We start from the raw sequence: 57,671 nt of genomic DNA, 5'->3' as shown, positions 1-57,671 counted from the left end.
ACTCAAATTTTTTATTCCTTCAGAATCTGTTATATCTAAAGGATAAGGTATATAATTTTTAAGTTCACTTTTATTTTCATTCAATGTTTTTTCATCTCTTGATATGGCTATTACAATCGCATTATTTTCAATAAATTTTTTCGCTATTTCAAATCCTATACCCCTTGATGCACCAGTAATTAAAATAATTTTATCTTTTAAATTCATAAATTCACTCCTAAACATATTCAAGTTTTACATCCATGAGTATATTTTTAATCATTTTACTTAAAACTTTTGATGGTCCTATTTCTATAAATTCATCTATTCCATTTTCTTTCATATTTTCTATACTTTCTACCCATTTTACAGGTCTTGTTATTTGTTTTATAATATTTTCTTTTATTATATATGGATCTATTTCAAATTTTGCATTTACATTCTGAACAATTGGAATTTTTGGCGTTTTAAAATTTATTTTCTCTAATTTGATTCTCATATTCTCTTCAGCTTTGTTCAAAAGATGTGAATGAAATGGACCACTAACATTTAATTTTATTATTCTTTTTGCACCATTTTCTTTGAGTTCGTCCATAGATTTTAATAATTGTTCTGTCTCTCCACTTATAACTGTTTGCATTGGAGAATTATAATTTGCTATTATAACATCATCATAATTGTTTAAAATTTTTTCTATTTCTTCTATTTTCATTCCTAAAACAGCAGCCATACTTCCTTTATTAGGTTCACATGCATTACTCATAAATAAACCTCGACTATGAACAGCTTCAACTGCCTCTTCAAAACTTATAACTCCTGAAACTACAAGTGCTGTCCATTCGCCAAGAGAATGTCCAGCTAAAGCTTTTATATTCAAATACTTACTTTCATTGTGAATGTACTTTATATAACTACATATGAGTATTGCAGGTTGAGCATTTTCAGTTAATGTAAGTTGATTTATATCTTCACCAAATATTATAGATTTTATATCAAAATTTAAAATTTCATTTGCTATATCAAAATATTTTTCATATCTTTCATCAAGAGCTATACATTCTTTACCCATAGATAAGTTTTGAGATCCTTGTCCTGGAAAAATTAAAGCCTTCATTTAGATAACACCCCCGAAAAATTTTTAATAGTATAATCCATATCAGAACATAAATCTTCTATTATTTCTTTAACACTTTTTATATTTTCTATTAATCCAACACTTTGTCCAGCCATAAAAGAACCATTATCATTATCTCCATCAATATGAGCTTTTTTTAAACTTCCTATTAAAAGTCTTTCTGCTTCTTCTATTGATTCAGATTCTATCTTATTTATATTTTTCACAAATTTATTCTTTATAGATCTCGCTGGATGTCCCATTTTTATTCCAGTTATAACACTATCTCTTATACCAGCCTTTAAAATTTTATTTTTATAATTTTCATGTGCTTCACATTCATAAGAAGCTATAAATCTTGTTCCCATTTGAATTCCACTCGCACCCAACATAAAAACTGCCGCCATACCTCTTCCATCTGCTATTCCACCGGCTGCAATTACAGGAATCTTTAAAATAGAGGTTAATTTTGGTATTATTACCATAGTGGTAACATCACCTATATGCCCACCGCATTCCATTCCTTCACCTACTATAAAATCTATTCCTTTTTTTTCAAGCCTTAAAGCAAGATTTTCAGATGAAACAACTGCACCAGTTATTATATTATTTGATTTTAAAATAGGTATATATTTTCCTGGATTTCCAGCCGCCATTATAACAACAGGCACTTTTTCTTCTATTACAATATTTATTATATCCTCAATAAAAGGATTTATCATTATAATATTTACTGCATAAGGTTTATTTGTAAGTTCTTTTATTTTTTTTATTTGTTCTTTTAAAATATCTGGTGTCATACTTCCAGAACCAATAGTTCCAAGTCCTCCAGCATTTGAAACCTCGGCAGCAAGTTTAGCTGTTCCAACCCAAGCCATTCCACCTTCGATAATGGGATATTTTATATTTAAAAGTTTAACTATAGAATTTTCAGAAAAATCCATAATAATTCACCTTACCTTTTTATTCCAGCCATGATTTCAGCTTTAGCTGCAAGTTTTTCTCTTACAAAAACTTTTGCTTCTAATTTATAAACTTCTTTTTTGCTTTGAATAATTCTAACTTCATATACAATTCTATCACCAGGCCTCACTTCTTTTTTAAATCTGCAATTATCTATACCTATAAACAAAGGTATAACATTTTGTCCTTTATAATCTTTTAAAAGAAGAATTCCAGCTGTTTGTGCCATTCCTTCAACAAGTAAAACACCTGGCATTAAAGGATACATCGGAAAATGTCCTTGAAAATACGGTTCATTTATACTGACCATTTTTTCAGCTTTTATTGATTTTTCATCCATAGAAATCACATTATCTACTAATAAAAACGGATATCTATGAGGCAAAATTTCCATTATTTCATCTATGTTCATAAGCATTAAGATTCCTCCCAAACAGTTATAAGACCTCCAGAATCTGGACCTAAATGTGTTCCAATGACAATATCTATATAATCTTTTCTTATTTCAAGATCTATGTTTTTATTTTTAATATTTAAATATATATCCTCTGCAATTTCTTTATTATTAGTATGTAAAACCATTATATGTTTAATATTTTTATTTTTTTCAAAACTCATATCAACTATTTCCTTATTTAATTTTTTCATCCCTCTAATATTTTTAATGGGTGTCAATATTCCATCGTTCAATGATAATATTGGTTTAAGTTTTAAAAGTCCTCCCATGAGGCTTTTCGCTTTTCCTATTCTTCCACCTTTATAAAGATAATTTAAATCTCCAACACTGAAATAAACTTTAACTCTTTTATAATAATTCTTACAAAAATTTATTATACTTTCTAAATTTTTTTCATCATTCTTTATTTTTTTTTCTAAATCTTCAATTAAAAAACCAAGAGCCCAAGAAGCTAATTTAGAATCTATAACTTTTATTTTATCCGAATTTACTATATTTGCCGCCATCAAAGCTGAATTAAATGTACCACTTAAAACTGCCGAAAGATGAACAGAAATTATATAATCAAACTCTTGTATCATATAAGTATAAACTTCTTCAAAATCTTTAACAGATGGCTGTGAAGTTTTAGGAACATAATTTGAATTTTTTATAAATTCATAATAATCTTCTAAATCAAGTCTATTTGCTTTTATAAATTCATCTTCTTTATTTATATATAATGGCACATAACCAATATTTAATTCTTTAAGTTTTTCTTTTGATATATTACATGTATTATCCGTTACTATTCCAATCTTCATAAGTTCACCTACCTCTTGGTATAAACAATCGATGCATTATGTCCACCAAATCCAAAAGAATTTTTTAACATAATCTTAGTTTCTTTTTCAACAGTTTTTTTCACTATATTTAAATCTTTAAAATCATCGTCAATTTCAAATAAATTTGGCATACCATGAATAAAACCTTTTTCCATTTGAATTATACTGGCTATTAATTCAATAGCTCCTGCCGCTCCAAGACTATGACCTATAAGAGTTTTAGTGGATTGAATATAAGGTTTTGATATGTTTTCTTTAAAAACACTTTCAAGAGCTATTTTTTCTGATTTATCTCCAACAGGTGTACTTGTAGCATGACAATTTATTAAATCTATGTCTTCTGATTTTATATTTGCCATATTTAAAGCAAGTTGAACAGCTTTTGCAGCACCTTTTCCTTCAGGATCTGATTTACTTATATGATATGCATCTCCTGTCATACCAAATCCCTCAAGATATCCATAAATTTTAGCCCCTCTTTTCAATGCATGTTCTTCTTCTTCAAGTATTAGAACTCCAGATCCTTCCCCCATAACAAAACCATCTCTATTTAAATCAAAAGGTCTTGAAGCAGTTTTTGGGTCTTCATTTCTTTGAGATAATGCTGTCATATTTGCAAAAGCCGCAATTGGCATTGGATCTATGCAAGCTTCTGTTCCACCAGCAACAGCAATATCAACATATCCATGTTTTATAAGCATAGCTGAAGTTATTAAAGCATGAACTGAAGATGCACAGGCACTCATAGTAGAAAAATTAGGACCTTTTAAATTATTTTCTATTGAAACTACTCCAGAAGGCATATCAGCTATCATCATTGGAATCAAAAATGGACTAACAAATTTTGGCCCTTTTTTATTCATATTATTAAATTCATTATAAAGAGTTTTAAATCCACCTATCCCAGAAGCTATTATAACTGCAGCATTTTCTCTCCATTCATCATTCTCATCATTTAATCCTGAATTTTTAATAGCTTCTTCAGCAGCTATCATAGCTAACTGCAAAACTCTATCATACCTTCTTGCTTTTTTCCTATCCATATAATCTTTTGGATCAAAATTTTTTATTTCAGCTGCAATAGTGACTTTATGATCTTCAGTATCAAATTGGGTTATATTATCAATACCTATTTTCATCTCTCTAAGACTTGTTTCAAATTCGTTTATATTTTTTGCAATAGAATTTATAGTTCCTAAACCTGTTATAGCTACTCTTCTCATTTTAAGCCTCCTGTAAATTAAAATAAAATATTAAATTAATGTTATGACCAATGGTCATAATCATTTAAAACAAAATGACCGTTGGTCATTTTGTTTTAAAATAAAAATTAGCCAATGGCTAACTTTCATTATTTTGTAGAGTTTTTTTTGTTAACTCTATATAATAATCAAGTATAGTTTCAGGAGTTGTATTACTCCATTTTTTATAAAGTATTTCTCTAAGTTTTACTTGCTGAACCATTCCTGTAGTTTGAGTCCACAAGACCATAGCTAATTTTTGTGGATCTACATCTTTTCTTATAGTTTTATCTTTTATTCCTTCTATAATTGACTTACTTAAATAATCAAATATCATTTCACTTTTTTCATAAGAAAGTCTCACAAGAGGATCTTCTGGATTCAAATGTGCTTTTTGAGACTCATAATTTACTATTAAATTATAATAACCAGGATATTCTTTATAAAATTCTACATAAGATTTTCCCATCATTACAACTTTTTCTATACCGGTATGACATGTTTTTATATTTTTTCTTATTAAATCTTCTATTAGTTTTAAACCTCTTACAACAACAGAAAAATAAAGATCTTTTTTACTTGAAAAATAAAGATACAATGTTCCTTTAGCTATTCCTGCATTTTTAGCTATTTCTGTCATTGTTGTATCTTCATAATTTTTTTCAAAAAATAATTTTTCAGATGCATCTATTATCATTAGACGTTTTTCTTCTTTATTTATTTTTTCTGGAATTTTTTCTTTCATTAGATCACCTTTCTGACCAATGGTCATTTTTCTTTTTTTATTATAACACTTTTTTTTTATTTTATCAACAATAGTTAAAAATTACTTCTAAATAATATTTAAGAGAAAACTTAAAAAATTTTAAGTTTTCTCCTATGCCTTAAAAGCTCTACAATTCAAGTTTAGAAACATTTTTTGCTTTTTTGTTAATTTTTATTATATTTTTCTTTTCAAAGCTTAAAATAAATCCACCTATTATTGCTGTTAATGGTGCTGTAAGTACTAAACCAAAACTTCCCACTATTATATTAAGGATCTCTGAAGATATATAATTTATATTTATTAGTGCAAATTCATTAGTATTCTTTGCCATAAAAGCCATTAATAAAGTTGCATATCCTCCTGAATAGGCTAAAAGTAATGTAGTAGCCATCGTTCCTATAACTGCTTTCCCAACATTCAAACCGGATTTTATAAGTTCTTTAGAATTTATATTTTTTGCTTTATTTTTCACCTCATTCATAGAAGCAGAAATATCCATCGAAATATCCATAACTGCCCCAGAAGAAGCTAAAAAAATTCCACTTATAAATAATTTATTTAAATCAAGCATATAATACCCAGAATAAAGTAAAGTTTCTGAAAATGGTTTTACAGAACCGTTTATATAAAATGGTCTTGAAAACAATTCAGATATTATTATTGTTATTAATACACCAGAAATAGCTCCCAAAAAAGCAATAAGACCTTTTTTGTTGAATCCTGCAACCAAAAAAATTATTATAAATGTTAACATCGAAACTATTAACAAAGATATTATTATTGGATTATAACCTTTTAAAAAAAGAGGTATCATTATTTTCCATAGAAATAGAATAGTTGTTGTAAATGAAAGTAATGATTTTACTCCGGTCCAGCCCGATATTAATATGAGTATTATAGAAAATGATAATATTAACAATATTTGTGAATCTGCTCTATAAAAATCTACTATAGAATAGTTTAAACTATTAGAATTAGTGTTTTTTTCTATTAAAACTTTATCTCCAATCTTAAAATTTTTATCTAATTCCATCTTACCGATTAAAATATTGCTTAAAATAATTATTTTATTTTTGTCTTCCCCATTAAGTATTTTTAATTCAACGTATTGTTCGCCTTGTTTTATAATTCCAAACTGTTGAATTTCAGAATTATCTACAGAAATAACTTCAGATTTATAATATTCATAATTATTTTTTGTTTCATTAACTGGAATATAAAAGAGTAATACATTTATCATTAATAGAAAAATTACGAAAAAATTTTCATTATTTATATTTAATTTCATTTTCAAATCATTCACTCCCCTTAATTAAAAAGTGCAGGGATAAATCCCTGCATAATAATAACTGTATATTTTACACTATTACCCTATTATTTGAAATAATTTTTTCGCTATATCTGTATTATCATAATATCCATTGAACATTTCTGAATTATATCCTTGTGCAAATGTTGCAACAGGAACCCCTGTATGAGAATATGTAGTCCAAGATATTCCAGATTTTTCATTTAATATATGAGTTAAAGTTATAGTTAATGGTTCATATCCACCATATAATAAGTATGTATATTCAGTATTTGGCACTTTATCTTTCCATGACATATCATATGCTTGTTTTATTTTTTTTACTTCATAATCGTTCAATATCATACCTTTATCTTTAGCTTTTTCTTTATCTTCTGGAAAAAATAATCCAAAATTCTCATTTATTAAATGTTTAATATCTTCAAATGATGCATTCTGCTTTTTATATTTCGATAAAACTTGATCAAAATTTTCAAAAGATACTTTTTGATTATTAATTCTATCAAAATATGTAGAGTAAGCTGTTCCAGCAAAACCTATAGTCATTCCACCTGTTTCATGATCTCCAGTAACTATTATTAAAGTTTCATTTGGATGCTCTTCATAAAATTCATAAGCTTTTTTCACAGATTCATCAAAAGCTAATGTATCATATATATTTGTAACTGCATCATTTGCATGTCCAGCCCAGTCAATTTTTCCACCTTCAACCATTAGAAAAAAACCTTTTTCATTATCAAGAATATTTATAGCCTTTTTTGTTATATCTGAAAGAGAGAATTCATCTTGTCTATCTATATCATATTTCATCGCAGAACCGCTTGATAAATCTTCATTTATTATTATTACTTTTTGATTTTTATCTTCAAAATTATCAAATTCTTTTTCTGTATTTAATATTTTATATCCGTTTTCTTCAGCATATTCATAAAAATCTTTTTCGTTTTTACTTTTTCCTTTAGGATACTTTATTCCACCACCACCAAAAAAATCGAAATCACTTTCAACAAGTTCCATAGCTATTTCATAATAATTACTTCTTGAAGATTGATGTGCATAAAACGCTGCTGGTGTAGCATGATCAAGTGAAACAGAAGATATTATACCCACTTTCATTCCATTTTTCTTGGCTCTTTCAGCGATAGTTTCATATTTGATCGTTTTATCAGCATTCATATTAATTACACCCGATAATGTTTTATATCCAGTTGCTAAAGCAGTACCTGCTGCTGCTGAATCTGTTATAAAAGAATCTTGAGAATATGTTGTTGTCATACCCTGCGCTTCAAATTTGCTCATTTGCAATTTCGTGTCTTTGTTATTAATTTTGGTAAGATAGAGTTCCGCAGAATTTATTTGTGGCAAAGCCATCCCATCTCCAATAAAAAAGAAAACATACTTTATCTGAGAAAATGATAATACACTTAATACCAATACAGTAATCAACAAAAATGTTTTTTTCATTGATTCACCCCCTTTAATATTTAAACTTATTTTCTCATCTTTATTTTTAGATATTACAAAATATTGTTAAGAAAAATAAAATATGATAAACTTTAATAAGTATATGGAGGTGTTTTCATGAAAGGGCTAAAAATTTGTATACTCGGTTTAAGTATAATACTAATTTCTGGATTTATATTAATCGATGATATGAGTAATCTTGGCGGGTTTGGTGAAGTTTTTCTATTTTTTTTAGGAATTATAATAATAATTTTAGGTATAAATAAAAAAGAATAAAAAAATCAGGAAAATATCCTGATTTTTTTATTTTAATATTGATTTTATTATCATTTCAGAGGCCTCTTCTTCTGTAAGTCCTTTTGACATCAAAGTTTCAAGTTGATCAGAATTTATCCTTCCAACAGATGCTTCATGAGTTAATTCAGCAAGCTCATTTTTTACTCTTAAAAGCGGAATTGTAGAAAGATCTACTTTCGGACCATCCACTATTTCATCACATTCTATATGACCTTTAGAATAATCTCCATTACCATAAGCTTCTGTAATAACTTTAGCTTTACTTTCATCTGTAGCTATAACAAAAGTTTTAGCTATTCCAGAAGAATTTTTACCATTTAATCTCAATATCTCATTTATTTCAACATAATCATCTTTCTTTTCTCTAACTTTGGTTTCAATATAAGCTTTTGCATCGTCTTTTAAATCTACATCCATCTTTATTTTCATATTTCCAACTCTTGTTTTTGTAAGTGTAAATCTATTATCATATTTAGAATTATTTCCAACAATGGTCTCATAATCAGTATCTAAATTTACCAACCCTTCTTCATTATGAAAATGAACATCTTCATAAGTAACTTTAGAATTATTTCCTATAATCATCTTAGATTTCATTTTATGCAAAATATCTTTAGCTGCTGGAAAAGAACAATGCGATATAAAATTTATTATAACATTGTTACCTATATCAAATTCATAATCAAGATTTTGTTCTCCAAAATCTTTTAAATAACCTACACAAAGATGAACTGGTTTTTTCACAACAACCCCATCATCTACTTTGAAATACAATTTAACATGATTTTCATCACAATCAGCTTCAATATGGACTCCTTCTACAGTGTTTCTTCCAAGAATTTTATGTCCACTAACAATTATGGAAACTATATCTTTTGTAAGAAGTCCACTTACATCTCCACCTGCTTTATCATAAGCTTTTTGTATATATTCAAACTCTTTAGAATAATTCTTTTCAATTTGCAACTTTTTTCACCTCTATTTTTTCAGCAGGTTCATTGATATTAGTACAAAAATCACATAATTTTTTATATATATTCCCAATATATTCTGGAGTACCTTCATTTCTTATCATTCCATTGCATAACAAAATAGCTTTATCTGATAATAATGATATTTCTTCCCTATGTGTGATAGTTATTACAGTACTATTATTATTTTTAAGTTCTTTAAGTATTGAATCTATCATAGAATTTGACATCATATCTATACCTGAATCAGGCTCATCTAATATAACAATTTCTGGTTTTAAAATAACTATTGAAGCAAGTTCAATCCTTTTTCTCTCTCCTCCAGAAAGAGTTTTATCAACATTTCTATTTAAATATTTTTCATTTAGACCTACAAGATTTAAATATTTTATCATATCATTCATTGTAAGTTGATTTTTATTTCCAAGTTTCAAATAATCTATAACGGACATTCCCTTGAATCTTGCTGGCTCTTGCCAAGCCATTGTTATACCTTTTCTTGCTCTTTCATCTATTTTTAAATCAGTTATATCTTCATTATTAAGAATTATTTCACCTTTATGATTTTTATAATATCCATTGAGACCCATTATTATCTTTGCAAGCGTCGATTTACCAACACCGTTATTGCCGAGAACCGAATAAGTTTTTCCTCTTTCAAAAGTATAATTCAAATCATTTAATATATTTTTTTCGGATGTACAAAAAGATATATTCTTTAATTCAAGCATGTGAAATCCTCCATGAATTTATTAAATACGCTTTTTAAGCGTATTTTAAAAGTTCTATTATTATTTTACTACTTATATCTTAATTAGTCAATTTATATCGTATTTAATTTTTATTTCTTATTGTTAAATAGTCAATTTTTTCTTTAAAAATGATAAAATATCTTATAAACAGGGGGGATTAAAATGGAATTTATTTTAGTTTTTGTTTTAACATGTACAATAATTTTATTAATTTTTTCATTGTTATTTTTAATAAGAAAATTGAATAGAATATCTTTACCAATTTCAAAACCAACAGTATTTTTTAAAAAAGTTATGAATTATAGTAATTCTAATGAAGAATTTTATTTGATAAACTTTTCCGATATGGATATATATGAAATAACAATATTTTATATCGACGAAAATAGCATTAAATTTCACTTTTTAAATGAAATGCCTTCACTTCTAAAAGCCGAAAATTTTCAAAATATTTTAAAAAATAAAACTTTATTAACTATAGAAAAAACAGCTTTAAATTGGATAGAAGAAAAAACAAAAAATTATTTCAAAATAAATATTACAGATAATAAAGAAAATTTTTTATTTACTTTGAAAAAATATTATAAAGATATAAATTTCAAAAAAATTACTTTCAAAAAAAATTTTTTATACTGCATAATTAAAGATCCAAATGATAAAAGTTATATTTTATTCGCAAAATCAGATGATATATCTGGCAATACTATAAAATTTTTATAATATTATTTTTTAAATACAAAATTTTTAAAATATACTTCATCACCATCAACATGAACAGTTACATAGCTTGATGCTTTTTTCATACTTCCAATATCATATTGTTTGAATAAATTAAATTTAGACTTAAAGAAAAAATCTTTAAAATACTCTAATTTATAATAATTTGGATTTATTTTTTTACTTTTAAGAGTTTGAGCCCATTCATCATAAAAAAGACTGTGAATAATACAATAATGTTCATCTTTTAAAACCCTATTATATTCAGAAAAATTTGGTTCTTGTAAAAAAGATAAATAATTTATAGACCCTGTGATATCGAATATAATATCAAAAAAATTATCTCTAAATGGTAATGCATCAAAATCACCACACATAAATATTGGATTTAAAACAAGTTCACTTTTCTCTATTTTCTTTTTTACAAAACTTATAGCTGGATAACTTTTATTATATAAATAATAATTCACTTTCTTTTTTTTATTATCATCAAAATACTTAAGAAAGTTTATATCTCCATATTCAAATTCGAGTATTTCATTATAATCATCTTTTACATAGTTTATATTATATTCATATAATTTTTTAAAAAATGCTGAAAAATATGGAGTTATTTCTGAATTATATTTTTTCAATTTAGTATTTTCATCATATTTTTTAATTCTATCAACACCAAAATTATCAAAACCCGGAGCTTTTATTATCCCTTCGGATATTTCAACTTTATAACCACATTCACATTCTAAAAAACCATCAAAAATACTACTATCTATTATTTGAGACGTATTTATTTTTAATGTTTTTTTACAAGTTGGACAATAAAAATTATTAATAACATTCACTGGAACTCCATATTTAAATTTCTTCTTTTTTAAAGAACTCATCTGTTTTTTCTTTTCTTTTATAACTTTTAAGGCATTTTCTATCTTCTCTTTTTCTTCATTCAATTCTTTTTCTTTCTGAACAAGAAAATCATCTAAATAAATTTGATCATCACTTAATATCTCATTTATTCTATTAAAAGATATTAATTTTTTCATTTCAGATATTGTAAACTTTAATTTCTTGAGTTCTAATATTTCTTTAATCTGTATTTCAGATTTTTCATCAAAATAATATTGATTATGAATTTTTTTTGGTATCAAAAGTCCTTCAGATATATAATATCTTACAGTATCTGGCGTTAAATCATATTTTTTAGAAAACTCTCCTATTTTCATCATGTTAATCTTCCCCCTTGTCTATCATTAATTATATCAAAAAAGGAAGAGGATAACCTCTTCCTTTTAATATTTGAAATCTTCTAATAGACTTTTTATTACTTTACTTCTCTTTGGATGTCTGAGTTTTCTAAGTGATTTATTTTCTATTTGTCTTATCCTTTCTCTCGTTACATTAAAAAACGCACCAACTTCTTCTAATGTTTTTTGTTTACCATCAAGAAATCCATATCTCATTTTTAATACCATAGCTTCTCTCGGTTTGAGTTGATTTATAAGTTCTTCAATGGTATCTCTAATAATCATTTTTTCACCTATTTGTTCTGGAGTTGGAGCATTGTCTTTTATAAAATCTATCATTTCAGAATCTCCTTCTCCTTCCGAATCATTTGAAATAGGAGAATTCAAAGAAAATATACTTTTAGAATTATTCAATATTTCTTTAATTTTATCGGGTGTTTTTTTCATGATCTTAGCAATTTCTTCGACTTCGGGACTTCTTCCATTATTTTGAACAAAATCATTTATAACTTTGTTCATAGAATTTATTGTTTCAACTAAATGAACAGGAATTCTTATAGTTCTTCCATAATCAGCAATAGCTCTTGTAACTGCTTGTCTTATCCACCAATAAGCATAAGTAGAAAATTTGTATCCCTTAGTCCAGTCAAACTTTTCTACCGCCTTTATTAATCCCATATTTCCCTCTTGGATTAAATCTAAAAAACTCAATCCTCTACCAGAGTATCTTTTCGCTATACTTATTACAAGTCTCAAATTCGCTTTTATCAACTCTTCTCTTGCACGTTTATCATTCTTTTGAGCTCTTCTTGCAAGATTTCTTTCTCTCTGAGGACTTAACAATTTAACTCTGCTTATTTCTTTAAGGTATATTTTTATAGGGTCTGAAACACTAATATTATCATACATTTCTGAACCTATTTCAGCATAAACATTCTTAAATTCATCATCATCATATTCTTCTTCTACTCTTTCCACAACTTTTATATCATTTTTTTCAAGTTCATTATAAATATTTTCAATAAAAGAACTGTCTATTTCATTATTTGCTTCAACAGGTATAACTCTATCTATATCTTCATAATAAAGAATGTTACTGTTTTTAGATGCTTTAGAAAACAATTTTTTCATGACTTTATCAATATTAGGTGTTTTTTTCTTTTTATACCTTATAACTGCTTCTTGATTGTCTTTTTCTATACTTTCAATATCAAGATTTTTAATCTGTTCTATTAAATTTTTTTCTTTTAATGACTGTTTATCCAAACATATCACCTCACATAACCATTATACCACCATAATACTAAATCGTAATGTAAATCTGATTAAATTTAAATAAATTATTAAATTACTTGTAAATATTTTATGTTAGATATTTTTGGTTAGTGAGTTGATTTTAATACTAAAAAGCCCAATTTCCGTCAGAAAATATTTTTTCTTCATTTCCTTCTTTATCAACACCAATAATTTCAAGATCCGAAGAACCTACCATAAAATCCACATGAGTTAAACTGGTATTTCCACCTTTATTCCTAAATTCTTCTTCAGTCATATTTGACCCATTTTTCAAAGTATACCTATAAGCCTCTCCAAAAGCCAAATGACATGATGCATTTTCATCAAATAAAGTATTATAAAATAATAAATTCAAATTAGAAATTGGTGAATTATCTGGTACTAAAGCTACTTCTCCAATATATTTAGCATTTTCATCTGTTTCTAAAATACTTCTTAATATTTTTTCACCTTTTTCAGCTTTAAAATCAATAACCTTTCCATCTTTAAATTTTAATTCAAAATTTTCTATTATATTTCCAGAATATGAAAGTGGCATAGTTGATTTTATAATACCATCTATTCTATTTCTATCAGGCATTGTAAATATTTCTTCAGTTGGAAGATTTGGAACAAATTCAACTAAACTTTTAGTATTTTTTAGGCCCCCTCCAATCCAAATATGATCTTTAGGTAATCCTATTTCAAGATTTGCTGTTTTAGAATTGTATATTAATTTATCAAATTGTTTTTTATTTAAATAAGAAAGTTTATCATTCAAATTTTGCATATGGATTTTCCAAGCTGAAATAGGGTCTAAATTATCTACTCTTACTGTTTTAAATATATATTCCCATAATTTTTCAAGTCTTTTATTTTTTTCTATATTAGGAAAAACTTTGTCAGCCCATCTTTGAGATGCTGAGGCTACAACACACCAATTTATCGATCCGCTCATCAATATATTTCTATACTTTTTTAAAGCCTTGGAAGCTGTTATATTCCATTTAGAAAGTCTATCAGGATTTACATTTTTGAATAAATCTGGATCTTCAGAGATAATTGATAAAAATGCAGCTCCATCTTCCGCAAGCTTTTCCATTCCTTCTGCCTTCCAAGATGGATATTCTTTAAAAGCTTCATCTGGAGCTTTTAAAAATTTTATTAAAGTAGATTTTGAATCAGAGATATCCATATAAACATCTCTTGCACCAATATCATATGCTTTTTCTTGAATTACTCTTGCAAGTTCTATAGAATCAGTATCGGTTTTAATAACTAATTTCTGTCCTTTTTCAAGATTAATTCCAACTTTTAAAATTAAATCTGCATACTTCTCCATATTTTCTAATAAATTCAATTTAATCCCTCCATTTACATTAATTCATATGTACTTATTGTAACTGGTACTTTCAGACTATCCAAAACTTTTTCTAATAAAACACCTTCTCTTTTTGGATAATCATAACCATAACTCGCTCTTATAGCCGTAGTTATAAACTTTACTCCTCTGTCTATCGCTATTGGCAAAGAGTCTCCATTTAAAAGACTTCCCACTATAACAGATGTAAAAACATCTCCAGTACCTGGGTAAAAAGCTGGTATGTATTGACAGCTTACTTTCCAAAATTTATTATCTTTTTTATTATAAGCTAAAGTAGAAGTGTCTTTTTCATTTTTTTCAGGTACACTTGTAAGTATTATTATTTGAGGCCCCATTTCAGATAATCTTATCATCCAGTCTTTTAATATTTTTTCATCTGTAATCTTTTCATAATTCTCTCCCAATAAAAAACAAGCCTCGGTAAAATTTGGAGTTATAATATCGGCTTTTTTTATAAAATTTTTCATTTTCATAACCATTTCTTCAGTCATAGTGGCATAAAGTTCACCATTATCTGCCATAACAGGATCTATAACCACAAAATTATCATTTTTTTTAAAGTAATCTATAAAATCAGTAATAATATCGATCTGTTTAGGAGAACCTAAAAAACCTGTATATATACAGTCAAAATCTATATTAAGACTTTTCCAATGATTAATATATTCAGTCATAGAATCTGTAAGATCTACAAAACTATAATTTTCAAAACCTCCGGTATGTGTAGATAAAACTGCTGTAGGTATTGCACAGACTTGGGCTCCCATAGTTGAAATAATAGGAGTTATTGCCGAGAGTGAAGATCTTCCAAAACCCGATAAATCATGTACTGCAGCGACTCTTTTAACAATATTTCTCATCATATTACTCCTTTCTTTATTTATTTCTATATTAATTATATATTTTTATAAAATATTATTCAATTACTAAAAAAAATTAAATTTTGGTATAATTTTTAATGTATTTAAAAATTAAATTTTAGGGGGATTTTATGATAAATATAAATTGGGATCCTGATATTCCAGAAGATAATGATTTTTTAATAGTTTGTATTAGTAATAATGAGATTTTTATAAATACAAACAACTGTTTTTATATGACGCCTTTAGAGCTTCAAAATAAAAATATAGAATTAATAGATAGAAGTTATATAGGGAAATTAAATTCAAAAAAAATATTCGCAATTAATATAAAAGAACAAGAAAAAATTTTTTTTGAAAAAATAAATCTCAGAAATTTATTACCTTTTATAGAACAAGAAGATTTTATAATTTTATCAAGAGCTCTTGAAATAATAAACTGGAAAACTAAACATAAATTCTGTGGTAAATGTGGTGAAAGAATTACAGAAAATATTTCTGAAGGATTTTTGAGATGCAATAAATGTGGTTTTATAATATATCCAGAAATATCTCCCGCAATCATAGTTGGAATAACCAAAGATGATAAAATACTATTAGCTCACAATGATAAATTTAAAGAAAATATGTATTCTATTATAGCTGGTTTCGTAGAATGGGGAGAATCCCTTGAAGATACTGTAAAGAGGGAAGTAATGGAAGAAATTGGGATAACAATCAAAAATATTAAATATTTCAACTCTCAAACATGGCCTTTTCCTAATTCTTTGATGGTTGGTTTTACTGCTGAATATGATTCTGGTGAAATAATACCAGATGGAGTTGAAATAACTGATGCAAAATGGTTTGATAAAAATAATTTACCCGATATACCTAAAAAAGGCTCTATCGCAAGAAATATTATAGATACTATATGCAAATGAGAAGATTTATATCTTCTCATTTTCTTTATAAAATATTTTTAAAATAAAAAAAATTAATATTACTTAAAATTTCTTAATATAATTCAAACCATACTTCAATAATATTAAAATAGATTCATAAATTAATATTGTAGGGGTGTGGTCAATGAAAAAGATAAGCCATAAAATAATTTTAATGTTTTCTTCTACCTTAATAATAATCTTCATAATTTTATACTTGATAATATCTTCAAATTCATCAAATACAATAAAAAATTTAACTTCTGATTTTAGTTTTGAAATAATGAATGCATCTACAAATCAAATAAATACATTAATATATGGATTAAAAGATGAAATTCAAAGTTATTTAACAAATAATTGGCTCATCGAAGATGCCACTATAATGGGTACTTGGGATATGATAGAAAGAGAATTTGAAAATAGATTAATGCAAAAAGAAGATATATATGAAAATATATTTATATTTGATAAAAAAGGGGATGGATGGTCTTTAAAAGAAGGAGAAACCTCTTATTCAAATTCTCCTCATTTAAAAATAATAGAAGAAAATCAAGACTTTCATATAAGCAATATATATTTAAATGATTCTAAAAAAAAATTATTTGATATGATATTTATTTTAAAAGATATAAATCAAGAAAAAATCGGTATTTATGGTGTTACAATAAAATTTGAAAGAATTGAAAATATAGTTTCAAAAATTAATCTATCAGGAAAAGGGTCAGCATGGCTTGATAATATAAAAGATATTTCATATAAAAATATAATACTGAATGATAATTCAAAAATACAAAAAATAGATTCAAATGAAGATATAATAATGATAAAAAAGATTAAAGATTCCCCTTGGATTTTAGGTCTTACAATAAATAAAAATATTCTTTACAAAGATTTGGACAGATTAAACAATTCTTTAATTATGATTTTTTTTATATCTATAATAGTTTTTTTAATTATATCTATAATAATGGGAAAGTTAATTTCAACGCCCATAATAAAACTACAAAATAATATCAAAGAATTAAAAAATGGAAATTTGAATACTGAATTTAAAATAAATACTAAAGATGAAATTTCAAAAATATTTAATTCACTCGAATCAACTACTAAAGAATTAAAAAATTCCTTTTTAGATATAAATTCTAATTCAAAAGATATAAATAATATATCTCAAAATCTTTATAATATGTCAGAAAACTTAAAAATAAATTCAGAAAATTTAAAAAGAGGATCTAAAAATGTTAATGAAAGAGTGTTTTCATTTTCAAAAGATGTAGATATATTAAACAAAAATAAAAATTTTCTATCACAAAACTCTAAGAAATTGTCTAAATCATCTTCAAATCTTAAACAAGAACATTTATATTTTTTGGAATTATCAAATAAAGGTCAAAACAATCTACAAAATATAAGCCAAAATATAAATGGAATACATGATGAAGTACAAAAATCAACTCAAAATATAAACAAATTGATTGAAAATTCTCTAAAAATAGAAGAAATATTATATACCATTGAAAATATAACAGAACAAACTAATTTATTATCATTAAACGCTTCTATTGAAGCAGCTCGTGCTGGAGAATCCGGGAAGGGATTTGCCGTTGTTGCTGGAGAAATAAGGAAGCTTGCCGATCAAAGTAAACAAGCAACTCAACAAATATCAAATATATTGATGAAAACTCGTAAATTTAGTGAAATTTCAAAAAAAGGCACTCAAAAAACTAATATTTCATTGAATAATTCAAAAAAAATATTAGAAGATTCTTTAGAAATATTTAATTCTATATTTTTAAAAACTAAAAATTTAAATGAAGATATCATTGATTTAAATCAAATGGCAAATGAACAATACAATCAAACTAAAACTATAGATGATATTATAGTTTCATTGAATAAAGAACTTGAGATTATAAATAATTCAATATCAGATATAGAAAAAATATCTGATACAAATAACAAAAATTCATTGGACTTAAATTTAAAAGCTTCTGAATTAAAAAATATATCAAATAAATTAAATAAAAAAATAAATGTATTTAAATTTTAAATATCAATCCCAAAAATTATTCTAACTAAATACCCCACAAAAAAAGAAAAAGCTGAAACTCCCATACTTATAAAAAACATTTCTAAAAAACGTTTTTTAAAAGACATATCTTTTGCAACAGATATATAAAAATTAAATATTAAAATTATTAGAACCGCTATAAATAGGGTTATAGAAAGAGCTAAAAAATAATTTTTTAACAATAAATAAGGTAAAATCAAGAAAAAAACTGTTAAAATATAAGCTATTCCAGTATAAAAAGATGATTTTAAAGCATCTTCATCTCCATCTGATCTTTTAGATAAAAATTCTGAAGCAGCCATAGAAAAAGATGCCGCTATACCAGTTATAAGACCTGATATCGCTATTATATTGGTGTTTCTCAACGCAAAAGTTAAACCCGCAAGAGTTCCAGTTAGTTCTACTAAGGCATCATTCAATCCAAGGACTATTGAACCAACATAATTCAATTTATCTTCATGAATCAAATTTATTAATTCATTTTCATGTTTATCTTCATCTTTTATTATTGATATAGCTTCTGGAATTTTATCGACAATATCTTCATACGTAAGTTGAGCTTGTTCTTCACCTTTTTCCATAAGCTTTATACCAAAAATAAGTCCAAAAAGCCTTGAAATAAAATAATAAAAATAAACCATAAAATAATTTGGTTTTACATCTTTTTCGGTATATTTTTTCCAAAATTCATAATGTTTTTTTTCATCTTCAGCTATAGATTTAAGAACATATTTATTTTTTTCGTCTTTGATTTTATTTGCAATTTTGTTATATATTAAATATTCAGTTAATTCATATTTTTGGTATACAAGAATTTTCTTTTTTAAATCCTCAGAAATTTTTTCCATGGTATCATCTCCTTTTAATAATACACTATAATTTTACAACAATATTATGATTTAATCAAATTAAAAATCCAAGACCATACTTCAATATAATCGAGTATAGTCTTGGATCTTAAAAAATTATTATGTAATTAAATTATTATCTACAATATGTACTTTCTAATTTGAGTTATATGTGCATCTCCTTTAATAGGTTTATATATTTCGACCATAGCTGCTTCATTAGGAGAATTTGGATATGCAGCCTTTGCATTACAAAAATAACAATAGTTCATACCACTTACGACTTGAGTTGCAACTGCTATTGGTGTATATTTAACTCCAACAAAATGTTCCATAGATTGACTGAAAACACTCATTTCTTCATCAGAAATATCAGTTTTAAACTCACTCCAACCTCCAACTATCATCTTGTCTTCCATATAAAACCCTCCTTATATTATGCTCTTTAAAGAGCTTTTATACAAAGGTTTTTATAAATAAAAATTAATTCAACAAAATTATACCATAAAATGAGTTTATTTTTACAAATTATCAAAAAAATATTAAAATAATTCTCATTTTAAATTTTTATATTAAATTTAATGTATAATGAAAATATACAATTCAAGGAGGTATAAAATGATAGAAGTAAAAAATCTAAAAAAATATTATGGGAAAAATAGAGGTATAGAAAATATTGATTTTCAAATAAAAAAAGGTGAAGTTTATGGTCTTATAGGCCCTAATGGAGCTGGGAAAACAACTACTTTGAGAATATTAATAGGATTATTAAAACAAGATGAAGGGAATATTTTTTTTGATAAATATGAATTGCCAAGTGATAATAAAGAAATAAAACAAAAATTGGGGTATTTACCTGGTGAAGTCAATTTTTATGGTGAAATGAAAATATATGATTTTTTACAATTCAATAAAAACTTTTATATTAATTACGATGAAAAATATGAAAAATATTTATTAGAAACATTAAATATAGACACAAAAAAGAAATTTAAAGAATTATCTTTGGGAAATAAAAAAAAGATTGGAATTCTTCAAAGTGTTGTTCATAATCCAGATTTTTTAATATTAGATGAGCCCACAAATGGTTTAGATCCAATTTTGCAACAAAAACTTTATGAAATAATAGAATTACAAAGACAAAAAGGATCTACTATTCTTTTTTCATCTCATATATTATCAGAGGTTGAAAAAATTTGTGATCGTGTTGGTATAGTAAAAGAAGGGAATCTTATAAAAGAATTTGAAATAGATGAGCTAAAAGATTATTCCATAAAAGAAATTTATTTATCTAATTTGACTTTTATAAATGATTTAAATAAATATAATCATAAAAGAATTAAAGATAATGATTATTTATTTAAAATAAAAAATAAAAATCTGAAAATTTTTTTTGGAATACTTTCAAAATGTAGTTTTGATGATATAAAAATTGACAGACCAAAACTTGAAGATATTTTCATAGAATATTATAAATAAGAGGTGAAAAAATGTTTTTAATAAAAAAAGAATTAAAATATAATTTCAAGAATTTCTTTATTTGGGCAATGATATTTATTCTTTTTGGTTTTATGTATATACCAATAACAAATAAATTACTCGAAAATATGGGACCTTTAATGGATTTTGTGGATAAATTCCCAAAATTTTTACTACAAACATTTAATTTTAATAAAGAAATGTTTTCTAAAGCTGAAGGTATTTTTGGTTCTGAAGGAATGACTTTTACTTATTTTCTCGGAGCTTTTTTTGCAACCTTTTTATCTTCGAATTTATATGTAAAAGAATTCGATTCTAAAACAATAGAATTTTTAATTACAAAACCCGTTTCAAGAAAATTTATTTTTATACAAAAACTACTTTCTGGGATTTTCTATATAATAATCCTAAATTTAATTTTTACAGTAAATACATTATTATTATTCAATATTTTTATAAAAACAGAATATTCTGTAAAAATACTTCTTGGTTTTGGACTTTATTCACTTACAGTTCAATTGTTTTTTTATTCTTTATCAACACTCATAGGTATAATATCTCAAAAATCTTCAGTAAATACAGCTGTATCAACGATAATATTAATATTTATGTATTTTGGAAATACTCTTGGAGAGAGCTTTGAATCTATAAATTTTATAAGTTATATGAGTATATTCAAATATATTCCTTTAATAGAAACCGTTGAAAATAATAAAATATTTTTTTCAAATAGTATAATAATAATTTTTCTATCTTTTATAATAACTTTTATTTCATACAATGTTTTTAAAAGATCAGATTTCAAAATATAATAGCTTATCTAAAGATAAGCTATTATATTTTATTATATTTTATATTGATTAACAAAGTTCATCAAAGATTCAGCCATAAGTTTTAATTTTTCAGAATTATCTGTTAGATTACTTACATTGTTGGCTTGAGAAACAATCGCATTTGTTGTATTTTCTATCTCAGAACATATGTTTTCAACAGAAACAGATATCTCATTCATGGTTGAGCTTATTTCTTCTGTAGAAGCTGATTGTTCTTCACTTGAAACGGTTAAATTTTCTACCATATCAGTTATAGATTTAACTCTTTCATCTATATTGTTGAACTTATCTTCTATAACTCTGGCATTTTTATCTATATCCGAAATGAGATCTTTTGTTTTAGTAGAGGAATTCTTTACTTCTTTGGTACCTATTTGAACTTTATCTAAAATAACCGCTATCTCTTCAGTAGCTTTTTTACTCTCTTCAGCAAGTTTTCTTATTTCATCTGCAACTACAGCAAATCCTTTTCCTGCTTCTCCTGCACGTGCAGCTTCGATTGCAGCATTTAAAGCTAAAAGATTTGTTTGTTCTGTTATTGAATTTATACTTATGAGAATAGAATTAACATCATTAACATATTCTCCCAATTGATTAGAAGTCTTTTCGTTTATTAAAGATTGTTCAACAGTTTTTTCAATTGTATTCACAGTTAGACTTATACTATTCTTTCCCTCTAAAGCATTATCAGATGTTTCTTGAGAAATTTCTAAAAGTCTTTGAGCAGACTTTGAAATACTTTCAGAATTATGTGCTATTTCCTCAACTCCAGAATTTATTTGATTAACAGAGTTCGATGTTTGCATACTGCTTTCATTTATATTACTCAATGTAGTACTTATTTGTATTATAGATGCATTTGATTCTTGTGAAATACCAAGTAAAGAGGTTGAAGCATTATTAATTTCATTAGAATTTTCTTTTATTTCTTCTATAGAATTTCTTAAATTATCTGTCATCGCCTTTAAAGCACCAGCCATTTTACCAATTTCATCTTTAGTTTTCTGTTTGAATTTTATTGAAAGGTCCCCATCACCAAATAAAACAATTTGTTCTGATAAATATAGAAGAGGTAAAGTTATATTTTTTCTAGCATAAAAATAAAATATAACACTACTTATTATTACTAAAATCAAAATTATTATCAATGCCATGTTTCTATCAAATTTCATTATTTTATCAGAATCATCATTTCTTGCTCCAACAAAAAATATTCCTATAGCTCTATTATTTTTATCTCTAAGTAATTTATAAGTTCCTCTATAACTAATTTCATTAATTTTAATATTTACATCATAATTTCCATTTTTCAAAACCTCTTGATATATATCATCTTCGAGAAATTGATTTTCTACATTCTCTATACTGGTTAAAATTCTTTTATTTTCTGCAAAAAAAGAATAATAAAATTTATCGCTCTTTAAACTGTTTATAAATTCCTGATTTTTATTTATCTTTACATCACCTTTATAAATAACATCATTTTTAATAACCCAATCCCCTGGATATTTACTTTCTATAACATTCTCACTCATTTCCAATATTCCCTCAATGAGATCATCTTTTACTGTATTTGAAGAATATTGCAAAGAATACAGCAATAATCCAGTAAATATTATTCCCATAAATACCATGATTGTAATAAATAATAATAAAAGTTTTTGACCAATTTGCATAAAATTCCCTCCAAGTATCCCACTAAAAATAAAATTTATATCACAAAAATATTATATCATAATAATTAAGACTAAGTAAGCCTAAATTAAATTAATGTTTATTTTAATTATCATTATTATAAAATTAACTTTTTCATTCAAAAATAAACTTTAGTATATAAATTGAACATTTTTATTCAGAAATAAAATGTTATAATAGAGTAAAAAGATATTTTAAAGGGGGAGGTTTTTATGAAAAATAGTATAGGTCAAATATGTGATTCTGCAAGTAATCTTCCTGATAATCTAGTGAAAGAGTTTGGGATATTGAAAATACCGTTTTATATAACTTTTGATGATGTTAATTTTTATAGACATAACATTGATATATCTGATGAAGAATTCTTTAAAAGAATGGAAAAAAATCCTAAGAAAATACCAAAAACAGCTGCTCCAAATATAAATGATTGGTATGAAAGATATGAAAAATCTTATAAAAATGGCAATAAAGATATCATAGTAACAACAATATCTCCACAACTTTCTGGAAGTTTTCAAAATGCCAATATAGCAAAAAAACAATTTTTAGAAAAATATAAAGATTCAAATATAGAAGTAATAAATTCTAAAAGCTGTACTTGTGGTCAGGCTGCACTGGAAATATCAATAGCAAAAATGATAAAAAATAATTTCAAGTATGAAACAGTAGTAAAAAAAGCAAAAGAAACACTCAACACCATGAACACCTTATTTTCTGTTAAAACCCTTAAATATATGAAAGAAGGTGGACGAATAGGCGGCGCTACTGCATTTTTAGGAAAAATAATAAATATAAAACCAATAGCAGAATTTGTCGAAGGAGAAGTAAAAGCGGTAAAGGCAGTTAGAGGTAGAAAAAACAGTTTAAATACGATGACAAAAATTGCTCTATTAAGAATTAAAGAGCCTAAGAACCTTATAATATGTACAAGAGAAGCTTTATGTAAAAATGATGAAAATTACATAATAGAACTTTTGAAAGAATCTTTTGATGATATAAAAATATACTCTGGCACTCTTGGAGCTGTTATAGGAGCCCACTCTGGTCCTGGATCAATAGGAATAGGTTTTGTAGAATGTGCAATATAAAATGAGCAGTTCATATGAACTGCTCATTTTTTTATTTTTATATCGTATTTCACACCATTATATGAATTATATATACTTATCGTTCCACCATAAAGTTTAACTATTCTATATACAAGGGACAGACCGAGTCCAAACTTACCTTTATTTCCCTTATAAAAAGCATCAAAAAGAAAAGTCTCATTTTCTTCTTTTATTTTTTCTCCATCATTTTCTACAATAATAAATATATTATCTTTATCTTCATCTATAAGTGTTTTAATGAAAGTTTTTGTATATCTTATTTGATTTTCATATATATTTTCAAATAAAACTATTATTTGCTCTTCATTAGTTAAAAAATTTATATCTTTAGCTTCAAAAATCCATTTTATATTTTCATTCATATTTTCAAATCTTTTAGAAACTTCAAAAGCTATTTTTGAAATATTATAAATACTTTTTTCTTTTTGGTTTTTACTTATAAAATCAAGTTTAGAATAATAGATAAGATCTCTAACTCTTTTTTCCATAATATCCATTTCTTCATCTATAACATTAAGAGTGTTTTGAAGATTTCCTTTTGGAAATATACCATCTCTTATAGACTGTGTATAACTTCTTATTACCATTAAAGGTGTTTTTAATTCATGCGAAATATACTGTAAAGACTTTTGTTGAGAATCATCATTTTCTATCAATCTTTTTCTCAAAAGTTCTATAGAATTTGCTAAATCTCCTATTTCATCATTTCTTTTAACTTTTACTTCTTCTTCCCACTGTCTTTTAGAGATTTTTGAAACTGTCTTTTCAAGTTTTAAAATAGGTACAGTTAAATATCTTGATAAAATATAAGAAATAAAAAAAACTATAATAGAAGATATCAAAGCCCCTATCAAAAGTCTTCTAAAAAGGGAAAATTCAAGTTCTTTTTTATATGTATCAGGAGTAAAAGATATGAGATAACCTTCTTTTATTCTTGAAATTTTATAATAAATTTTATTGTTTTCATTGTTCAAATACCCAAAGTTCGAATAATTATCTTTTTGAATCTTATCCCAAATTTTATAAAAAAATTTATTATATTCTAAATTTCTATTACCCATCATTTTATAAGAACTTATATTACCATAATTATCTATTATAACATGTTGAACATTTCTTATGTTTTGAAAGCCTCTGATTTGATTTCCCATCATCATATCATGCATATTTATATCATTGTTTATAACATAATTTTGAGCATCCTCAAGAGCTTTATAAACTTCTTCAGTAAAAAAATTCCTTATAGAATTTATATTCATAAAAGCCATAAGAATATATATTAATATTATTATTAATGTAAAACTTATCCAAATTTTTAAACCTAGTCTATTTTTTATCATGATTTAGATACTCTATATCCATATCCATATATTGATTCTATATTCAAATTAATAACTTTTTTTCTGAGCCGTCTTATTAAATCATCAACTACTCTATCTGAGCCAAAATAATCTTTTCCCCATATCTCATCTAATAATTTTTCACGTGAAAAAGCATTTCCAGCATTTTTAGATAAATAATAAACCATATCAAATTCTTTAGAAGTTAATTCTATTTCTACTCCGGAATCTATTATAATTCTTTTTAATGGATCTATTTTTATATTTCCAAGATCTATAATTTTATCTACTAAGCTATGTCCATAAACTCTATTTAAAAGATTTTTTGCTCTTATAATAAGTTCTCTCGGCATAAAAGGTTTTGAAAGATAATCATCAGATCCCATATCAAGGCCAACAACTCTATCTATTTGAGTGTCTCTCGCTGATATAAAAATAACGGGAGTAGTATTATCAAAATTTTTTATTTTTTTTATAAACTCAAATCCATCAGTATCCGGTAACATTATATCGAGTATCCACAAATCTGGTTTATCTTCTATATATTTTTCAGCATCAAATCCTTTTAAAAAACTTTTAACTTCCCAACCTTCTTTTTCAAGATAACTTTTTAGTATAGTATTTAAATTTTCTTCATCTTCAAGAAGATAAATTTTATAGTTCATACTATCACCTCAAAAAGCTCAGAATTTTAAATTCTGAGCATTGATTAATTTACTTCTATTATATATTATTTATTCTCATTTAAAAAATCTTGCATATCTTTTATTCTTTCTTTTTGTTCATTAATCATTTCATTCAAAATATTTTTTATTTGTTCATCATCATCATTATCTAAAGCAATATTTAAATCTTCCATATGTTGATATCCTCTATAATTATCATTATAATCTCTAAATCTTAAACCTCTCATCTCTTCCATCAATGAAATCTTTTGTTCTTTTAAATCTTTGTATTCATCTAATCTTTCTGGTAAATATTTCTCTACGAGTAAATCACTATAAGAGTTATTCTTCATATGCGAATAATTATTAAAATTTCTATCATCACTTCTATATCCCATATTATTTTTCATATCATATCTTCTATCATCACTTCTATATCCCATATTATTTCTCATATCATACCTTCTATCATCATTCATCATATTTCTGCCATATGAATTATCATAATAATCATGACATGATCTACTTCCATAACTAAATGTTTTATCAAAATCACCATAATTCCTTGAATCGCCTTTATATCCCATATAACCTGCAAATGCAAATAAACTTATTAATCCAATAACAGCACCAACTAATAAAATCTTCTTCATAAAATCCGCCTCCTTTTATTTTCATTTATATTATAAAAAAAAAGATTGGCAGAAAAATGTTCTAATTATGTGAAATTATGTGAAATAAAAAATAAAATAAAAAAACGAAAGCAATTATGCTTTCGTTTATTTTGGAGCGGAAAACGGGATTTGAACCCGCGACCCCTTGCTTGGCAAGCAAGTGCTCTACCGCTGAGCTATTTCCGCATGCTTTGGTGCGAAAGGTGGGACTTGAACCCACACGGATCACTCCACTGGATTCTAAGTCCAGCGCGTCTGCCAATTCCGCCACTCTCGCCCTTTAGATATAAAAAAATGGTGACCCGCCTGGGACTCGAACCCAGGGCCCTTTGATTAAAAGTCAAATGCTCTACCATCTGAGCTAGCGGGTCACTGCATAGTGGTTAACTTCATTACTTGAAGCTTGTTTCTTTTGTTTCGCTCGTTTCATTCGCTAACCGATATTTATTATAACCTAAGAATTAAAATCTGTCAAGTTACAAGTTGTAACGAGTACCTTAATTATTTTTTCTTTTTCGTTTCATTTCTCATATCCAGGCAATCTATAATTAGAGTCAGTCTTTAAAATCAGCGGATAAACAGTGTTTCCAGCACTTTGATATCCAACAGCTATTATAGAATGATCTTCTGCAATATCAAAAGAATATATTCTATCTTCATTTTCTGTGCCAAATATTTTTTGTTCTATAAGATTTCCATTTAAATTCATTATTTTTATAAATCCATCATAGTCTGGCCATTTTTCAACTGAAAATCCAGCCGTATAAATTCTTTCTCCTATTTTCTTCATCTCTAATATTCTTGATAAATTTTGAACGGCTTTCGTCTCAAAAAATTCTGGTTTTACCTGACCATCTCTTTCTATATCAGAAACAGTTTTTAACAAAAATGGTTTCCATGTACTTTGATTTTCTGGAACTATGTATCCAGACACATATAATTTGTTATTCTCGTCTATAATAGCAGATGTGGTAAATTCATCATAAATAGAGTTCCCATACTCACCATCGAACTTTAAAACACCTTCTCGGCTATATTTTAATATCAATATATCATTTTGTTTTTTAGGATTAGAATTTGTAACTCCAACAGCAACAATATAATTAGGATTTACATATATATCTTTTATTTCTTCGGCATCTTCTCTACCATATTCCGAATCCCAAATTTTATTACCTATAGAATTCAACTCTGCAATATAAGCTTGTCTATTATCATCTTTTTTAGAATATCCTCCAACGATAAATCCATCAAGTGTGGAATTCACTACATAAAATCTACCATCTTTTTGAAATATATTAGACCAAGTCTTTCCTCCATTTGAATCTATACTCAAAATATAAGGTTTTTGACCTTTTTCACCTACAAATATATAACTTCCATTTTTATAAGCAAAATCATAAAATCTAACATATCCACTTTCTATTAAAAACTTTTTTTGAATATTTCCTTCAATATCAAATTCATATAACAAATTATTATTATCTCCATACCCCAATACAGCATATTTCTCATTGTTTATATTTTTTACTTTATTAAAAACAATTCCTTTGTCCTGAATTGTTTTAAAATAATAACTATTAGAAACATTTTTTATTATATCTGGGTTTTGTATATAGTCGACAAAATTTTGTCTTTCATAAGCCGTTTTAGAGGTTATATTTTCATGAGATCTATAATTCTTAGAATTAAAAACATTAAAAACACTTATAAATAGCATAATTGCTATAAAAACTAAAATAATAATAATAATACCTTTAATAAATTTCATCTTATCACCTATTTTTTATATCTTATATTGTATGTATTTGGATCTGTCCAATTAAATTCAAATTTAATCTTTGTACCAGTCTTTTCTTCAAGTTTTGCTTTTATTTCTGGAGTGACATATCCAGACAAATTATGATGAATACTGACTAAAACTTGTTTTATATCATGTTCTGATAGTTCTTTTAAAGAATCTTCAACTTCTTGAATCATCCTATTATAAACTACAGATGGGGCTGAAACTCTTCCTGTACCATGACAAACTGGACAAGGAGTATATATTAAAGAATCTATTGAAGGACTTGTTCTTTTCCTTGTCAACTCAAGTAGTCCAAGTTCTGTAAATCCAACTATAGTAACTCTAGCCTTATCTTTTCTTAATTCATAGGATATTAATTCTATTATAGCTTGTTTATGTTTTTCATTGTACATATCTATAAAATCAACTATTATGATACCTGCTATATTTCTTAACCTCAATTGTCTCATTATTTCTCGAGCTGCTTCCATATTTGTAGAAAAAGAAGTTTCTTCGATATTTTCACCTTTTATATTTCCCGCTGAATCTATGTCTATAACAGTCATAGCTTCAGTTTTATCTATTGTTATGGTTCCACCACTTTTTAAATCTATTTTTCTGGCAAATATATCATTTATTTGTAAATATATATCATAATAATTAAATGAATCTTTTGTTTTTAATTCCAATACTGGAGAAAAATCTATTTTATCTATTTTTCTCCTTATTTTAAGATATAATTCTTTAGAATCCATAACTATTCTTGAAACAGCTGAATCTAATCTTTCTCTGAGAACATAATCAACAAAATCTTCTTCAGAATAAAGAAGTCCCGGTTTATTTGAATCTTTATAATCTAATAAAATCTTATGCATTATTCTTCTTAACTTAAGTACCTCTTCGTTTATGGTTTCCCTATCAATTCCTTGACAATTAGTTCTAAAAATCAAACCTTCAGTTTCATACATTATATCTTCAGCTATCTCTCTTATTCTATCCCTCTCACTTTGTTCTGTTATTTTTCTCGATATACCAATACTTCCCTCACCATAAGGCATATAAACAGTGTAATTACCTGGTATATTTATTTGCATGGAAAGTTGGGGACCTTTTCTTGAATTACCATCCTTTCTAACTTGTACTATAACATTGTCACCACGTTTGTATTCATTGGGTAATCCTACAAGATCTTTAAATCTTAAAAAACCATTTTTTTTCATGCCTATATTTACAAAAAAAGCTTCAAGGCCTGTAACTTCATTTTCTATTCTTCCTATAAATATTTTCCCAGAATTTTTATCCGCTTCTATATCTTCAAAGAAGATCTCAGAAAGTATATTATTTTCTAACAAAGCGACCCTTATCTCTTCTCCTGTATCATTAAAAACCATTACTTTATCTCTTTTATAATCATCCATAATATCACCTATTGCCTTATTTAAAATAATCATCTTATATAATTATTCTATCATACTCAAGATACTTTTAAAAATAGAATTAAAAAAGAAGACATTAAATGTCTTCTTTATATGATTCATATATTTCATTAAATTTTTCATGATTTTCTTTAAAAATTTTCATTATTTTAGGATCAAAATCATCTGGCGATGTTTTCCAATCTCCATTTACAATTATATCATAAGCTTTTTCATGCGAAAAAGAAGGTTTATAACTTCTTGGAGATCTTAAAGAATCATAAACATCTGCCAAAGATATAATTCTTGCTTCTAAAGGTATTTCTTCTCCAGATTTATTAAAAGGATAACCTTTGCCATTATACTTTTCATGATGGTACAAAGCTATATTTTTTGCAAATTCAAACTCTTCATCATCACCAAGAATTTCAGCTGCATAAAGAGTATGTTTCTTCATTTCTTCAAACTCTTCTTTTGTCAATCTTCCTTCTTTATTCAAAATTTTTTTATCTATCAGGAGTTTCCCTATATCATGTAAAGGGGCAAAATAATGAATTTTATCGGTAAAAGAAGTATTCATATTCAATTGTTGACTTATAAAAACAGAGTATTCTGCAACTCTTTCAATATGTTTACCAGTTATATCATCATATTTTTCAGCTATTTTAGACAATTTTTTAGAAAAATTAATATACGTATCTTCAAGTTTATTATATGTCTTTTCAAGTTCTCTATAAAGACTTTCAAGTTCATCATTTGAAGATGTTATCTCTTCATAAGATGCACTTAAATTTTCAAGTAATTCTATAAATTCTTTTAAGGTTATTTCCTCTACTTCTTTTAATTCTTTCAATCCTTCGAATTTAAATTCTTTATTCTTAATATTATCAAGAATACCATCGAATTTCACTTCAGGTATTATTGAAATACTTTGATTATCAAAATTTCTTAATTCTTTTAAAAGAAGTTCTATACTACTTATTATTTGAGAAAACTCTGTCTCAAAATCCCCAAGAAGTTTCAAAGATCTATATTTAGTTCTTATATTCCAAAATAATAATCCAAAAGATAATATTGTATAAAAAATAATTATATATGACTCTAAAGAAATATCTATAGATGTTACAAAAAACAAATTATTTATTTTTTTTATTTCATTAAAATAAAATTTAAATTTCTGAAAATTTAAGTTATTTCTCCCAATTTTAACTTCATGATCCATATTATTTCCAATAATAATATCATTATTTTCATTCAAAATGTAAAAAAAATGACTATTTTCAAAAATAAGATTATCCTTGTTCAATTCTGCTACAACTGTTTTATCAGTATAATTGAAATACAAAAATAATTTATCTTCATGTAAAAATAAAGAATCTTCTTTATTCAGAGTTTCAAAAATACTTCTATTAAAAACAAAATTTTTATTTTCTTCTCCATCATTTAAAATATAAATATCATTAAAAATATCTGGAAGTTGTCCAATATCATTTTTAAATAAATAATCAAAATTACTTTTATAAACATCAATAACATAATCAAATGAATTAATATTATTTTTAGAAATATTTCTAACCTTGCTACCAGTAAAAAATATCAATATAAACCATAACAATATTATAGTAACAACAAGAAAGATATTCTGTAATGTCATATTTCTTGCTGTTTTATTAAAAATATTTTTAAATCTCATAATTTTAACTCCCGCTTAATTGTTAATCTTATATGTAATAATTATAACATAAATTCAACAATAAAATATCAAGCGTCCAAAAAATTTTTACCATTAAATTTATTCATAACATTTTGAACATCTTCATTTAAAAGCTCTTCCAGGGCTTCACAAGCGGGATCTATTATTTTATAAATATTTTCTAATTCATTTTTAGAAAATTCAGAAAGTACATAATCTGCTAAATCCATATATGGTGGTTTTTTATTGACACCAATTCTTATTCTTGCAAAATCATCTGAATTTAAAGCCCCTATTATAGATTTAACGCCATTATGACCTCCAGCAGATCCTTTTGGCCTTATTCTCATTTTTCCTAAATCGAGTTCTACATCGTCATATACAACAATAATATTTTGTGCTTCTATTTCTCCATATTTTTTTTTGAGTTCAAAAAGTGATTGACCAGATAAATTCATATATGTAATTGGTTTAACAATTACATATTCATTAGTTTCAAATCCTTCAAAAGTCTTTGCTGATATTTTTTTATAATCTATATACCTTTTATTAAGTTCCACGAATCTGTCAACTGTTAAAAAGCCCACGTTATGTCTTGTAAAAACATAACGTGGACCCGGATTACCTAATCCAATGATTATTTTTTTCATTATTCCTCTGTTTTTTCTTCGATTACTTCTGGTTCAGCTGATTCTTCACCAGTTTCTTCGTCTTCAACAGAAACAACTTTTTTATTGATTGTTACAAGAACTTCATCTTCATCAAGAAGAACTTTTGCATTTTCAGGTATTAATTCAGCAATATCAGCAACTGTTATATGTTGATTTATTTCTAAATTTGAAACATCTATTCTTATTTCTTCAATAACATCCTTTGGAAGAATTTCAACAGGTATTTCGAATAATACAACTTCCATAACTCCATTATCTCTTGTTACACCAATTGGATCTCCTTCAACTTCAAATGGAATATTTAATGTCATCTTACGTCCTTCAGCTGGAATATAAAAATCAGCATGAATAGGCTTATCTGAAACTTTATGTCTTTGAATTGTTTTTAAAAATACTGTTATTTTTTCATTTCCAAAATCCAAATCAATTAATGAAGCTTCTGTTATTTTTTCTAACATTCTTGACATTTCTTTTTCAGCAATAGCTATATGTTTATTTTCCTTCAAAGCAGGACCATAAACTTCAGCAGGTACAAATCCTTCTGCTCTCAATACATTTGCTTTTTTCTTTAAATCTCTTTCGACTACTTCAAGATTATATTTTCTCGCCATCGTCTTTACCTCCTAAGTTTTATCTAAATAAAATACTAACTGACAAATTTTTTCTTATCCTTACAACAGCTTCACCAAAAAGTGGTGCAACTGATAATACTTTAAACTTTTCTGGCAGTTCATTATGATATACTGTATCTGTAACAACAATTTTATCAAGACGTGAATTTTGCATTTTTTCTTTTGCATCATCTGAAAAAACGCCATGAGTTGCACATGCGGTTATACTTTTTGCACCACTTTCATATAATGCATTAGCTGCACCAACTATAGATCCACCTGTATCTATTAAATCATCAAAAATAATACATTTTTTACCTTCTACATTACCTATAACATTAACTATTTCAGCAACATTATCTTTAGGTCTTCTTTTATCGAGTATTGCAAGAGGTGCAGAAATTTTTTCAGCAAATTTTCTTGCTCTTTTAACTCCGCCAACATCAGGTGATACAACCACATACTCTTCTGGATTTATTTTTGCTTCATCCAAAAAATAATTTGCAAAAACTGGGAAACTCCATAAATTATCAAGAGGTATATCAAAAAAACCCTGAATTTGTTCGGCATGAAGATCTATCGTAGCAACTCTATCAGCACCAGCTGTTGTTAATAAATTTGCAACTAATTTTGCCGTTATCGGATCTCTACCTCTTGCTTTTCTGTCCTGCCTTGCATATCCATAATAAGGAATTATAACAGAAATAGAAGCCGCTGATGCTCTCTTTAGTGCATCAATCATTATAAGAAGTTCCATAAGATTATCATTTACAGGATTAGATAAAGACTGAATTATATAAACTTCATAACCCCTAACAGTTTCATTTATCTTTACATTTATTTCTCCATCTGCAAACTTCTTAACTTCACAATCTCCTAATCTGGTACCCATGTATTCAACTATTTTATTAGCAAGAGCCAGGTTAGAATTACCAGTAAAAACTTTCATCTCAGAACGCCCAACTAAAGACATATTTCTTACTCTCCCTTCTCTCTTTCTTTTTCAAGCTTTCCCACTTTATTTATTTGTCTGGCCCTTCCAAATGCCAAAGTAGAATCAGGAATATCTTCTGTAATAACTGATCCTGCAGCTATTATAGAATTCTCTCCAACATTTACAGGTGCCACTAAAGATGTATTACTTCCAACAAATGAATTTTTACCTATATTTGTTTTGAATTTATTTTTTCCATCATAATTACAGGTTATTGTTCCCGCACCTATATTTACATTTTCTCCTATACACGCATCACCAAGATATGATAAATGTTGGGCTTTCGAGTTTTTACTCACTTTAGTCTTTTTAGTTTCTACAAAATTTCCTATTTTTACATTATCTTCTATAATAGATTTCTCTCTTATCCTACTATAAGGACCAACAGATACATTATTAAAAATTTCAGCCTTCTCACATTCAGATCTCAAAACTTTAACATTATCTCCTATTTTACAACAATTAATCCTTGTCATAGGTCCTATACAACAATCTTCTCCTATTGTTGTATCTCCAAAAATATATGTTTGTGGCATTATGACTGTATCAAAACCTATTTTGACTTCTTTATCTATATATGTACTTTCTGGGTCTAAGATAGTAACTCCATTTAGCATTAAATTATTTAAAATTTCTTTTCTTGCAATATAAGAAAGTTCTGATAATTGAACTCTATTATTAACTCCCGAAACTTCATATTTATTGTCTGTCTTAAAAATACCCACTTTTTTAAAATATAAAAAAGCATCAGTTAGATAATATTCCCCCTGCGAATTATTAGAATTTATCTGCTTTAATGCTTTTCTTAGACTTGTTATATTATAAATAGCTATACCACTATTTATTTCTTTTATTTTTAATTGTTTTTCATCGGCATCTCTGTGTTCAACTATTTTTTCAAATTCATCTTTGTTTCTCACAACTCTTCCATATCCATAAGGATTTTCAAGATCTACTGTCAATAAAGTTGCATCATTTTTTTCTTTTCTATGCTTAGATATCAAATTTTTTAATGTTTTTAAAGATATCAAAGGCACATCTCCATAAAGGATCAATAATTCTTCTCCAGTTAAAAATTCTTCAGCAGACATAACAGCATGGCCTGTACCCAAAGTTTGTTTCTGCTCAAAAATTTCAACATCATCATTTAAAATAGTTCTTACTTTATCAATTCCATGCCCCAAAACTACCGCAATATCATTAGTTAATTCTTTAGATGTATCAATAACCCAGTTTAACATAGGTTTACCCATTATTTCATGCATAACTTTTGGCTTTTTAGATTTCATCCTTGTACCCATGCCAGCAGCTAAAATTAATACTTTCATTGTACACCTCCATGTTAACATTTATATCTTTAAATAAAGTTACTGATTAGTACCGAATTGTTAATTCATAACTCACATTTTAGACAATAAAATTTTTATTATTTCTTCAGTACTTTTATCTTCTAAATTTAAAGCTTTAATGTTTTTAATAATAATCGCCCTATCAAAACCAAGAGCTTCAAGAGCATCAACAGAATCTGAAATACTGTTATCGGCTTTTTCAAGTTTTCCGATATCAAATTTATTTTTTAATTCAGAAATAAGCCTTTCCGCTGTTTTTTTCCCTATGCCAGGAAGTTTAGATAGACCTTTAACATCTTCTGAAGAAATCATTATTGCAACATTTTCTGCATCATTAGTTTTAGTTATTCTCGCAGCAGTTTTTGGTCCTATTTTTGAAACTGTTTTTAACGCTTTATAAACCGATATTTCTATTTCATCTTTAAACACATAAAAAGATGTATTCCATTCATTAATTTCAAGACTTGCATAAAAATTATAATCATCGCCCTCTTTTAAATCTTTCATTATTCTATAAGAAGGAAAGGCCTCAATTGTAAGAGGCCCTATTTCTATATCTATAAATTCATCTTCAATATTCAAAACTTTTCCTTTTATTTTTTTAATCATAAAAACCTTCCTTTATTGACAATTTAAAAAGCTTTTTATTTGTCCAACTAAATATAAAGAACCGGTAACAAAATAATAATCTGCTCTTTCATTTAGAAGCTTTTTAAAAGCCTCCGATGTATCTTCCACATAATCTATAGGATAAGATGAATATTTTTGCATTTCTTGCTGTATCCTTCGTGGATTTATAGATCTATTATTTTCTATAGATGTAACAATTATTTTATCAAAAGAACTCGGAATTTCTTTAACCATATCTTCAATATCTTTATCATCAAGTATTCCAACAAGAGCAACTTTATTCCCAAAAGGAGTATATAAATTTAATGTTTTTTTCAACATTTTTATTCCTTCAATATTATGAGCTCCTTCAAGAATTATTTTTTTACCATTATATTCGATTAATTCAAATCTACCATTCCATGAAAATTCTTTTAAACTTTCTCTAAGTTTTTCAAGATCTATTTTATAATTGTTTTTGAGAAAAAAAGATTCTATAGTAGCTAAAGCCACAGATACATTGTGTGGCTGATATGCACCATTTGCCTTAAAAACAAGATCTTTAAGTTCAAGTTTTAAACCATAATAATCTATCATATTCCAATCCATAGAATATCTTGGATTTTGATATTTAAAATTATTATTAATCTCAAAAACATATTCTGCATTGACAGTTTCAGCTTTTTTCTTTATAACTTCTTTTGGACTACCATTTATATCTCCTATTACAACATAATTCCCTTCTTTTATAATTCCAGCTTTTTCAAAAGCTATCTCTTCAAGGGTATCTCCAAGTATTTTAGTATGATCTTTTTGAATATTAGAAATAACAGAAACATCAGATTTGACAACATTTGTAGAATCTAATCTTCCACCAAGTCCAACCTCTATAACTGCCACATCTACCTCTTTATCTTTAAAATACTTCAAAGCCATAGCAGTAATTATCTCAAAGAATGATGGTGACATATCTTCATCAGAATGCTCTAAACTTTCTAATATAGGTGACATTTGATTGTATAACTCTAAAAGTTCATCATCTTCAATAAGTTTATTATCAACACTTATCCTCTCATTTATCTTTATGAGATGTGGAGATATAAAAGTTCCAACTTTAAACCCTTGAGATATAAGCATATCAGAAACAGCTTTAGTAATACTTCCTTTACCATTTGTTCCAGCTACATGAATAACCTTATAAGAAAATTGAGGATTATCCATTCTATCTATTAAAGCTTTCATTCTTTCTAAACCAAGTTTTATTTTTATATTACCTGCTTTTTTTTCATAAAGTAACTCCAAAAGTTCATTAAAATTCATATATTATAACTCCTCGTAAAGTTTCTTAACCTTACCAAGTTGATATTGACCTTCTTCTAATCTTCTTTTTGCATCTTCAACAACTTCTGGATCTGCCTTTTCTATAAAATTTTTATTTGAGAGTTTTTTATTCATTTTTTGAACTTCTAACTCAAGTTTGTCTATTTTTTTAGTTAATCTTTCTTTTTCGGCATCCACATCGATCAATTCACCAAGTGGAACATATACCTCTACATTTTCATCTACAAAAGCAGTTCCAGATTTATCTGGTTTAATAGAAACTTTATTAATATTATCTATATTTGCAAGATTCTTTATAAGATTTTTATTCAAATCTATCCATGAAGAATCTTTTAACTCTTTATACATCATATCAGTCTTTTTACTTGAAGGGATATTCATTTCTGCTTTTACATTTCTAATACCTCTAACACTTTCCATTATTTTTATATATAGATTTTCATCATTTTCAAAAACTGTTTCTTCATCATATTCTGGCCAATGACTCGTTATTAAGAGTTCTTCTTTTTCAATTGGTAATGCTTGCCATAATTCTTCTGATACATAAGGCATAAATGGATGTAAAAGTCTCAATGCATTATCAAAAACATGTAAAATAACATTCTGAGCAATCTTTTTATCTTCACCCTCTGAAAATAATCTTGGTTTAACAGATTCTATATACCAATCACACAATTCACTCCATACAAAATCATATATAGCTTTTGCTCCATGATTAAAATTAAAAGTTTCAAGAGCCTTATCTACAATTTTTATTGTTCTATTCATCCTTGTGAGAATCCATTTATCTTCAACCTTTAATTGTTCAAATGCCATATTATCAAGTTTTTCAAAATCTTTAAGATTTAAAAGTGCAAATCTTGTAGCATTCCATATTTTATTTGCAAATTTAGAATATGGCTCAAAAGATTTGTTATCAAGTTTTATATCTCTTCCTTGAGCTGCAAGTATAGCAAGTGTAAACCTCAAAGGGTCTGCACCAAATTCTTTTATTATTTCAAGAGGATCTATACCATTACCTAAAGATTTAGACATTTTTCTTCCTTTTTTATCTCTAACCAAAGGCGTTATATAGACATTGGAAAAAGGCTTATTATCCATAAACTTTTCTCCCATCATTATCATTCTCGCAACCCAAAAAAATATAATATCAAAAGCCGTTATTAATGTTGTCGTTGGATAAAACCTTTCAACATCTTCTGTTTTATTTGGCCAACCAAGAGTTGAAAACGGCCATAAAGCTGATGAAAACCAGGTGTCTAAGACATCACTATCTTGAATAAGATTTTTTGAACCACATTTTTGACATTTATCCGGAGCTTTCTCAGAAACATTTATTTCACCACAATCATCACAATACCATACAGGTATTCTATGACCCCACCAAAGTTGTCTCGAAATACACCAATCCCTTATTTCATTCATCCAATTCAAATAAACTTTTTTATATCTTTCTGGATAAAAGTTTATATCATTGTTTTCAACAGCCTTTATAGCTTCTTCAGCAAGCGGTTTAACCTTAACAAACCACTGATCCATCAAAAATGGCTCTACAGTTGTATTACATCTATAACAATGCCCTACTGCATGTTTATGATCTTGAATTTCAACAAGATATCCTTGTTCTTCCAAATCTTGTACAATTTTTTTTCTGGCTTCATATCTATCAAGCCCTTTATATATACCACCATTTTCATTTATTTTAGCATGTTCATCCATTATTTGAATTTGTTCAAGATCATGCCTTATGCCAATTTGATAATCATTTGGATCATGAGCAGGTGTTATTTTAACAAATCCCGTTCCAAATTCAGGATCTACATAGGGATCAGCAATTATCTCTATTTCTCTACCAATTAATGGCAAAATTACTTTTTTACCTATCTTATCTTTATTTCTTTCATCAGAAGGATGAACTGCCACTGCAACATCTCCAAGCATTGTTTCAGGTCTTGTTGTTGCAATAACTATAAAATCATCTTCATCTTTTATAGGATATTTAATATTCCACAAATGTCCATTTTCATCCTCATGTTCAACTTCATCATCTGCTAAAACAGTACCGCAACTTGGACACCAATTAACTATATATTTCCCTCTGTATATTAAACCTTCATTGTAAAGTTGTACAAAAACCTTGTTCACAGCTTCATTGAGTCCTTCATCAAGTGTAAACCTTTCTCTTGACCAATCTACTGAAGCTCCAAGGCCCTTTATTTGCTCTCTTATATGATCTCTGTATTCATTGGCCCAATCCCATACTCTACCAACAAAATCTTCCCTGTCATACTCTTCTCTTCTTTTTCCTTCAGTGGCTCTCAAATGTTTCTCAACAACATGTTGAGTAGCTATTCCAGCATGATCTTCACCTGGCAACCATAAAGTATCATAACCTTTCATTCTATAATATCTCGTCAAAATATCTTGTAATGTAATATTTAAAGCATGTCCAACATGTAATTTGCCAGTTATATTTGGTGGAGGAATGACTATAGTAAACGACTCTTTTCCTTTATTATTTGGCTCAAAAGCTCTCTTATCCTGCCATATTTTATACCATTTATTTTCTAATTCATGCGGTGTATACCTTTTTCCTATATCCATCTACGAATCCTCCTCATACTATATAAAAATTATATTATTTTTTCTTATTAATAAATTTTTGAGATTTAAGTTTATTACTTATCAAATCTGCAACATTAAAAGAAGCTGCAATTCCTATCACTATACCAAAAGCAGCAACAAAAGTTTGATATGCATAACTTGAAGCTTCTTCAAGATTTCCCTGTATAAAATATTGAAATGTAAAAAAAGCAGTTGCACCCGGCACAAGTGGTATTATTCCAGCTGTAATAAATGGATGAACGTTAGTATCAAAAATTTTTGACATAACATAAGAAGTAAAACCAACACTCAAAGAGGCAAAAATTATTCCACTTTCAAAGCCATAAGCTTCTTTAAAGACCTCATAAAAAAACCAACCTATAGCTCCAGTTAAAGCCGCAAAAGGTATATGTTTTTTAGGTGTATTAAAGATAACTGCAAAAGACCCTGTAGCTAAAAAAGAAAAAAATACTCGAATCCACATAAATTACCTCCAGAATGCTGCGGAAATACCCGCTCCCATAACAAGAGCTCCAAGAACAAAAATGGCTTCTAACAACTTAGAACTTCCTGAAACCAAATTTCTGTCTCCAATCTCCATTATACCATTAGTTAATAACAAACCAGGAACAAAAACCATAACAGCTCCAGCTAAAGTTGGAAAAGGATTTATTGAATAATACAAAGATAATATTTTTATCAAAGTATGAAGTAAAAACCCTGCCATAAAATCTTTAAAAATTTTATTTTTAATCCTCATAGTTAAAAGATATACTATAGTACCCACAGTACCTGAAGCAATACCTTCAAAAAATCCTCCTTTAAAAACAAATGAAAATGAGAAAGATGCTATAAAAACTGCTATAATATTTATAGGCATAGACCTTATGATCTTATTCTGTTCATACTTAAGTATCAATATATCATCTCTAACAAAAGATATAGGAGGCGTCTCGGAAATCATTTTTTTAATAAGATTTTCCCATTGTTCAAGTTTATTAAAATCTATTGAGGTATTTTGAATTCTTTCTATTCTCGTTATAGATTTTCCTTTTTTATCAACAACGGTTAAATATATTACAGTCCCTATAGAAGCTATTTGTACTTCTAAATTATATGCAAGAGCCGCATCTGATATATATTTTTCTATTTCTGTTGCATTAGAACCATGATAATACAATTGTCTTGCTAATTCTAAAAAAACGTCAACAACTCTTTCTAAATGCATATAAATACCTCCATAAGGATGTGAAATGATGATAGAAAATTTTTCGAAAAAAATCATTAAAATAATAAACTATAATTTTATTATATACTCATTAATTTTAATAACAACTATTTTTCTTGTTACATATGGAATTATAAAGCAAAATGTTCAAAATAATCTGAATATTTTATTTAGAAATAAAGAAAATATTATTAATAATGTTTTCTTAACAATGTCTGATGAATTTAGAAACTATGTGACTGAAAAACCCAATTCAATTCAAACTCTTGATTTCATATATAACACAAAAACTGATAAATATCTATACAAAAACTTTTTGGAAAAAGAAGAAAAAATATCAAATATAAATTATTCACAATCAACAATAAAATTAGATAAAAAAGATTATCTAATATCTTATCAATACTTTCAAGGTGATAAATATATATATGGAATAAATATAAATCACTTTATAAATATTTTAAACAATGAAAATGAATTTGGAAAATACTATGTAATACTTAGAATCAAAAACGATATTTATTATCCTTCTGGAATAATTTTCAAAAAAAATATAGATAATATTTTATCTGAAAATATAAAAAGTATAAGACTAAACTATGAAAGATATGAAATAAAAAGTTCATCAAATAATTTTATATCTTATTATGTTTTAATAAATTCTAATATATTAGATCAATTCAAAGATTTTATAATATTTATAGCTATATTTTTTATAATATTATCTTTTATAATAATAAAAATGATCAGTGCATATCTCGATAATCAAATAAAAACACCCATTAACACTATAGTTGAAGGTATAAAATCTATAAGAATGAAAAATGAAAAAAGTATAAATTATGACGGAAATGATGAATTTAAAATGATAAGTAAAGAATTTAACTCCCTATACAAAAGTCTCGACACAACTATAAACGAGTTAAAAATATCAGAAACCAATGCAAAAAAATCTTCTGAATTTAAAAGCAATATATTAAAAATATTATCACATGAAATAAGAACTCCTTTACAATCAATAATAGGTTATTCTTCACAATTAAAAATAAACACTTCAGAAGAAAATAAAATGATGTTGGAAATGATAAAAAACAGTTCTTATGACCTTTTAAACAAGTTTGAAAGACTTCATGAAAGGGCAAAAATAGAATCAGAATCAGAAAATGATGGTCCAAAATTAAATATTGAAAAAATTGATATGATCAACTTTATAATGACAGTATCTTCTAAATTTGAATCATTATGTGAAAAAAAATCTTTAAAATTCATCTTAAAAGTAATGAATGATCCAGAAGAAATTTTGATAGATAAATACAAAATAAAAAGAATCTTAGAAGAGATTTTAGACAATGCAATAAAATTTACAGATGATGGTCAAATAGAAGTAATAATAGATAAAAATAAACAGGATACTATAATAACTATAAAAGATGATGGTCCAGGAATAAATATAGAAGATATGGATATACTATTCGAAGATTTTTTTCAAACAGATAATTATTTAAAAAGAAGAAGAGATGGACTTGGAATAGGTTTATCTATATCAAAACATTATATAAAAATGCATGGTGGATCTATAAAAGTAAAAACCCCTGAAAAAGGTACGGAGTTTATTATAATAATTCCTTCAAAAATAAACAAAGAAAAAATAGAAAATTTTAACTTTAAAAAGGATATAGAAAAATCATTCTCAAAATATGAAATATTACACTCTGAAAAAGCTACTAAAAAAGATTATAAAAAAATAATAAATGCTCTAGAAAGAAAAATTTCTATATTGAACAATGAAGAAATAGAAAATGAATCTATAGTATTATATGAAATAGAAAATTTAAGCAAAGAAATAGAGTTAAATGGTTTAAATTCACTAATAAATGAACTAATAAAAAATAATTATGCAAATAAAAAAGAGTTATATGAAACATTATATAACAATATAAGATTTCAAAACTACCTATAATATTAAAAAAAATTAATATTTTCGTTACCTAAATTTGATTGTCAAACAATTGTTTTAGTGATATAATCTTCTTCGGAAACAAAAGATCCGGCTTAGCTCAGCGGTAGAGCGGATGGCTGTTAACCATTAGGTCGGGGGTTCGAATCCCTCAGCCGGAGCCATAAAAAAACCTTCTTTGATTTAAATCAAAGAAGGTTTTATTCTTATATCAAATTATATTCTTTTAAAAGATCTTCAATTACAGTACCAGCTATCTTACCTTTTATTTTCTTAATTGCAAGTTTTGCTTCAAGAGAAAGTCCCGCATCTGTTATTTTTTTACCATCTCTCATCTTTGATGTTGCATCAAGCAAACATCTAACATCATATTTAGAGCCATAAACTTCCGGTACTCCACGATCTATATTCAATAAAGTATAAACAGCTTCCATAGCAGTTCTTGTAGAATATTCTATTGTAAATACTGTATCACGTGGTGTTTCTGTAAATTGACCAATAAATGCAAAATTAGTACATCCATCTGGTACTACATTTGGTCTATCTCCTTCAGCTCTTGGTGCAAAATGAGCCGTTATATAAGGCATCATACATGGAATACAATGAGCTCCAGTTTCAGACATTTCTTCAATTTGATCTTCAGGTACTCCAAGATGATACAACCACTCTTGAACTATTTCTTTACCTGTACAATCTTTCATAGACTTCTTTATATAATTGCCTGGAACATCTGTCAATAAAGAATAAACCCATACAACAATTTGATCATCAGGTTGTGATTTAAAATGAGGTTGACGATTTACAGTCCAACTCATCAACCAATTGGAATCTTTAATCGTAACAATACCACCAGTAACGACTTTACCGCTAAATGGATCTCTTTTTGATATTTTTTCTATGTATTCTGGTATTCTTTTGTCTAAAGTTGTAACTGTGGCTGATTCCCAATTTGTTTCTTCTATACTATTACAAAATTTTTCTGGACGACCAAACACTGAATCTTGTGCTGCAATATTTTTCCAAACTTTCCAAGAATTACCTTCTGAATAATTTATTTCTGGTACATGGTCATCATCACCTAGTGTTGAATTATCAACTATACTACCATTAGTTACAAATACAAGATCATCTTCTGTTAAAGATATTTCATCGTCTCTTCCATCACGTGTACAAATTATTTTTTTTGCCACTTTTTTATCTTTATCAATATCAAAAATAACATTTGTAACGGCTACATTGTATTGAAAATCAACACCATAACTCTTTAAATATTCCATCAAAGGCAATACAAGAGATTCATACTGATTATATTTTGTAAATCTTAAAGCCTTAAAGTCTGGAAGTCCGCCAACATGATGAACAAATCTTTTTATATATCTCTGCATTTCAAGCGCACTACTCCATTTTTGAAATGCAAACATAGTTGACCAATACAACCAAAAATTAGATGAAAAAAATTCTTCTGAAAAAACATCATTTATTCTTTTATCATAAAGATCTTCTTCACGCATAAAAAATACTTTCATTATTTCCATAGAGGCTTTTTCTGAAAGCTCAAATTTCCCATCAGTATGAGCATCTTCACCTCTGTTTTCTGTAGCTCTCATCAATGAATAATTTGGATCATGCTTATTTAACCAATAATATTCGTCTAAAACACTTATACCTTCCGTTTCAATTGAAGGAATTGAACGAAACAAATCCCATAAACACTCAAAATGATTATCCATTTCACGTCCACCACGACTTATAAAACCTTTTTGTGGATCATTTATACCATCTAATGCTCCCCCTGAAATATCAGATTCCTCAAGTATATGAATATTAGAACCTTTCATTTGACCATCACGAATTAAAAATGCAGCTGCTGACAGTGATGCCAATCCTGAACCTACTAAATATGCTGATTTTTTATCTACTCCTTCAGGTTTTTCTGGACGAGCAAATGCTTCATAATTCCCATTACTATAATACATAAAAAAACCTCCTTTTTTCGCTTCATATTTAAAACATCTCATTCATTTTTATTATAGCAATGTGATCAAATTATTACTACGGTCAAATACAAAGCAGTGTCCGATTTTTGGACACTGCTTTGTATTTGATTAATAAATTTAATTTTATTAGGGTAATTTCTTACTTCTTTTAAGGGATTCAGATATATTGCCATCAAATAAAGCCCCTATACGTCGAATTATGATTTCAGGTTTTTCAACCATACCATCTGCAATCCAATGAAGTACCATATTAGTGAGAGCACTTTGATAAAATGAGGCAATAATCTTCTTATCTCTGTCACTCGCTTGAATATTTTTATTTATATCTTCTACATATCTAAACATAACATTACCTGCAATAGTATAAAGATATCTTTCCAATTCTTCTCTATGTATTGAGTTAAAAACATGATAAATTGCTTTTTTATTTTCTAAAGAAAACCTCGCAGCGAATATAAAACTCTCTTCCCAAGATTGAGTTTCATTATATTGAGCTATAACATCTTCTATTTCGCTTTCAAATATCTCTCTAAGAACGGAATATAAATTCTCATAATAATAATAAAATGTTTTTCTATTAATTTTACATTTATTAACTATATTTTTCACTGTAATCTTATCAAATGGCTTTTCATTTAGCATTTGAACAAAAACATCACGTATCATTTTCTTTGTATACTGTTGAGCCATCTTTTTCACTCCGTTTCATTCAAGAAATAGATATAATGAATATAGTTACTTTGAGATATTCTTTAAACGATTTATCTATTTTCTTTTTTCATATTTAATAGTATCAATACTCCAAGAATTACAAGCCCTGCACCTATCAAAGAAGAACCTACTTTAGTTCCAGCAATATTTATCATCAAAAAAACAAATGAAACACCCGTTAATATATAAACAGGTATCATAACCGCTCTATTTTTAGAATGATATGCAAGTTGAAAAAGCCCTACAGCTGGAGCAAATATAAATAAAGGCCATAATGTATCCATATATGAAAATCTGGTAAAGGCATTAAAAAAGAAAAAAATTCCCAAAAATGTTAATATTCCACCTGGAACAAGTATCCCTGGATCTTGTCTTCTATTACCAAAATAACTAATTTCAAAACCAAATCCAGCCAACAAAATAAATAAAGGCCATATATACTCCCAGATATTTACATTTATATATCCTCTAAAAAATATTAAAAGCCCTATAAATATGAAAATTATACCGTATATAAATTTCATAACTCCATTTTGATTCATACTAATCCCCCTTTTTAATTCATCTATTTTTTAACTTATATGAACTCTGTAAAAGTATATGTTTATTAAAATGATATATATTGACAGGATCTCCTTTCTCAAGAGAATATTTTATATATTGTTTATCAACTTCTACTTTTATTCTTCTTGATTTATATAAGATTTTAAAAGAATATTTTTTCCAAGCTTTAGGCACTTTAGGCTCAAAATATATATTATCATTATACACTTTCATGCCTCCAAACCCCATAGTCAAGCCTAACCATGTACCAGCCATATTGGCTGCATGAATTCCATCTTTAGTATTCCCATGATGATTATCCAAATCAGTCCTTGCAGTCATCATAAAATAATTATAAGCTTTTTCTAAATATCCTATATAATTTGCGGCAATTGAAAATATACAAGTTGAAAGTGAAGAATCATGAGTTGTTATTTTTTCATAATAATCATAATCCTTTTTTATTTGTTTCTTATCAAACTTATAATTCAAAAGAACTTCTGCAAGTATTAAATCAGCTTGTTTACAAACTTGATATCTATAAAGAACAAGTGGATGATAATGTAAGAGTAAAGGAAAATTTTTTTCTTTTTCAAGATCCCATACAGGTTTACTAAGAAAACTATCATCTTGTGCATTGATTTGAAGTTTTTTATCATATGGCAAAAACATATTTTCAGATGCATTTATCCATTCTTCAACTTCTTCTTCCATCAAGTCTATTTTATTTATAAGTTTTATAAACTCTTTATTATAATTTTTTTTCAGAAAATTATAAACATAAACAGAAAACTTAAGACTTTCACTAACCATTATATTTGTATAATAATTATTATTAATTATAGCAGTATATTCATCAGGCCCAGTAACACCATTTATTCTAAATTCTCCATCTATAAAAAATCCCGTATCCATCCAAAGTCTCGAAGTCTCAAAAAGTATTTCAGCTCCAAATTTCACCAATAAATTTTCATCATTTGTACTTTCAAAATACCTTTTTATAGATATTGCTATATCACAATTTATATGATACTGTGCAGTACCAGCTGGAAAATATGATGAACATTCATATCCATTTATAGTTCTCCAAGGATACAAAGCTCCTTTTTTATGATTCATTTGTAAAGCTCTTTCTTTAGCTTTATCTAAGGTATTATATCTAAATTCAATCAATTTTTTAGCTATTTCAGGATTTGTATATATAAAAAATGGAAGTATATATGTTTCAGTATCCCAAAAATAATGTCCTTCATATCCTTCACCAGTCAATCCTTTTGCCGCTATATTTGTTATACCATCTTTACCCGTTGAATTAAGTATATGAAACATATTAAATCTTATTCCTTGTAAAAGTTTATCATCACCTTCAATTTCAACATTACAATTATTCCAAAAATCGCTATAATATTTCTTTTGATAATCCAAATAATAATCATATCCATTTTCATAAGCTTCCTCTGACTTTTCTTTTAAATATTCAAAAAGCTTAAAATTTAAACCTCCTAAAGAATAAAACGCATTTCTAATTATAGAAACACTCTCATTTCTTCTCAAATTAAAATCAAATATAATACTTGAAGAATCATCTTTAGAATAATATCTTTTTCTTGTCAAATCTCCTTTTAAAATTCTATGTTTCAAATAAACACCATATTCTTTTTTACTTCTTTTTGTTCTTTGATATATATATAAATCATCATCTAAAGTTTTGTTTTCAATAGTTTCAAAAACCGTTTCAGAAGTGCTTGCAACTCTTGGATCATCAGGATTAGAATAATTTCTAATTCCTCCATCCAAAATAGATTCAAAAGACACTTTCACACTTCCATTCAATGGAATTATATTATACTTATAAAATATTAAACCCTTTTCCTTAAAACTCACAAATCTTTCAAAAATTAATCTTATAATCTTACCCTGAGATGACCTCCATTTTATTTCTCTCTTTAAAATCCCTTCTCTCATATCCAAATTTCTTTCATATTCTATTATTTCACCCGTGTTTAAATCAAATTTTTCATCATCAAAAAAGATATTCACTCTTTTTGTATTTGCCACATTGACCATAGTTTGTCCTTGACTTGGATAGCCTTTGAATTTTTCTCCATATTTTATATCATTTAATTCATAAAATCCATTTATATATGTTCCATCATGTCCTATAATATTTCCTTCATCAAAACTCCCTCTAATACCTAAAAATCCATTTGCAAGGGCAAAAATTGTCTCATTTTTAATATAATCATCTTTATTATAGTTTTTTTCTAAGATATTCCAATTCATAAATTTTTTCCCCCTTTTTCTTATATATATATTATACAAAAAGTATGGTAATTATACAAAAAAAAGACCACTAAAAGTGGTCCAAAAAATTAATATCTTATATTAGAAAACTTATTCGTAAATTCTTTTATAAAAAATTTTGATTTTTCAAGACTATCAAATATGCTATCTAGACGAATAATAAATTCTTTTAATGAACTATACATTTCTTCTGAAACAGCCGAATTTTCTTGTGATGTTGCCATGAGACTCTCTATATTTATGGCAGTTTTTTGAAGTTCTTCTCCTTCTTCCAATAAAGTATCAAAAACATTTTTTACTTCTAATGAAAGATGTTCAAGCTGAATAGTTTTCTCTGCACTCTCTTCAACAGATTTACTAAGATTATCTGCTTCTTTTCTTGATTTATTATACTCAGAAAGTATACTTTCTGTTAGATTATTAATTCTATCTGAAATATTAACTATTACTTTAGAAATATCAGAAGCCGATCTTTTAGATTCTTCGGCAAGATTTCTTATCTCATCAGCAACAACGGCAAACCCTTTTCCCAACTCTCCAGCTCTAGCAGCTTCTATTGCTGCATTCAATGCAAGTAAATTAGTTTGTTCTGCTATAGAAGTCACAGAATCAATTACTTTAAGAGTATTGAGTGTATCTTTTTGAACCTCTTTACTCTCACTCATCAAAATATTAAATCTTTCTGTCATTTCAATAATTTCATCTGAAGAATCTAAAACAATTTTATCATTCTTTTTTAAAAGTTCTATACTTTTCAAAAGAGTATCAGAAATGCTATCTCCTTTACCGAGAATATCATTTATCTTTTGAGAATTATTATTAATAATAGAAGATATATCTTGAGAATCATTTGAAATAAGTTCTGAACTTTTCTTCACTTCTCCAACGAGTTCTTTTAATTCTTGAGTATCTTCTTTTATGTTTTTAGAATAATCTACTATATTCTCTGTGAAATTTTCTATCTGATCAACATCGACCATCATTTCAGTAAATATTTCTTGATTTTTTCTTCTAAAATTATTAACTTTTTTATTATTATCATTTATGACTTTATCTCCATATATCATTACTGGATCTTCAAAATTAAATTTAGCCATATTTTCAATACTTTTATTTATTATTTTTTCAAAAGCATTTTTATATACAAGAAAAATTATATAAAAAAAAGTTGATATACTGAAAGAAAGAAATATAGAAATTGGAATAGACTCTATGAAGGATTTAAAAACGTAGGATATAGAAAAATAATTTATAATAAAACTAATAAATAAAGAATACATATACATGATAAAGCTTCCCTTTTTCGACGAAAGACCTGGAATTTTAAAAAATTTCAAAATTATACTTTCTCCATATTGCTTTGAAGCTTTTAATTTTACTTTTAAATAAGAACCATCATCATTATTTTCTTCAATAATTTCATACTCTATGGGATCTTCAAAATGTTGTGATGCTCCACTCAACATTCCAAGAAAATAATAATTAAGGTATTTTCTTTCACTCCTATAAACGACATAAGCACTATTTTTATCTATATACTCAAAATCTATTTTAGGTGGTTTAGAGCCTTTTATCCTTCCAGCAATAGATTTATGTACAAAATCCATAACAGACATAAATGATAATATTCCTTTTTTCTTAAAAAAAGGTGCATACATCTTATAGAAAGTATTAACATTCTTAGTTCCAGTTTCAAATAAAAGATCTTTCAAAGGTTTTTTTGTTTTAATACTCATTTTATCAAGAATTTTATATATTATACTATCTTCTAAATCTTTTAATACAGATTTTCCATTTTCAGAAACAAGTGAAAATTCTTTTAGAACCTCTTTAACAAGGTTTTGACCATATATTTCTTCCCATGTTTCTACCCAAGCTTTAAACATAATCTCTTTCATATTAACACCTCTGAAATTTTCTAAATTTTATCTTCACACAACATTAATATGTTATATATATTTCATTAAATAAAAACTAAATTAAGATGTACAAAAAGTTAAAATTGAACACCAAAATTTAAATTAAGGTAACGAAAATCAGAAAATTGCAAAGTTTAAACAAAGACATATTAAATAGAAAGCTTTATTCACTTAACAAGAGATTGACAAAAAAAGTCTATAATAAAATTAGTTATATATTATAAGAGGTGAATTATGGATAATAAAAAGAAAGCAGTACTTTTAATGTTATTGTCATCACTCGCATTTGCTTTTATGGGAGCATTTGTAAAACTTGCAGGAGATCTTCCAACATTCCAAAAAACATTTTTTAGAAATCTAATAGCCGTAATAATAACGGGCTTTATAATATATAGAAAAAAAGAAAATTTTTTTGGAAAGAGAGAAAACCTAAAATTTTTAATAATCAGATCAGCATTAGGAACTCTTGGAATGATATCATTCTTTTACAGCTTAGATCATTTATTACTTGCAGATGCTTCTATGATAAACAAATTAAATCCATTCTTTGTAAGTATCTTTGCTTACTTTCTTTTAAAAGAAAATTTTTCAAAAATACAGATTCCTACATTAATAATAGCTTTTTTAGGCGCTCTAATGATAATAAAACCACAATTCAATTTTGATATACTGCCAGCCATTATAGGGCTTTTTGGAGCAATATTCTCAGCCGGTGCTTATACAACAGTCAGATATCTTGGAAATAAAGAATCTTTCTATACTATAGTATTTTTCTTTTCATTTTTTTCAAGTATAACTACATTACCAGTTATGATAATTCAATACAAACCAATGACATTATTTCAAATATTAATAATGCTTTTAGTGGGAATATCTGCTGTAATAGGTCAATTCACTTTAACAATTTCATACAAACTTGCTCCAGCAGGTGAAATATCTATATTAAATTATACGAATGTTCTTTTTTCAGGAATAATTGGATATTTTATGTTTGATTCAATTCCAGATATACTAAGTCTTGGTGGATACTCATTAATAATAATAGCTGCTTTAATAATATATTTTCATACAAATAAAAAAAATAAAAAAATATAACTATTTTTTTGATACAAATTCATTATCTTTTATATAAAATCTCCAGAGTTTATCTTTAAACTCTTCAGAATAATCTATATTTATCCTTTTGGACTCCACCACTTCAAAGGCTTTATTTCCTCTTCTCAAATATAAATCCTTGGAGTCCAAAAGGTCATAACCATCAAAATTCTTATCTATTTTATAAGCCATACATAACTTTCCAGGTCCATTACTTATATCTTTTACTTTCTTAACATTTCTTATTCTCTTTAAAAAATCTAAATGATTTAAAGGTTCTACCCCTCTTATTAAAACTGCTTGAGGATCATTTTCCTTAGAACACACTATATTCATACAATAATACATTCCATATATCATATATACATAGATATGCCCTCCACTTTTGTACATAGAAAGATTTCTCTTTGTTTTTTTCCCCTCATAAGAATGACAAGCCTTATCTTTTATTCCACAATATGCTTCTGTCTCGACTATCTTAAATTCAAAGACAAAGTTATCTTTTTTCAAAACTAAAATATCCCCAAGTATATTCTTAGCCGTATATAATGCATTATTTAAAAAATAATCTCTATTTTTTATCAAAACAACACCTCCAAAAATATCTTCATTATATTTATTTTAATATAAAATCTAAACAAAAAAAACTAAACATAAAAACAACCTTAAATTAATTTTAAAAAAATATTCTATTTTCGAAAACAAATGAATTCATTAAACTTTGAAATACCTTTAAATTCTATTTTTTAAAGATATTATTTTTATCTTATTAAAAAATAGTGCCATATTCAAAATATTCAATAAAAATAAAAAAACAAAAACTCTTTATTAATAATGATTTTGAGTATTTACAAAATCACTTGACTACCATATAAAATTATGTATAATTTTATTAACAATACTTAACATGGATTAAACTTAATCAATGAAAATAAATTTCTATTAACTTTAGAAATTGTTGTATCTAAAAATTTTATAAATAGAAAAAAGAGATATAAATTCTATTATTAATATGTGGAGTGAAATATCTTGAATAAAAAAACTTTTAAATTTTTTTTGAATCTTATAAAAACAAATATAAAATATCAAATTTCATTATTTACTCTTGGATTATTTGAGATTTTTTTTACATTAATAATTCCAATAATGCTAAAAGTTCTTTTTGATAATATAGGAGAATTTGAATTAAAAAAAATCATATTATATTTAATATATATTTTAATAGCTTCAACTTTGAGTATTTTAATAGAAATAATATCTGGATATATTAGTAACATTTCAGAATCTCTTGCTGGAGCTCAATTAAAAGAAAAAATACTGATAAAATCTTTAAATCTTCCATTCTCTTATTTTGATAAAAATGGAAGAGGTAAAATACTATCAATAGCTATTTCAGATACAGAAAAAGTTGGACGTTCTATATCAGCATTTTATGCTATATTACTTGAAATATTAAATTTTATAATAGGTATAATAATAATTTGGTCTTTTAATTATATCTTTGGAATAATGGCATTATTATCAACCTTATTATATTATTTTTCTATGAGTGGTTATATAAAGAAATTACAAGATTCATCAAGATCTGAAAGAGAAGACTATTCAAAAACTATTGAAATATTTAGAGATACTTTAGATGGCTCACAAGAAATAAATATATATAATTCAAAAAAATTTTTTATATCAAAAGTTAAAAATTTTATTCAACAATGGATATCAAAAGTTAAACCACTTGCAAAGTACCAAACTTTAAACTATGGAATACAACAGTATCTTTCAACGCTATTACCATTATTGTTTCTCGGTTTAGGATTAGTATTAATAAAGAAAAATTTAACCTCAATAGGTGTTGTTATAGCGGTCTTTTCTTATCTTGGTACTTTATACAATAATATAGAAAGAATATCTTATATATGGAATTCCACTTTAAAAACTATTCCTATAGCTGAAAAAATAATTGATTTTTTCAATTTAACAGAAACAAAAATGAATTATGATTCAAGTATTTCTTTTAAAAAGATAAATAAAGTAGAATTCAAAAATATTAATTTTTATTATAAAAAAGATCATCCTATATTAGAAAATATAAATTTAATAATTCAAGAAAACCAAAAAATAGCTATAGTCGGGCAAAGTGGAAGTGGAAAATCTACTTTAGCAAATATCTTATTAAAATTTATATATCCCCAAAATGGTGAAATATATATAAACAACACGAATATCACCAATATTTGTGTAAAAGAATTTGAAAGAAAAGTACTTTATACAGGCTCTAATCCTCACATATTCCAAGGAACAGTATATGAAAATATAACGATGGGTATAAAAACTGAAAAAGAAAGAATAACTGATATTCTTAACATATGTGGATTAAATCTATCATTAGACAGTTTTATAGGAGAAGGATTTGGAGATTTATCATTAGGTCAAAAACAAAGAATAGGCCTTGCAAGAATTTTTTTAAGAAATCCAGATATAATCATTCTCGATGAAGCAACTTCTGGAATAGACTCTATATATGAAAAAAATATTATGAATAAATTATTATCTCTCAATAGCATAATAATAATACTTTCCCATAGAATATCTACAATAAAATACTGTGAAAAAATATTCGTATTAAATGATAAAAAAATAACCGCTTCTGGTTCTCATGAATATTTAATGAAAAATTCAAAAGATTATATAAATATTTTTAAAAATCAAATATAATTTTCAAATAAAAATTATATCAATTTAAAGTTATCAGAAATTAACTTAAAATTAACTAAAAAAAAACATTCCATTTTTAAAAATAAATTAATTTTTCAAACTTTGAAATACCTTTAAATTCTATTTGTTAAAGGTATTATTTTTATTTTAATAAAAAATAGTGCCATATTCGAACTATTATTTAAAAATAAAAAAATAAAAATTCTTTATTAATGATAATTTCAAATATTCGTAAGACAACTTGACTACCATATAAAAATATGTATAATTTTATTAATAAACCTTAACGAAAAATGGGGGTGAAAATTATGAATAAAAAGGTTCAAGTAATTTCTAGACCAATAAACATATCTGGGGATAAAAAAGATAAAGTTGAACCAGGAAATGGTAATTGTTTTGGCTGTTAAACTATAAGGTGCTTAAAAGCACCTTATAGTTTTATATAAATATTATAAATAAATATTTTATTGAGTATTGGAGGTTTATCATGAAAATTTCTAATTATAATGTAATAAAAAAAGTAAATAATAATGATTACATTTTATGTAATTTATTATATAAATCTATAATAATCTTTTCTTCAGATATAAAAAACGAATTATTAATAAATTTAAACTTTCCCAATAAAAAAATTTCTAAAGATTTATTGAATATTTTATCTGAAAATAAATTTTTAATTGAAGATAATTTTTCAGAAGAATTTTTCATAAATAATTTGATATTAAACAAAATAAAAAATAATGATACATTAAATTTAATTTTATTTTCAACATTAAATTGTAACTTTGAATGTAGCTATTGTTATCAACATCATAAAAAAATAAATTTTGATTCTTATAATATAAATTCAATATTTAAATTTATTGATTTAAATATAAAAGATAAAAAAACTTTAAATCTTTCTTGGTTTGGTGGCGAACCCTTATTATCATTAAATAAAATTAATGATGTAAATTCTTATATAATTAATAATTATTCAAACATAAAATTTAATTCATCAATTGTCACAAATGGATATATTTTATCAAATAAAATAACTAAAAATCTAGTAGAAAATTTAAATATTAAATTCTTTCAAGTAACTCTTGATGGTAATCAGGAGACTCATAATAAAAATCGTTTTTTAAAGATTAATAAAAATGTTAATACTTTTAAAGTAATTTTTGAAAATTTAATAAATTTATTAAAAAATTATAACAATATAATCTTAACTTTAAGAATCAATATTTATAGTGATATGAAAACAGAAAATCTAAATTTTTTAAAAAATTTCTTAAATTATAAAAATAAAATAATAATAAGTTTAAATCCTATTCATAAAAATCCAGAAAAATCTCCTGGTTTATTAGAAGAAAAAACAATAATTATAAAAAAAATAATTAATTTTTATTTATATATAAAAAATTTAGGATTTAATGTAGATCATTGGTTTTACGAAGATAAATACAATTCTTGTAAAGCAGGAACAAAAAACACTTACTTTATTTTACCTAATTCTAAATTAATAATATGCACAGGAACAGATTTTAACGAAAATAATATTATAGGCCAAATAAATAATGACGGTAACTTGTTTTTTTATAAACATAAAAATACCTTTTCGGAAAAATTGAGTTTAGATGATGAATGCAAAAAATGTAAAGTTCTTCCATTATGTCTTGGAGGTTGTAATTATATAAAAGAAATTAAAAAAAAGAAATCATGTATACCTCAAAAATATTTTTTAGATGATTATATTAATTTATTAAATTATTAAAGGAGTTTTTTATGAAAAATAAATTTATAATAAATACCAAAAAAGAATTTGAAAATCTTATTTGGATGTCAAAAAATTTAAATAAAAAAGAAAAAATTATTTTCACAGTTTTATTTTTTGGTGCAGCCATTGTAATTGGAATTAATCTATATATTCCATTTATATATAAAGATTTGATTTCAAATTTAGAAAATAAAATGGCCTTAAATTTAATTTTATTGTTTGGAATACTCTACACTTCAAGTTTAATATTAAATTATATATTAGATTATATATCTTCTATACTTTCTTATAAAATAGAAAAATCTTATAAAGAAAAACTTTATAAAAAAATATTTTTATCAAAAGAAAAAACTATTAAAAAAGATGGAAGTTCATACTATTCAGAAATTATTTCAACGGATACACAAAGAGCTTCTCAATCATTAAACTTACAAAGTATAAACAGTTTATTTTCAATATTGATATCAATAACAGCGATAATAATATTATCTTTTATAGATATTGTATCTTCTTTTATTTCAATAATATATTTTATTATTTATATATATATCTTTTTGAGGCCTTCTATGGAAAAAAATAAAGGTAAAATACCTGGATTTGAAGATTATAGTAATTTAATGGAAAGTTCGAGAAAATTAATTAGTTATGTTAATGATTCTTTGGAAGGAAGATTAGAAATAAAATCAACTTTATCACAAGACTATGAATTAGAAAAATTTGAAGAAAATTCGCAATCTATTTATTTAGGATTTAAAAGAATTTGGACAAAAGAATTATCAAATTTTTTATTTCCTTTCAATTTTTTAGATTATATTTATTATTCAATGATATTTATTTGGTTTTATATTTCTTATATTTTAAATAAAAGCATTGGTATTGATCAAATATTTTTTATATTAACTTATATAGGTATAATAAATTCTAATATAACTCCTTTTATGAATTATCTGTTCAAAAATAGAAACTTCTTTTCTCCTTCAATAATAAAAATTAAAGATATTTTTGAATTTAATGATGAAAGAAAAAATGAAGAAGAAAAGATAGTAGAAAATATAGAAGAAATAAAATTAGAGAATGTAGATTTTTCATATACCGATAAAAAAATTTTGAATGATATAA

The 57,671-nt window shown here is 25.8% G+C and carries 51 protein-coding genes and 4 tRNA genes (1 of these 55 running past the window's edge); 13 read left to right on the top strand and 42 right to left on the bottom strand.

What is annotated here, in order from left to right; all coding sequences use genetic code 11:
• From fabG to C7380_RS04300, 9 genes are all read right to left on the bottom strand, one after another.
• Window positions 1-207: the 5' end (the start) of a 3-oxoacyl-[acyl-carrier-protein] reductase gene (gene fabG, locus C7380_RS04340; protein ID WP_109604252.1), read on the bottom strand. The gene continues 528 nt to the left of window position 1, outside the view; the window shows 207 of its 735 coding nt (coding positions 1-207); it begins with the start codon at window positions 205-207; its stop codon lies beyond the left edge, outside the window.
• 10 nt (window positions 208-217) lie between these two features.
• The gene (fabD, locus tag C7380_RS04335) at window positions 218-1,093 is read right to left on the bottom strand and encodes an ACP S-malonyltransferase (RefSeq protein ID WP_109604251.1); all 876 of its coding nucleotides are present in this window, start codon (window positions 1,091-1,093) and stop codon (window positions 218-220) included.
• Window positions 1,090-2,037 (bottom strand): nitronate monooxygenase, encoded by a 948-nt coding sequence (locus C7380_RS04330; RefSeq protein WP_109604250.1) that lies wholly within the window; start codon window positions 2,035-2,037, stop codon window positions 1,090-1,092. The genes fabD and C7380_RS04330 overlap by 4 nt, the downstream gene beginning before the upstream one ends.
• Before the next feature lie 11 nt (window positions 2,038-2,048).
• Window positions 2,049-2,468, bottom strand: coding sequence for a 3-hydroxyacyl-ACP dehydratase FabZ (gene fabZ / locus C7380_RS04325; RefSeq protein WP_109604290.1), 420 nt, complete (start codon window positions 2,466-2,468; stop codon window positions 2,049-2,051).
• A 5-nt stretch (window positions 2,469-2,473) separates the two neighbouring features.
• Window positions 2,474-3,316: a DegV family protein gene (locus C7380_RS04320; protein ID WP_109604249.1), complete on the bottom strand. Its 843-nt coding sequence runs from the start codon at window positions 3,314-3,316 to the stop codon at window positions 2,474-2,476.
• Between the two features lie 8 nt (window positions 3,317-3,324).
• On the bottom strand, window positions 3,325-4,560 hold the full coding sequence (gene fabF / locus C7380_RS04315; RefSeq protein ID WP_109604248.1) for a beta-ketoacyl-ACP synthase II: 1,236 nt from the start codon (window positions 4,558-4,560) through the stop codon (window positions 3,325-3,327).
• Window positions 4,561-4,678: 118 nt separating this feature from the next.
• Complete coding sequence (locus tag C7380_RS04310; protein ID WP_158274778.1) at window positions 4,679-5,323, bottom strand: TetR/AcrR family transcriptional regulator; 645 nt, start codon at window positions 5,321-5,323, stop codon at window positions 4,679-4,681.
• A gap of 148 nt (window positions 5,324-5,471) precedes the next feature.
• Window positions 5,472-6,632, bottom strand: a complete 1,161-nt coding sequence (locus C7380_RS04305; protein WP_109604289.1) for a YibE/F family protein — start codon at window positions 6,630-6,632, stop codon at window positions 5,472-5,474.
• Between the two features lie 78 nt (window positions 6,633-6,710).
• Entirely contained in the window at window positions 6,711-8,117 is a 1,407-nt protein-coding gene (locus tag C7380_RS04300; RefSeq protein ID WP_109604246.1) for an alkaline phosphatase, read from the bottom strand.
• Between the two features lie 117 nt (window positions 8,118-8,234).
• Here C7380_RS04300 and C7380_RS13600 point away from each other — a divergent pair, with 117 nt between their 5' ends.
• The gene (locus C7380_RS13600) at window positions 8,235-8,393 is read left to right on the top strand and encodes a hypothetical protein (protein WP_170110815.1); all 159 of its coding nucleotides are present in this window, start codon (window positions 8,235-8,237) and stop codon (window positions 8,391-8,393) included.
• 27 nt (window positions 8,394-8,420) lie between these two features.
• On the opposite strand, the gene C7380_RS04295 is transcribed toward C7380_RS13600, so the two are convergent.
• Together C7380_RS04295 and C7380_RS04290 are read right to left on the bottom strand one after the other, a co-directional pair.
• A complete protein-coding gene (locus tag C7380_RS04295) occupies window positions 8,421-9,380 on the bottom strand; it encodes a SufB/SufD family protein (RefSeq protein WP_109604245.1) in 960 nt (319 codons plus the stop codon).
• Window positions 9,370-10,116, bottom strand: a complete 747-nt coding sequence (locus C7380_RS04290) for an ATP-binding cassette domain-containing protein (protein ID WP_109604244.1) — start codon at window positions 10,114-10,116, stop codon at window positions 9,370-9,372. The genes C7380_RS04295 and C7380_RS04290 overlap by 11 nt, the downstream gene beginning before the upstream one ends.
• Window positions 10,117-10,299: 183 nt before the next feature.
• Here C7380_RS04290 and C7380_RS04285 point away from each other — a divergent pair, with 183 nt between their 5' ends.
• Window positions 10,300-10,857, top strand: coding sequence for a hypothetical protein (locus C7380_RS04285; protein WP_109604243.1), 558 nt, complete (start codon window positions 10,300-10,302; stop codon window positions 10,855-10,857).
• A gap of 2 nt (window positions 10,858-10,859) precedes the next feature.
• Here C7380_RS04285 and C7380_RS04280 read toward each other — a convergent pair whose 3' ends face one another.
• The 4 genes from C7380_RS04280 to C7380_RS04265 form a co-directional block, all read right to left on the bottom strand.
• Window positions 10,860-12,077 carry a MerR family transcriptional regulator gene (locus tag C7380_RS04280; RefSeq protein WP_109604242.1) on the bottom strand — a complete coding sequence of 406 codons (1,218 nt, stop codon included), beginning with the start codon at window positions 12,075-12,077 and terminating at the stop codon, window positions 10,860-10,862.
• Between the two features lie 63 nt (window positions 12,078-12,140).
• Window positions 12,141-13,361, bottom strand: a complete 1,221-nt coding sequence (locus tag C7380_RS04275; RefSeq protein WP_240597490.1) for a sigma-70 family RNA polymerase sigma factor — start codon at window positions 13,359-13,361, stop codon at window positions 12,141-12,143.
• Window positions 13,362-13,497: 136 nt separating this feature from the next.
• Window positions 13,498-14,730 (bottom strand): aminopeptidase, encoded by a 1,233-nt coding sequence (locus tag C7380_RS04270; protein WP_206050517.1) that lies wholly within the window; start codon window positions 14,728-14,730, stop codon window positions 13,498-13,500.
• 14 nt (window positions 14,731-14,744) lie between these two features.
• A complete protein-coding gene (locus tag C7380_RS04265; RefSeq protein ID WP_109604241.1) occupies window positions 14,745-15,614 on the bottom strand; it encodes a pyridoxamine kinase in 870 nt (289 codons plus the stop codon).
• A gap of 131 nt (window positions 15,615-15,745) precedes the next feature.
• Between C7380_RS04265 and nudC the strand changes: the two genes are divergently transcribed.
• Window positions 15,746-16,537, top strand: coding sequence for an NAD(+) diphosphatase (gene nudC / locus C7380_RS04260; RefSeq protein ID WP_109604240.1), 792 nt, complete (start codon window positions 15,746-15,748; stop codon window positions 16,535-16,537).
• A gap of 145 nt (window positions 16,538-16,682) precedes the next feature.
• Entirely contained in the window at window positions 16,683-18,590 is a 1,908-nt protein-coding gene (locus C7380_RS04255; protein WP_109604239.1) for a methyl-accepting chemotaxis protein, read from the top strand.
• Here C7380_RS04255 and C7380_RS04250 read toward each other — a convergent pair.
• Both C7380_RS04250 and C7380_RS04245 read right to left on the bottom strand, forming a co-directional pair.
• Window positions 18,587-19,459, bottom strand: coding sequence for a VIT1/CCC1 transporter family protein (locus C7380_RS04250; protein ID WP_109604238.1), 873 nt, complete (start codon window positions 19,457-19,459; stop codon window positions 18,587-18,589). The two genes, C7380_RS04255 and C7380_RS04250, sit on opposite strands and share 4 nt — an antisense overlap.
• Window positions 19,460-19,599: 140 nt before the next feature.
• Window positions 19,600-19,878, bottom strand: a complete 279-nt coding sequence (locus tag C7380_RS04245; RefSeq protein ID WP_109604237.1) for a hypothetical protein — start codon at window positions 19,876-19,878, stop codon at window positions 19,600-19,602.
• A 199-nt stretch (window positions 19,879-20,077) separates the two neighbouring features.
• On the opposite strand from C7380_RS04245, the gene C7380_RS04240 reads away from it, so the two are divergent.
• Both C7380_RS04240 and C7380_RS04235 read left to right on the top strand, forming a co-directional pair.
• A complete protein-coding gene (locus C7380_RS04240) occupies window positions 20,078-20,938 on the top strand; it encodes an ABC transporter ATP-binding protein (protein ID WP_109604236.1) in 861 nt (286 codons plus the stop codon).
• A gap of 11 nt (window positions 20,939-20,949) precedes the next feature.
• A complete protein-coding gene (locus tag C7380_RS04235; protein ID WP_109604235.1) occupies window positions 20,950-21,750 on the top strand; it encodes an ABC transporter permease subunit in 801 nt (266 codons plus the stop codon).
• A 32-nt stretch (window positions 21,751-21,782) separates the two neighbouring features.
• Here C7380_RS04235 and C7380_RS04230 read toward each other — a convergent pair whose 3' ends face one another.
• Window positions 21,783-23,447, bottom strand: coding sequence for a methyl-accepting chemotaxis protein (locus tag C7380_RS04230; RefSeq protein ID WP_109604234.1), 1,665 nt, complete (start codon window positions 23,445-23,447; stop codon window positions 21,783-21,785).
• 231 nt (window positions 23,448-23,678) lie between these two features.
• Between C7380_RS04230 and C7380_RS04225 the strand changes: the two genes are divergently transcribed.
• Complete coding sequence (locus C7380_RS04225; RefSeq protein WP_109604233.1) at window positions 23,679-24,554, top strand: DegV family protein; 876 nt, start codon at window positions 23,679-23,681, stop codon at window positions 24,552-24,554.
• Between the two features lie 23 nt (window positions 24,555-24,577).
• On the opposite strand, the gene C7380_RS04220 is transcribed toward C7380_RS04225, so the two are convergent.
• The 18 genes from C7380_RS04220 to C7380_RS04135 form a co-directional block, all read right to left on the bottom strand.
• Complete coding sequence (locus tag C7380_RS04220) at window positions 24,578-25,915, bottom strand: sensor histidine kinase (RefSeq protein WP_109604232.1); 1,338 nt, start codon at window positions 25,913-25,915, stop codon at window positions 24,578-24,580.
• The gene (locus C7380_RS04215; RefSeq protein WP_109604231.1) at window positions 25,912-26,580 is read right to left on the bottom strand and encodes a response regulator transcription factor; all 669 of its coding nucleotides are present in this window, start codon (window positions 26,578-26,580) and stop codon (window positions 25,912-25,914) included. The genes C7380_RS04220 and C7380_RS04215 overlap by 4 nt, the downstream gene beginning before the upstream one ends.
• Window positions 26,581-26,645: 65 nt before the next feature.
• Window positions 26,646-27,233, bottom strand: a complete 588-nt coding sequence (locus C7380_RS04210) for a hypothetical protein (protein ID WP_109604230.1) — start codon at window positions 27,231-27,233, stop codon at window positions 26,646-26,648.
• 132 nt (window positions 27,234-27,365) lie between these two features.
• Window positions 27,366-27,440 (bottom strand) — tRNA-Gly (locus tag C7380_RS04205).
• A 6-nt stretch (window positions 27,441-27,446) separates the two neighbouring features.
• Window positions 27,447-27,531 (bottom strand) — tRNA-Leu (locus C7380_RS04200).
• Between the two features lie 18 nt (window positions 27,532-27,549).
• A tRNA-Lys gene (locus C7380_RS04195) sits at window positions 27,550-27,625 on the bottom strand.
• Between the two features lie 149 nt (window positions 27,626-27,774).
• Complete coding sequence (locus tag C7380_RS04190) at window positions 27,775-29,025, bottom strand: hypothetical protein (protein WP_109604229.1); 1,251 nt, start codon at window positions 29,023-29,025, stop codon at window positions 27,775-27,777.
• 8 nt (window positions 29,026-29,033) lie between these two features.
• Entirely contained in the window at window positions 29,034-30,458 is a 1,425-nt protein-coding gene (locus tag C7380_RS04185) for an Rne/Rng family ribonuclease (protein WP_109604228.1), read from the bottom strand.
• Between the two features lie 94 nt (window positions 30,459-30,552).
• Window positions 30,553-32,148 (bottom strand): HD-GYP domain-containing protein, encoded by a 1,596-nt coding sequence (locus tag C7380_RS04180; RefSeq protein WP_206050515.1) that lies wholly within the window; start codon window positions 32,146-32,148, stop codon window positions 30,553-30,555.
• A 68-nt stretch (window positions 32,149-32,216) separates the two neighbouring features.
• Complete coding sequence (pth, locus tag C7380_RS04175; RefSeq protein ID WP_109604227.1) at window positions 32,217-32,798, bottom strand: aminoacyl-tRNA hydrolase; 582 nt, start codon at window positions 32,796-32,798, stop codon at window positions 32,217-32,219.
• Window positions 32,798-33,430, bottom strand: coding sequence for a 50S ribosomal protein L25 (locus C7380_RS04170; RefSeq protein WP_109604226.1), 633 nt, complete (start codon window positions 33,428-33,430; stop codon window positions 32,798-32,800). Before C7380_RS04170 ends, pth begins: the two co-directional genes overlap by 1 nt.
• A 19-nt stretch (window positions 33,431-33,449) precedes the next feature.
• Complete coding sequence (locus C7380_RS04165) at window positions 33,450-34,403, bottom strand: ribose-phosphate pyrophosphokinase (protein WP_109604225.1); 954 nt, start codon at window positions 34,401-34,403, stop codon at window positions 33,450-33,452.
• 5 nt (window positions 34,404-34,408) lie between these two features.
• Window positions 34,409-35,752, bottom strand: coding sequence for a bifunctional UDP-N-acetylglucosamine diphosphorylase/glucosamine-1-phosphate N-acetyltransferase GlmU (gene glmU, locus C7380_RS04160; protein WP_109604224.1), 1,344 nt, complete (start codon window positions 35,750-35,752; stop codon window positions 34,409-34,411).
• Window positions 35,753-35,824: 72 nt separating this feature from the next.
• Window positions 35,825-36,382 (bottom strand): Holliday junction branch migration protein RuvA, encoded by a 558-nt coding sequence (ruvA, locus tag C7380_RS04155; RefSeq protein WP_109604223.1) that lies wholly within the window; start codon window positions 36,380-36,382, stop codon window positions 35,825-35,827.
• 12 nt (window positions 36,383-36,394) lie between these two features.
• Entirely contained in the window at window positions 36,395-37,702 is a 1,308-nt protein-coding gene (locus C7380_RS04150) for a bifunctional folylpolyglutamate synthase/dihydrofolate synthase (RefSeq protein WP_109604222.1), read from the bottom strand.
• Window positions 37,703-37,705: 3 nt separating this feature from the next.
• Complete coding sequence (locus C7380_RS04145) at window positions 37,706-40,327, bottom strand: valine--tRNA ligase (protein ID WP_109604221.1); 2,622 nt, start codon at window positions 40,325-40,327, stop codon at window positions 37,706-37,708.
• A 34-nt stretch (window positions 40,328-40,361) separates the two neighbouring features.
• Window positions 40,362-40,811: a threonine/serine exporter family protein gene (locus C7380_RS04140; RefSeq protein ID WP_109604220.1), complete on the bottom strand. Its 450-nt coding sequence runs from the start codon at window positions 40,809-40,811 to the stop codon at window positions 40,362-40,364.
• 3 nt (window positions 40,812-40,814) lie between these two features.
• The gene (locus C7380_RS04135; RefSeq protein ID WP_158274776.1) at window positions 40,815-41,555 is read right to left on the bottom strand and encodes a threonine/serine exporter family protein; all 741 of its coding nucleotides are present in this window, start codon (window positions 41,553-41,555) and stop codon (window positions 40,815-40,817) included.
• A gap of 28 nt (window positions 41,556-41,583) precedes the next feature.
• Between C7380_RS04135 and C7380_RS04130 the strand changes: the two genes are divergently transcribed.
• Together C7380_RS04130 and C7380_RS04125 are read left to right on the top strand one after the other, a co-directional pair.
• Window positions 41,584-43,515 (top strand): sensor histidine kinase, encoded by a 1,932-nt coding sequence (locus C7380_RS04130; RefSeq protein WP_158274775.1) that lies wholly within the window; start codon window positions 41,584-41,586, stop codon window positions 43,513-43,515.
• Between the two features lie 86 nt (window positions 43,516-43,601).
• Window positions 43,602-43,676, top strand: a tRNA-Asn gene (locus C7380_RS04125).
• A gap of 42 nt (window positions 43,677-43,718) precedes the next feature.
• Here C7380_RS04125 and C7380_RS04120 read toward each other — a convergent pair.
• From C7380_RS04120 to C7380_RS04100, 5 genes are all read right to left on the bottom strand, one after another.
• Complete coding sequence (locus C7380_RS04120; protein WP_109604217.1) at window positions 43,719-45,488, bottom strand: oleate hydratase; 1,770 nt, start codon at window positions 45,486-45,488, stop codon at window positions 43,719-43,721.
• 147 nt (window positions 45,489-45,635) lie between these two features.
• The gene (locus C7380_RS04115; protein ID WP_109604216.1) at window positions 45,636-46,199 is read right to left on the bottom strand and encodes a TetR-like C-terminal domain-containing protein; all 564 of its coding nucleotides are present in this window, start codon (window positions 46,197-46,199) and stop codon (window positions 45,636-45,638) included.
• Between the two features lie 71 nt (window positions 46,200-46,270).
• Window positions 46,271-46,762 (bottom strand): hypothetical protein, encoded by a 492-nt coding sequence (locus C7380_RS04110; protein WP_109604215.1) that lies wholly within the window; start codon window positions 46,760-46,762, stop codon window positions 46,271-46,273.
• Window positions 46,763-46,781: 19 nt separating this feature from the next.
• Window positions 46,782-49,046, bottom strand: a complete 2,265-nt coding sequence (locus tag C7380_RS04105) for a glycoside hydrolase family 65 protein (protein WP_109604214.1) — start codon at window positions 49,044-49,046, stop codon at window positions 46,782-46,784.
• Window positions 49,047-49,135: 89 nt separating this feature from the next.
• Window positions 49,136-50,965 (bottom strand): heme NO-binding domain-containing protein, encoded by a 1,830-nt coding sequence (locus tag C7380_RS04100; protein WP_109604213.1) that lies wholly within the window; start codon window positions 50,963-50,965, stop codon window positions 49,136-49,138.
• A 255-nt stretch (window positions 50,966-51,220) separates the two neighbouring features.
• Between C7380_RS04100 and C7380_RS04095 the strand changes: the two genes are divergently transcribed.
• Window positions 51,221-52,081 carry a DMT family transporter gene (locus C7380_RS04095; RefSeq protein WP_109604212.1) on the top strand — a complete coding sequence of 287 codons (861 nt, stop codon included), beginning with the start codon at window positions 51,221-51,223 and terminating at the stop codon, window positions 52,079-52,081.
• Here C7380_RS04095 and C7380_RS04090 read toward each other — a convergent pair whose 3' ends face one another.
• Window positions 52,082-52,666, bottom strand: a complete 585-nt coding sequence (locus C7380_RS04090; protein ID WP_206050514.1) for a DNA-3-methyladenine glycosylase — start codon at window positions 52,664-52,666, stop codon at window positions 52,082-52,084. It lies immediately after the preceding gene.
• Window positions 52,667-53,110: 444 nt separating this feature from the next.
• Here C7380_RS04090 and C7380_RS04085 point away from each other — a divergent pair, with 444 nt between their 5' ends.
• The 3 genes from C7380_RS04085 to C7380_RS13470 all read left to right on the top strand — a co-directional run.
• Window positions 53,111-54,793 carry an ABC transporter ATP-binding protein gene (locus C7380_RS04085; protein ID WP_109604211.1) on the top strand — a complete coding sequence of 561 codons (1,683 nt, stop codon included), beginning with the start codon at window positions 53,111-53,113 and terminating at the stop codon, window positions 54,791-54,793.
• A gap of 487 nt (window positions 54,794-55,280) precedes the next feature.
• Window positions 55,281-56,549, top strand: coding sequence for a radical SAM/SPASM domain-containing protein (locus C7380_RS04080; protein ID WP_109604210.1), 1,269 nt, complete (start codon window positions 55,281-55,283; stop codon window positions 56,547-56,549).
• Between the two features lie 11 nt (window positions 56,550-56,560).
• Window positions 56,561-57,671: ABC transporter transmembrane domain-containing protein (locus C7380_RS13470; protein ID WP_158274774.1), on the top strand; the 1,111-nt coding region annotated here is incomplete at its 3' end.

The organism is Oceanotoga teriensis, from assembly GCF_003148465.1.
Lineage (GTDB): Bacteria > Thermotogota > Thermotogae > Petrotogales > Petrotogaceae > Oceanotoga > Oceanotoga teriensis.
This window is presented reverse-complemented; position numbering and strand designations above follow the sequence as displayed.

Excerpts from the sequence above, each read along its gene's own strand:
- C7380_RS04250 (WP_109604238.1), bottom strand. The coding sequence starts at position 19,459 with ATGGAAAAAATTTCTGAGGATTTAAAAAAGAAAATTCTTGTATACCAA.
- C7380_RS04310 (WP_158274778.1), bottom strand. The coding sequence starts at position 5,323 with ATGAAAGAAAAAATTCCAGAAAAAATAAATAAAGAAGAAAAACGTCTA.
- C7380_RS04095 (WP_109604212.1), top strand. The coding sequence starts at position 51,221 with ATGGATAATAAAAAGAAAGCAGTACTTTTAATGTTATTGTCATCACTC.
- C7380_RS04280 (WP_109604242.1), bottom strand. The coding sequence starts at position 12,077 with ATGATGAAAATAGGAGAGTTTTCTAAAAAATATGATTTAACGCCAGAT.
- C7380_RS04105 (WP_109604214.1), bottom strand. The coding sequence starts at position 49,046 with ATGAATTGGAATATCTTAGAAAAAAACTATAATAAAGATGATTATATT.
- ruvA (WP_109604223.1), bottom strand. The coding sequence starts at position 36,382 with ATGATTAAAAAAATAAAAGGAAAAGTTTTGAATATTGAAGATGAATTT.
- C7380_RS04100 (WP_109604213.1), bottom strand. The coding sequence starts at position 50,965 with ATGAAAGAGATTATGTTTAAAGCTTGGGTAGAAACATGGGAAGAAATA.
- C7380_RS04235 (WP_109604235.1), top strand. The coding sequence starts at position 20,950 with ATGTTTTTAATAAAAAAAGAATTAAAATATAATTTCAAGAATTTCTTT.
- C7380_RS04300 (WP_109604246.1), bottom strand. The coding sequence starts at position 8,117 with ATGAAAAAAACATTTTTGTTGATTACTGTATTGGTATTAAGTGTATTA.
- C7380_RS04305 (WP_109604289.1), bottom strand. The coding sequence starts at position 6,632 with ATGAAATTAAATATAAATAATGAAAATTTTTTCGTAATTTTTCTATTA.
- C7380_RS04115 (WP_109604216.1), bottom strand. The coding sequence starts at position 46,199 with ATGGCTCAACAGTATACAAAGAAAATGATACGTGATGTTTTTGTTCAA.
- pth (WP_109604227.1), bottom strand. The coding sequence starts at position 32,798 with ATGAAAAAAATAATCATTGGATTAGGTAATCCGGGTCCACGTTATGTT.
- C7380_RS04165 (WP_109604225.1), bottom strand. The coding sequence starts at position 34,403 with ATGTCTTTAGTTGGGCGTTCTGAGATGAAAGTTTTTACTGGTAATTCT.
- nudC (WP_109604240.1), top strand. The coding sequence starts at position 15,746 with ATGATAAATATAAATTGGGATCCTGATATTCCAGAAGATAATGATTTT.
- C7380_RS04290 (WP_109604244.1), bottom strand. The coding sequence starts at position 10,116 with ATGCTTGAATTAAAGAATATATCTTTTTGTACATCCGAAAAAAATATA.
- C7380_RS04120 (WP_109604217.1), bottom strand. The coding sequence starts at position 45,488 with ATGTATTATAGTAATGGGAATTATGAAGCATTTGCTCGTCCAGAAAAA.
- C7380_RS04135 (WP_158274776.1), bottom strand. The coding sequence starts at position 41,555 with ATGCATTTAGAAAGAGTTGTTGACGTTTTTTTAGAATTAGCAAGACAA.
- fabD (WP_109604251.1), bottom strand. The coding sequence starts at position 1,093 with ATGAAGGCTTTAATTTTTCCAGGACAAGGATCTCAAAACTTATCTATG.
- C7380_RS04180 (WP_206050515.1), bottom strand. The coding sequence starts at position 32,148 with ATGAGATTTAAAAATATTTTTAATAAAACAGCAAGAAATATGACATTA.
- C7380_RS04150 (WP_109604222.1), bottom strand. The coding sequence starts at position 37,702 with ATGAATTTTAATGAACTTTTGGAGTTACTTTATGAAAAAAAAGCAGGT.
- fabZ (WP_109604290.1), bottom strand. The coding sequence starts at position 2,468 with ATGAACATAGATGAAATAATGGAAATTTTGCCTCATAGATATCCGTTT.
- C7380_RS04215 (WP_109604231.1), bottom strand. The coding sequence starts at position 26,580 with ATGAACTATAAAATTTATCTTCTTGAAGATGAAGAAAATTTAAATACT.
- C7380_RS04265 (WP_109604241.1), bottom strand. The coding sequence starts at position 15,614 with ATGAGAAATATTGTTAAAAGAGTCGCTGCAGTACATGATTTATCGGGT.
- C7380_RS04220 (WP_109604232.1), bottom strand. The coding sequence starts at position 25,915 with ATGATAAAAAATAGACTAGGTTTAAAAATTTGGATAAGTTTTACATTA.
- C7380_RS04330 (WP_109604250.1), bottom strand. The coding sequence starts at position 2,037 with ATGGATTTTTCTGAAAATTCTATAGTTAAACTTTTAAATATAAAATAT.
- C7380_RS04285 (WP_109604243.1), top strand. The coding sequence starts at position 10,300 with ATGGAATTTATTTTAGTTTTTGTTTTAACATGTACAATAATTTTATTA.
- C7380_RS04110 (WP_109604215.1), bottom strand. The coding sequence starts at position 46,762 with ATGAATCAAAATGGAGTTATGAAATTTATATACGGTATAATTTTCATA.
- C7380_RS04080 (WP_109604210.1), top strand. The coding sequence starts at position 55,281 with ATGAAAATTTCTAATTATAATGTAATAAAAAAAGTAAATAATAATGAT.
- C7380_RS04170 (WP_109604226.1), bottom strand. The coding sequence starts at position 33,430 with ATGGCGAGAAAATATAATCTTGAAGTAGTCGAAAGAGATTTAAAGAAA.
- C7380_RS04130 (WP_158274775.1), top strand. The coding sequence starts at position 41,584 with ATGATAGAAAATTTTTCGAAAAAAATCATTAAAATAATAAACTATAAT.
- C7380_RS04255 (WP_109604239.1), top strand. The coding sequence starts at position 16,683 with ATGAAAAAGATAAGCCATAAAATAATTTTAATGTTTTCTTCTACCTTA.
- C7380_RS04190 (WP_109604229.1), bottom strand. The coding sequence starts at position 29,025 with ATGAAATTTATTAAAGGTATTATTATTATTATTTTAGTTTTTATAGCA.
- C7380_RS04140 (WP_109604220.1), bottom strand. The coding sequence starts at position 40,811 with ATGTGGATTCGAGTATTTTTTTCTTTTTTAGCTACAGGGTCTTTTGCA.
- C7380_RS04145 (WP_109604221.1), bottom strand. The coding sequence starts at position 40,327 with ATGGATATAGGAAAAAGGTATACACCGCATGAATTAGAAAATAAATGG.
- C7380_RS04240 (WP_109604236.1), top strand. The coding sequence starts at position 20,078 with ATGATAGAAGTAAAAAATCTAAAAAAATATTATGGGAAAAATAGAGGT.
- C7380_RS04210 (WP_109604230.1), bottom strand. The coding sequence starts at position 27,233 with ATGAAGAAGATTTTATTAGTTGGTGCTGTTATTGGATTAATAAGTTTA.
- C7380_RS13600 (WP_170110815.1), top strand. The coding sequence starts at position 8,235 with ATGAAAGGGCTAAAAATTTGTATACTCGGTTTAAGTATAATACTAATT.
- C7380_RS04320 (WP_109604249.1), bottom strand. The coding sequence starts at position 3,316 with ATGAAGATTGGAATAGTAACGGATAATACATGTAATATATCAAAAGAA.
- C7380_RS04225 (WP_109604233.1), top strand. The coding sequence starts at position 23,679 with ATGAAAAATAGTATAGGTCAAATATGTGATTCTGCAAGTAATCTTCCT.
- C7380_RS04245 (WP_109604237.1), bottom strand. The coding sequence starts at position 19,878 with ATGGAAGACAAGATGATAGTTGGAGGTTGGAGTGAGTTTAAAACTGAT.
- C7380_RS04230 (WP_109604234.1), bottom strand. The coding sequence starts at position 23,447 with ATGCAAATTGGTCAAAAACTTTTATTATTATTTATTACAATCATGGTA.
- C7380_RS04185 (WP_109604228.1), bottom strand. The coding sequence starts at position 30,458 with ATGGATGATTATAAAAGAGATAAAGTAATGGTTTTTAATGATACAGGA.
- glmU (WP_109604224.1), bottom strand. The coding sequence starts at position 35,752 with ATGAAAGTATTAATTTTAGCTGCTGGCATGGGTACAAGGATGAAATCT.
- fabF (WP_109604248.1), bottom strand. The coding sequence starts at position 4,560 with ATGAGAAGAGTAGCTATAACAGGTTTAGGAACTATAAATTCTATTGCA.